We start from the raw sequence: 56,320 nt of genomic DNA, 5'->3' as shown, positions 1-56,320 counted from the left end.
GCGCAAGGGCCTGCGCTACGAGCGCCTGACGCATGACGGCTGAACTCCTCGTCCGCCTGCTGTGGTGGGCGGGCTTCTCCCTCGTACTCCTCGCCGCCCTCAGGAAGTGAACCCCTGATGCAAGACCCCCGCCTGCTCGCCAAGCCGCCGGTGTGCCGGCTCGGCTGCCTCGTCCTCGTGCGCAACCCGCGCGGCGACGTCCTCCTGGTCGACCCGGACTACATGGACGGCCTGATCCTCCCGGGCGGCGCCGCCCAGCCCAACGAGCCCCCGCACCTCGCCGCCGCCCGCCACCTCCACGCCGAGACCGGCCTCAACCTGCGTCTCGCCGACGTCCTCGCCGTCGACTTCACCCCCGCCGACCGCCACCTGGAGCGCCTCAACCTGGTCTTCGACGGCGGCACCGTGCACGACGACACCCGCCTCACCGTCCCGCCCCGGCACCGCAGCGGCCTGCTCGGCGCCCGCTTCGTCCCCGCCCGCCGGCTCCCCGACGTCATGGCGCCCTCCCAAGCTGCCCGCGTCAGCGAGGCGTTGGCGGGCCGATCGCTGCCCGTCCTCCTCCACGGACAGCGCGCGGCCTGATCGGCACCGCCGGGTTGGGGTCGGCGCCCACATCGGCCCGGTCGGTGACGCGTTGGGCGCTTCGGCAGTGAGAAGGGGCGGGCGCCAGGCGCCCGCCCCTTCTCGCAGCTGCGGTCAGCTCCAGGGGTTGGCCGGCTGGTCGGTGATGGCGGTCCAGAAGCGGGTGTTGGCAGGCAGGGTGCCGTTGGCCCACAGGCCCCAGCCGTTGGCGTCGTGGAACTCGGCCATCCGGAAGCCGGCGCCGAAGTAGCCGGCGCAGAGCTGGTCGGCGGCGGTCCGGCTGGTGAGCTGGCTGCCGGAGGTGGGGACGGTGGCCTTCACCTCGCCGCCGGCCCAGCTGTGGAAACCGCTGGTGGGCACGCCGGCGGGGGCGGGGCGGCCGTCCTGCTTGAGGCACAGCACGGGCAGCTGCGCGGTGGCGGGGGTGTCGCCGCTGTACGCGTTGCTGCTGTTGTCGTTGCCGACGTGCACGACGTTGTCGGCGCGCTGCTCAAGGGTGGCCCAGGTCATGCCGTTGTGGGTGGCGACGCCGCCGAACAGGGCCTCGTAGGTGTTGCGGGCGATGTCCCACTCCTGGTACCCGCCGTAGTTGCAGTCGAACATGTAGAGCCGCCAGCCGCCGCCGATCCTGTGCTCGGTGTTGTCCAGGCACTGGGAGGTGGAGATGTTCTGCAGCCGTATCCCGAGCATGCCGTACCGCGGCGTGCTGTCGGCCGCGGTCCACGGCGTGACCCGCCACATCTGCGAGGTGTTGTTGGCGTAGCACTGGACGCCGGAGGGGGTGCTGTCGACCGTCAGGCAGGAGCGCTGGTCGGCGGCGTTGTTGACGGTGTAGACGCTCGGCAGGCCCGGGACGGGCTTGAACACCCACTGGCCCGGGTTGTTGGACGGCGCGCAGGGGTGCAGTTCCTGCCCGCCCCATATCGCGCCGTTGGGACAGCGCTCGGACTTCTGGTTGAGCAGGACCGTCGAGGGGGTGTCGGCCGAGGCCGAGCCGCCCGGGACCAGCACCAGGCCGGTCAGGGCGAGCGCGATGCCGAGGACGATACGCCGGACTAGCGAACGCACAGTGCTCTCCAAGGAGGGGAGACGACGAGGGGCGGCGGCCGGTCCGGAGGGCCCCCGGGCCACCCGGTCCGTCCGCCGCGGTCAGCTTGTCAGCGCGCGATCAATCGCCGGTATCCCAGTTTTCTGGGGGGTCGTTCGACACCCGACTGGTCAGGGGCGCGGCCAGGGGCGCCCGTCGAGGTGCTCGATGTCGGTGTTGAAGCGGCGCAGGTAGGCGGCGAAGGTGGTGACGTCCTTGGCGGACCAGCCGGCCATCACCCGGTCCAGGGCCTCCACGTGGGCCTCGCGCTCCTCGTCGAGGCGGCGGTCGCCCTCGTCGGTGAGGCGGAACTTGCGGGCCATCCCGCCGTCGGGGTCGGCGATCCGCTCGACCAGGCCGGCCCGGGTCATGGCGGCGGTCTGCCGGTTGAGGGTGGAGGCGTCGAGGTTGAAGGCCTCGCTCAGCTCGCCGATGGACATCGGGCCCTGGATGCGGATGCGGCTGAGCAGGATGTACGCGCTGCGCTCCAGGGTGCTGCCGCGCGGGCGGGCGGCGGACTGGCTCAGGTAGTGGTGGCGGCCGAGCACCATGTACTCGAACTCGACCAGGTCCGTACGTTCTCCCATGCCGTCGTCCTTCGCCCTTCACCCTCATCGCCGCACCGCTGACCTGCGGGTTTCGCGGGCCTTGTCCAGTATGGCAAAGGGGTGTGACGGCGCGGTCCGGCCATGTAATGTGCTCGATGCACATAATATGTACGATACACATTCCGTTTTCGAGGAGCCCGCCATGGACGGCCCCCAGCCCGGCGGCACGACCGCCCCCACCGCCCCGGCCGCCGGTACCACCCCCACCACCGGCATCGTCGCCACCCTCGCCTTCACCGGCACCGTGGCAGCGATCATGCAGACCCTGGTCACCCCGCTGATCGGCGAACTGCCCCGACTGCTGCACACCGCGCCGTCCAACGCCTCCTGGGCGATCACCGCGACCCTGCTCGCCGGCGCCGTCTTCGTCCCGATCAGCGGACGCCTGGGCGACCTGCTGGGCAAACGCCGCATGCTCCTGGCCTGCTGCGTACCGCTGTTCATCGGATCGGTCCTGTGCGCGCTCGCCTCCGCGGCCGTACCGATGATCATCGGCCGCGGCCTCCAGGGCATGGGCATGGGCGTCGTCCCGCTCGGCATCAGCCTGCTGCGCGAAGTCCTGCCGCCCGAACGGCTCGGCTCCGCCATCGCCCTGGTCAGCGCCTCGATGGGGATCGGCGGCGGCCTCGGCCTGCCGATCGCCGCCGCCGTCGCCCAGTACGCCAGCTGGCGGGCCCTGTTCTGGGGCGCCGCCGCCCTCACCCTCGTCGTCGCCGCGATGATCCGCTTCCTCGTCCCCGCCCCCGCCCGGCGCCCCGCCGGCGGACGCTTCGACCCCGTCGGCGCGGCCGGCCTGGGCGCCGGACTGGTCTGCCTCCTGCTGCCCGTCTCCAAGGGCGCCGACTGGGGCTGGACGGACCCCCTCACCCTCGGCCTGTTCGCCGCCGCCGCCGTCCTGCTCCTCGCCTGGGGCCGGTGGGAACTGCGCTGCCCCGAACCGCTGGTGGACCTGCGGGTCACGGCCCGCCCCCGGGTCCTGCTGACCAACGCCGCATCCGTCCTGGTCGGCTTCGGCATGTACGCGCAGGCGCTGATCATCCCGCAACTGCTCCAACTCCCCGAGGCCACCGGCTACGGCCTGGGCCGGTCGATGCTGGCCATGGGCCTGTGGATGGCACCCTCCGGCCTGATGATGATGGCCGTCTCACCACTGGGCGCACGCCTGTCGGTCGCGCGCGGCCCCAAGTTCACCCTGGTCGCCGGCTCCCTCGCGATCGCCGCCGGATACGGACTCTCGATGGTGCTCATCGGCTCGACCTGGGGCGTCCTGGTCGTGACACTGGTGTGCAACAGCGGCGTCGGCCTGGCCTACGGCGCGATGCCCGCACTGATCATGAGCGCCGTGCCGCTGTCCGAGACGGCGTCCGCGAACAGCTTCAACACCCTGATGCGCTCGCTCGGCACCTCCGTCTCCGCCGCCGTGGTCGGCGTGATCCTCGCCCAGCTGACCACCACCCTCGGCGGCCACACCCTGCCCTCGGAGAGCGGCTTCAGGGTCGGCCTGCTGATCGGCTGCGGCGTGGCCCTGGCCGCCGCCGCGGTCGCCGCCACCATCCCCGCCCCGCCCACCGGGGCCGCACCCGCCACCACCCGCCCGGCACCCGCCGCCAAGGACACCGCCACGACCTGACCACCCGACCCGGCATGGCCTGACCACCCGCCAGACCCGCCCCCGGCAACCCGCCGGGGGCGGCCGCGCTACGTACCCCCTACCGATCCGCGACGGATTCGCCCCCACCGCCACCACCGCACCGTCGCCTCCACCTGCTCCTCCAGCGCGGTCGCGCGCACCGCGAAAGCGGCCTCGTAGGCGGAGGCGTCCACCACGAACGGGCGGTCGAACTGCTGACGGACCTCCCGCAGTTCACGCAGCACCGGGGAGGGCGGCAAATACTTGGTATGGCAACCGTAAAAGACGATCTATGCTGGCGGGCGTTCACAATCTCTCCGCACAACGCAAGGTACTGAATGAAGCTGCCCCGGGTGTCCGCCGTCGTCGCGGCCGCCGTCCTGGCCCCCACCGTCCTCTTCCCGTCGATGGCCTCCGCCGCCGACAACCCCCAGCCGGCCGGCGTCTCCGGACCTGACACCGCGTCCAAGGGCACCGAGGACCAGGGGACGGGCCAGGAGGAGCACGACCGCGCCGAGGTGCGGCGCATCCTCGCCGACAAGGAGAGCGGCCCGGGCGTGCGCGAGGCGGCCCAGAAGGCGCTGAACGGCACCGCCGCCGACCTGCGGCACTTCCTGGACGTCGAGCTCCACGACCAGCGCGTGATCGACAACCGGGTGAGGGCCTACCAGGTCCTCGCCGTCGGCGGGCCGGCCGTCAAGAAGGCCGCCACGGCCGCCCTGCGGGGCGGCACCGCCGAGGACGTCGCGAAGTTCCTCAAGGAGGGCCAGTTCATCGCCCGCGCCGAGGACGAGGACCGCGCCAAGGTGCAGGGCATCCTGGACGACAAGGAGACCGGCCCGGGCGTGCGCGAGGCGGGGGAGAAGGCCCTCGCGGGCACCGCCACCGACGTGCGGCACTTCCTGGACGTCGAACTCGACGACCAGCGCCAGCGCGACAACCGGCTGAAGGTCGTCTGGATCTCCAACGACGCCGGGCCGGTGCTGAAGAAGGCGGTCGACAAGGCGCTGCGGGGCAGCTACCAGGACATCCTGGACTTCCTGAAGGAGGGCCAGTTCACGGCCCGCGCCGAGGACGAGGACCGCGCCAAGGTGCAGGGCATCCTCGACGACAAGGAGACCGGCCCGGGCGTGCGCGAGGCGGGGGAGAAGGCCCTCGCGGGTACCGCCGCCGACGTGCGGCACTTCCTGGAGGTCGAGCTCCGCAGGCAGCGGGCCGACGACAACCGGGTGAAGCTCGCCCAGATCATGGCGGTCGGCGGGCGGGCCGTGCACGAGGCCGCCAGCCGGGCGCTGGACGCCGGTACCGACGAGGACGTCGTGAAGTTCCTGAAGGAGGGCCAGTTCACGGCCCGTGCCGAGGACGAGGCCCGTGCGAAGGTGCAGGGCATCCTGGACGACAAGGAGACCGGCCCGGGCGTGCGCGAGGCGGGGGAGAAGGCCCTCGCGGGCACCGTCGCCGACGTGCGGCACTTCCTGGAGGTCGAGCTCCGCAGGCAGCGGGCCGACGACAACCGGGTGAAGCTCGCCCAGATCATGGCGGTCGGCGGGCGGGCCGTGCACGAGGCCGCCAGCCGGGCGCTGGACGCCGGTACCGACGAGGACGTCGTGAAGTTCCTGAAGGAGGGCCAGTTCACGGCCCGTGCCGAGGACGAGGCCGCCGCGAACAAGCCGGCCCCGCAGCCGGCCCGGCCCGCCGAGCAGCCGCAGACCGCCACCGGCGCCCAGTCGGCCGTCCAGCCCGCCGCCCTGACCACCACGACGGGCACGACCGCGGGCGCGACCGCGGCGGGCGCCACCGCCGGGACGGCCACGGCCACCACGGGCACCACCACGGTCACCACCCGCTCCGGCCAGCTCGCCGCCACCGGCACCGAGGGCCTCGGCTGGGAGGCCGGCGGCGCCGCTGCGGCCCTGGCCGCGGGCGCGGCGCTCGTCGTCGCCTCCCGCCGCCGCTCCACCGAGAGCTGACGCCCCCCGAGAGCTGACGCCCCCCGGGCGTCCCCGGCCGCCCACGCGGCCGGGGACGCCCGGGCGCGTGGGGCCGCATGCTCAGCCGCGGGCGCGGCGCCCGGCGATCGCCCGGGCGAGGTCCGCGTGCCAGCGGGCCGCGTTGCTGCCGTCCAGCTGGCCCGCGAAGGCGCGCCGCGCGGCCTGCACCAGCTCGGCCGAAGCGTGCGGGTACGCCTCCCAGACCGCCCAGAGCGCGTTCTCGGTGTCCTCGTCCAGGCCCGTGCAGGTGAGCGGTCCGGTCCCGGACAGGGTCTTGGCCAGCACCGCCTCGAAGACCCGCCGCAGCCGCTCGTCGTCGTCGCGCCCGCGGGCGGGGCGCTCAGCCGCCATCGCCGCCGCCACTGCCACCACCACTGCCGCCATCGTCGCCGCTGTCACCGCCGCTCAGGCTCCGGTTCCGGCGCCGGCTGCGCGAGGAGCGGCGCAGCAGGGACCCCGAGGCGAGCGTCACGGACGCCACGGCGCGCACCCAGCGGGGGCCGCCGCGTTCGGCCCACACCACGCACACGCACCCGCCGACCACGATCACCAGGACACCGACCAGCACGGCACCGACCACGTCTCACCCCTCTCCCGTCCATCCCGTTTCCGGGCCGATCCTCTCAAGCCGAGCCCCCCGCCCGCGCCCCCGACCCACCCCAAACCGGGCCGATCCGCCATACAAGTGGACACCAGGCCTGTCCTGCAGGGAAGTTGGCGCCGCGCGGGATCCGCTCGACCCGCGCCCCGACCCACCCCCCTGACCTGCGCCCCGCCCCTGCGCCGAGTGCGGTGGCGAACCCGCCGTGTGCCAGGATGCCGACACCGATCCCCTCGACCGGAGACCTTTCTTGACGATTCGCCGCACCACCGCCCTGGCCGCCGCCGCGACCGTGCTCTCCCTCACCGCGCTGACGGGTTGCAACGACGACGCCGCCCCCTCGGCGGCCCAGACCCCCGCCGCCCCGCCGTCCGCTCCGGCATCGGCATCGGCCCCGGCGTCCGCCCCGGCGTCGGCGTCGGCATCGGCATCGGCCCCGGCGTCCGCACCTGCCTCGGCCCCGGCCGAGGCGCCCGCCGGCGGGGTGATCGACCCCGAGCAGGCCCTCGCCCAGGCCGCCCGCACGCCCTACGCGGCCTCCCAGGACTTCCGCACCGAGGGCGGCCCGCTGGTCGCGACCACCACCGGCCGGATCAACCTCAACGGCAAGGTACGCACCGGCCGCCTCACCGAGTCCCTCGGCGCCGGCGGCGATTCGGCGGGCGACCCGGTCGTCGTCACCGAGGACGCGGCGTACATCAAGTCCGGCAGCGGCTGGCGCAAGTCCCCCCTCGCCGACCGGATCGCCGACTACCACGGCTACGCGAAGGCCCTGCTGGCGCTCGGCCCCGCCGCCCGCAAGGGCATGGAGGAGCAGAACGGCGCGCCCGCCTTCCACCTGTCCGGCACGCTCGGCGTGGAGCAGATGCGCGCCGTGGACGCCGAGCGCTACCTCAACCTCAAGCGCATGGGGGTGGCGTCCTTCCAGCTCGACCAGTGGATCGACGCCCAGGGCCGCACCGTGCGCTTCGACCAGCGCGTCGAGATCAGGGGCACCCCGACGCGCACCTACGGCACCTTCCGCGACTTCGGCCCCGTCGAGCCGGTCCCCGCCCCCAACTGACCACCCGAGCAAAGGAGTCCGCCATGGCCAAGGGCCTGTTCGCTACCCTGCACACCACCCTGGGCCCGATCCGGCTGGAGCTGTTCCAGTTCCACGCGCCGAAGACGGTCCGCAACTTCGTCGAGCTCGCCGAGGGCACCCGGGAGTACACCGACCCGCGCACCGGCGGGCCGGGCAGCGGCCCGTACTACGACGGCACGCTCTTCCACCGTGTGGTGGCCGGCTTCATGGTCCAGGGCGGCGACCCGACCGGCGGCGGCACCGGCGGCCCGGGCTACGCCTTCGCCGACGAGTTCCACCCCGAACTGCACTTCACCAGGCCCTACCTGCTCGCCATGGCCAATTCCGGCCCGGGCACCAACGGCTCGCAGTTCTTCATCACCGTCGGCACGCCCGCCCACCTGAACCGCCGGCACACCATCTTCGGCCAGGTCGCCGGCGCCGACTCCCGGGCCGTCGTCGACGTCCTCGCGGCCGTGCCCACGGACGGTGAACGCCCCGTGGAGGACGTCGTGATCACCGAGGTCACCGTCGAGCGGCTCTGACGCCGTTCCGGGAAGCCCTGCACCCGTCGTGCGGCGGTGTCACAGCCAGCCGCGGTCGTCGGCGGTGCGCAGGGCCTCGGTGCGGTTGCGGGTGGCGGTCTTGGCGATGGCGGAGGAGAAGTAGTTGCGCACCGTGCCCTCCGAGAGGTAGAGCTTGCCGGCGATCTCGGCGACGCCGGCCCCGGAGCGGGAGGCGTTCAGGACGTCGCGTTCCCGGGCGGTCAGCGGGGAGGCGCCGGCCGCCAGGGTGGCCGCGGCCAGTTCCGGGTCCACCACGCGTTCGCCCGCCGCGACCCGGCGGATGGCGTCGGCGAGCACTTCGGCCGGCGCGTCCTTGACGACGAAGCCGACCGCGCCCGCTTCCATCGCCCGGCGCAGGTAGCCGGCGCGTCCGAAGGTGGTGAGGATGACGACCCGGCAGTCGGGCACCTGCTGGGCCAGGACGGCGGCGGCGGCCAGGCCGTCGAGTCCGGGCATCTCGATGTCCAGGAGGGCCACGTGGGGCCGGTGTTCGCGGGCCGCGTCGACGACCTGGTCGCCGCGTCCGACGGCGGCGACCACTGCGAAGTCGTCCTCCAGGTCGAGCAGGGCGCACAGCGCGGTGCGGACCAGTTCCTGGTCCTCGGCGAGCAGCAGGCGGATCGTCATGTCGTCCCTTTCCGGGCGGGGGCGCGCCCGTGGCGGGCGCCCGGAGGGACGGTGACCAGCAGCCGCCACCCGCGCGGGCTCAGCGGGCCGGCTTCGACGGTACCGCCGGCCGCCGCGACCCGTTCCCGCAGGCCCCTCAGGCCCTTCCCGACTCCGCTGCCCTCGCCGGTCCCACCGGTCCCACCGGTCCCGCCGGTTCTGCCGTCCGCGCCCGTCCCGTCGTCGCGGATCTCCACGGAGGAGCCGGTGACGGTGACGGTGCAGCGGTCGGCCCGGGCGTGCCGGACCACGTTGGTCAGGCCCTCGCGCACGACCCAGCCGAACAGTTCCCCGTCCTGCGTGGCGACGGGGTCGGTGGACGTCGGCAGGTCGGCGACCACCCCGGCGGCGCGCAGCAGTTCGCGTCCGCGCGCGAGTTCGCCGGCCAGCGTGACGTCGCGGTAGCCGGTGACCGCGGCCCGGACGTCGGTCAGCGCCTGCCGGGACAGCGACTCCACCGCGGCCATCTCGGCCAGCGACTGGTCGGGGTCCTTGGCGGCGAGGCGCTGGGCCAGGCGGGACTTGACGGTGATCGCGGTGAGCGAGTGCCCGAGCAGGTCGTGCAGGTCGCGCGCGATCCGGTTGCGTTCGGCCTCCGAGGCCAGCCGCGCCACCTCGGCCCGGGCGGCCACCAGGGCCTGGTTGGTGGTGGCGATCTCCGCGAACGCGCCCGTGGTGAGCACGGTGAACAGCAGTGCCAGCGCCTGGAAGGCGCCGGGCCCGGCGTGCCAGGCGGGTACCGCCCACGGCACCAGCAGGGCGGCCAGGGTGGCGGTGACGGTCACCAGGGTGGCGTGGCGGCGCCGCAGCACGGCGACGAAGGAGACGACGACGGTGGCGAGGTAGAACGCGTTCTCGTGGGCGGACGGCAGCGCGGCCAGGAACAGTGCGCTCATCACCGCCAGCAGCAGGAGCACCTGCCGGCGCCGGCCGTGGATCATCGCGGTGGCGGTGAGGACGAAGCAGAGGCAGAACGCGCCGACGACCGCGTACCCGGCGACCAGGGCCGCCCCGGACACGTTGCCGCCCACGGCGACGGCGGTCAGGCACGGGTAGACCAGCATCCCGGCGCCCAGCATGATCCGCCGCCAGCCCCGCACCCACCGCTGCGGGGCGCGCTCCCCTGTGGCGCGCTCCGCGGCGGCGGGCCCGGGGAGGGCCGCCTGCGTGTCCTCGTCCACCCTCGCCTGCCTCACGTCGCGTCGGATCGCGCGAACAGGGTACGCAGGTGGCGTCCGTTGACCACGGTGGCCACCCCCGCCAGCGCCAGCCCGCACAGGGCCTGCTCGGCCTTCATCCAGAACGGGAAGGTCCCCGGCACGCAGATGATCACGACGATCGCCGCGATCATGACGGCCGAGATGATCCGCAGCCGCCGGTACGCCGCGTGCGAGCCGCGGGCGGCCCGGGTGGTGAACAGGGACGTGACCACGGCGCTGGCCACGACGAGGGTGCCGCGGATCCACACGGCCGGGTTCACCAGGTCGGGGTGGTTGCGCAGGGCGTAGGCGGCCGCCAGGGTGACGACGCTCAGGCCCAGGTAGGCGAACACCAGTCGCCTGATGGTGCGGAAGGCCCGGACGGTGTCGGGGTGGTGCACGTCGGTGGAGGTCATGCCCCCATGCTGTCCGCGCCGCGCCCCCGACCGGCAGTGTGCTGCCACACCGGCCGGCCGTGACAATTGTCAGCAGGTCAGGGCAGGTGACGGCGGGTCAGGGCGGGGCGGGGAAGGGGCGGGGAAGGGCCGGGGGACAGCGGGGCCGCCGCCCGGCGGGGCCGGGCGGCGGCTGGCTGCCGGCCGTGCGGTGGGGCTCAGGTGCAGCTGGTGAAGGTGGGGCTGGTGTTGGCGATGTAGAGGGTGGCGCCGCCGCTGGGGTCGGAGGTGAGCGGGACGGTGACGGTGTCCTCGGCGGTCCACGGGAAGCCGCGGGCGTCGAAGGTCCAGTTGCCGGTGACCTTGCGGGCGAGCTCGGCCAGCGTCACCCAGCCGTACTGCTGGGGCGGGACGTTGACGGTGACGGCGTTGTTGACGGTGGTCGAGCCCTGCCAGACGTTGTTGTAGTTGACGGCGGTCTTGACCGCGGTGGTGAAGACGCCGCCGGGGGCGCCGCCGGAGATTTCCGCCCCGATCTCGCCGCCGAGGGCGCTGGACCAGCCGGTCATGTTGGTGACCGCGAAGTTCTGCTGGGCGGCGCTGCTGGTGTTGTTGAACCAGATCGAGGAGACGCAGATCTTGGGCAGCGGCGCCGCGGGGGCCTCGCTCTTGACGGCCCAGGAGCAGGAGGAGACGTCCTTCTGGCACTGCTTGGCGGCGTGGTCGACGGCGAGGCTGCGGGCGGCCTGCGGGAAGCCGGTGGACCACTGCTGGTTGGCGGTGCCGTTGCAGGTGTACTGGTCGGTCCAGGCGTCGTCGTACTGGGCGCCGAGCAGCAGGTCCAGGCAGGTGTTGTCGCCCAGGTGGCGGATCATGAACGCGTCGGCGGCCCCGGCGACCGGCTGCAGGAACCACCGCTGGCTGGCCTGCCCGGCGCAGGTCTGCTGGCGCAGGGCCGGGGTGAAGAAGGCCAGGTCGATGCACTTGCCGGTGTCGTTGTTGACGATGGTGAAGGAGAAGTCGGAGGGGTCGACGCTCAGCCGCCAGGACTGGTGGTAGCCGGGCGCCGAGTTGGTGACGATGTAGGCGCCGTCGCCCATGGTGCCGTTCTGGACGTCGAGTTGGCGCCCGTTGCTGAGGGACTTGATGGTCAGGCACTGCTGCGGGGAGGCGCAGGCGGCGGCCGGCGCCGTGGCGGCGTGGGCCCGCGCGGTCGCGAACGGGGCGGCGGTGAAGCCCAGGGCGGCGCAACAGGCCACCAGGACGGCCGCGATCAGGCGCAGCCAGGGAGCCGGTCGGCTCGGGGTCGTGGCGGAAAGCACGGGGGCGGGTCCTTTCGTCGGGAACGGGGAGAGGGAGAGGGGAGAGGAGTCGGAAAGAAGGGGAGGGCGGCCGGTCAGGCGGCGGCGAAGGCCGCTTCCAGGCGCGGGACGTAGTCCACGAGGTCCTGCGCCCAGCAGCCCGCGCTGTGGCCGCCGTTGCAGGCGGTGCCCCAGCCGGCGCCGTTGCCGTAGTCGACGTAGCGGTAGCGGTAACCGAGGGCGTCCAGGCGGTCCTTGAGGCGCTTGGCGGTGCCCTCGGCCCAGAACTCCATGTCGGAGGCGCTGCCGTTGCCGTTGCCGGTGTAGACCGCGATGCCGGTGTCGGCGAGCGCGCCCACGCGGGAGACCGGGTCCGCGGCGTTCCAGCGCCAGTCGGCGTTGAACACCGGGTACGGCGAGCCGAAGATCGCGTCGCTGGAGACCGTGGGGCCGAAGTCGAGGCCGCAGGGCTTCCCGTCGCTGGGCCCGCACAGCACGGCGCCTGCGTTGACCAGGGTGGCGACCACGGCCCCGCGGATGATCATCTCGTTCACGGAGAGGTCGTTCGCGCCGGACATGGTGAGGACCTGGCCGAACAGCTGGGGCCGGTCCTGCGCGTAGTGCAGCGCGCCGAAGCCGCCCATCGACAGGCCGCCGACGGCCCGGCTCCTGCGGCCCGTCAGGGTGCGCAGGTTGGCGTCGACGAACGGGACGACCTGGTCGAGGTGGAAGGTCTCCCAGTTCTGCGCCCCGGCGGCGGTGTTCTGGTCGAGCCAGTCGGTGTACCAGCCGCGCAGGCCGCCGTCCGGGATGACGGTGATCATCGACTGCGCGGCGGTGAGGGCGGGGTAGGCCAGGGCCGGGTCGCTCGGGTTGTCCGAGGCGCCGTGCAGGAAGTACAGGACCGGGTAGCGCTTGGCCGGGCTGGCCGCGTAGTCGGCGGGCAGCAGGATCCGGATGGTGTGTTCCCCGGCGACCTGGGGTGTGGTGACGGTGAGCACGAAGTTGGTGGCGCTGCCGGTGGGGGCGCCGACCTGGGTGAGCCCGAAGCCGTCCTTCATCGGCGGCGGGGCGGGGGCCTCGGCGTGCGCGGCGGGCACGCCCAGCAGCAGGAGGCAGGCGGTCAGGGCGGCGACGGCCGTCCTGGCGTGCCGGAGCCGGGCGCGCAGGGGCCGCGCGGGCGGGCGCCGGGCGGGCTGGGCTGGTGTCAAGGGTCGTCCTTGGCCGTGAGGGTGCAGCCGTTCCCGGGGGGAACCGCTGGAGCTGTCTGAACACCGACAACTCTTGCGAGATCGCCCGGCCGTCCGCCAGAGCGACCTGCGGCGCACCTGGGCCACTGGCGCATGTGCGCCACCGGGGTGGGTAGCCTCCGACGGCCCGTCCGGGCGACACCGGCACGACGACAAGCCGACAAACCGACGAGCGGACGGGCCGACACAACGGCACAACGGCACAGCGACACAACGGCACGGCGCCGAGCTGACGAGCCGATGAGCCGACACACCGACACACCGACACACCGATACACCGACACGATGACGGGGGACGTCGTGCACGACGTGCTGGATCCAGACTCCGAACGCGGCCGGATCTACCGCTGCCTGGTCGGCCGTCCGCAGGCGCGGGCGGCGGAGCTGGCGGCCGGGGTCGGCCTCGGCGAGGGCGCCGTCCTGGCCGTGCTCAGGGAACTCGCCGACGAGGGCGTCGTCGTGGCCTGCAACGGCGGGGGCCCGCGCGACGACGGCCACCGTGACGACGGCCCGCGCGACGACGGCCACCGCGACGACGGCCACCGCGACCGCGCCTGGGAGGCGCTGCCGCCCGGCCGGGTGGTCGAGGCGGTGCTGCAGAGCGACGCCGTCCGGCAGGCCGCGGCGCGCCGGGCCGGGGCGGAACTGGAACGCCTCTACCGCTTCGCCCGGCGCGACGCCGGCACCTACGGCGCCCTGGAGGTGGTCGAGGACGCCGCCCAGGTACTGGCGGCCAGCCGGCGCCTCCAGCTCGCCGCCCGCCACCAGGTGCGGGTCATCGACGTGCCGCCCTACTCCGGCAGTTCGGCCTACTACCTCGACCAGGAGGTGCTGCAGCGCCAGCGGATGGCCGCCGGGGTCGTCTACCGCTCGATCTACCACGGCTGCGCCTTCGACGACCCGGTCGCGGGCCCCAACATGGCGCGCATGGTCGAGGCGGGGGAGCAGGCCCGCACGCTGGACGAGCCGCCGCTCAAGCTGGCCCTGGGCGACGACGACCTGGCGATCGTCACGCTGGCGGCCGACGGGCGCCCGGGCGTCGTCTCGCTGCTGATCCGGCCCTCGGGCCTGCTGCGGGCGCTGGCCGCGGTGTTCGAGACGCTCTGGCGGCTGGCCGTCCCGGCGTCGGTGTCCGCCGTCGACCTGCGGATCGGTGAGCGGGACCGCCGCATCCTGACCCTGATGGCCAGTGGTGCCACGGACGACGCCATCGCCCGGCGGCTGGGGCTGGGGCGGCGCACGGTGGTGCGCCGGGTATCGGCGTTGCTGGCCCAGCTGGGGGCCACCACGCGTTTCCAGGCGGGCGTGCAGGCGGCCCGGCGCGGTTGGCTGTGAGCCGTCCGCGCCGGGCCGGACCCCTGGGGGGTGGGGGTCAGGGAAGGATGGTCAGCAGGTGCCCGCCGCGCGGTCGCGCACGACCAGGTCGGTGCGGCCGGGGGTGGAGTCCAGCCAGACCACCCGGGTGCCCTGGTCGGCGGCGGGCTGGTCCTGGCCGCCCCGGTCGCAGGAGAGGCGCTGCGGGGTGCCGCCGCCGACCGGGAGCTGCCAGAGCTTGGGCAGTGCGGCGTTGGTCCAGCCGCCGGCGGGCTTGGTGCTCTCGACCTTGTAGGTGAGGGCCTGGTCGGAGGCGGTGAGGCTGCCGCCGCGCGTCGGGGCGTTCGGCGAGTCGGCGGCCAGCACCTCGGTCACGCCGGAGCCGTCCAGGGCGCCGGAGCGGACGGAGGCGCGGGCGGTCGCGCCGGCGGGGGTGTCCAGCCACAGCAGCCGTCCGCCGGCGAGCCGGGCGGAGGAGGCGCTGGTCGCGGCGGCGCCGGGGGCGGCGTGCGCGGTGTACTGGGCGGTGACCTTGCCGGCGGCGATCGAGTAGACGGTCGGCGCGGTGACGTACTGCTGTCCGTCCTGCCAGGACTCGGTCCAGGCGAGGTAGCCGTCCTTGAGGGTGAGGTCGTCCGGGTGGTGCCCGTCGGCCAGCGGCAGTTCGACCGCGGGGGCGCCGTCGTGGGACAGCCGGATGCTGGTGCGGTGGGTGGTGAAGTCGTTCACGGTGAAGGCGATGTCGCCGCCGGAGACCTGGGGGCTGCCGGGCTCCGTCCCGTCGGCGAGGAACAGGCTGCGGACCGGGCCGGCGCCGGACAGCGGTGCGGCCAGCAGTTCGCGGCTGTGGTTCTGGGCGGTGGTGCCGATGGCCTTCCACACGGCGGTGGTGCCGTCGGTGGCGGGCCAGCTGTGGTAGCGGCCGTCGTCCGGGCTGAGCCGGACGGGGGCGCCGCGCCCGGTGGTGGAGCCGGTGTACAGCGCGGTGGTGCTGCTGCTGTTGCCGCCGCCCGTGCCCTTGACCGGGTCGGGGGCGGGGGCCATCGCCACCCAGTGCCCGCCGCCGGCGGCCGGGGGTGCCATCGAGTAGGAGAGGTTGCGGGCCAGCGTGCGGCTGTCCATGCCGATCCGGTTCTCCCAGCCGGCCTTGATCCCGTGCGCGTCGAACGCGGATGCCACGGTGCGCAGTTGGGCGGGGCTGAGGCCGAGGTCGCGGCCGGCCGCCAGTGCCGCGTTGCGCCCGGCCACGAAGTCGTCGAGCGGGGTGAGGTAGGCGGTGAGCGCCCGGTAGACGAGGCGGTCGGCGGTGAGCGGGTCGAGGGTGCGCCGGATGTCCCACAGCGCGCCGCTGAAGATGGTGGCGTTGAGGTGCTGTCCGCCGTTGTCGACCGTGCCGCCGAGGTAGTCGTTCACGGTGGTGCGGTGGTCGTCCATCCGGCGGTCCGCGCAGGCCTCGGGGGTGCCGGTGCGGCACTTGCTCTCGCCGAGCAGCGCGGCCGCCGGGTCGTTCATGGACATGCCGCGGGCGGTGACCTCGATGGCGTTGCCGAAGTAGTCGGCGAGCCCCTCGTTCATCGCGCCGGCCTGGCCCATGCCGACCAGGTCGGCGGTGTTCGATATGACGCCGTGGGTCATCTCGTGCCCGGCGATGTCGAGGGCGGCGGAGAACGGGTAGTAGGAGGGGCCCGGGTTGCCGTAGACCATCTTCTTCCCGTCCCAGTACGCGTTGGCGTAGGGGGCGCCGTCCTGGGTGACGTTGACGACGGAGGTGATCGCGCCGCCCTTGCCGTCCAGGCCGTTGCGGCCGAACCGGTCGTGGTAGAAGTCGTACACGATACCGGCGTTGACGCTGGCGTCGGTGGCGCCGCTGGTGCCGGCGGAGGCCGGGAAGTCCGGGCCGGGGGAGTGGGCCGGGGGGAGGTCGGCGGGGATGCCGCCGCCGAAGTCCATCTCGTCCCGGCCGCCGGCGTCGTAGGTGGTGATGGCGGCGGGCCGGGTGAGGTCGGTGAGCTGGTAACTGCCGTCCGGCAGGCGGGCGATGTTCACCTTGACGGAGTTGCCGCGGGCGTCCGGCGCGGTCCCGGTGGCGGGTTCGAGGCCGGCCGCGGCGCTCCCGGCGGTCGGCGCCGGCGACGGGAGCGGGGCGCGGGTGTCGTAGGCGAGGGCGACCACGCCGACGGTGGCGTCCACGAAGACCTCGCGGGCCGCGGGCCCCCCGGTCGCCGGGTCGGCGGCGTGCACGGTGAAGCGCTGGGCGAGCCGGCCGGCGCCGTCCGGCAGGACGACCAGGCCGTGGTCCTCGGCGGTGGCCGCGGCCCGGGCCTTCGGGTCCTGGACGGAGCCGAGCGCCAGGTCCCGCAGGGCGGCGGCCGGGACGGTGGCGGTGGTCGGCACGGTCAGGCCGGTGAAGTACCTGCCGCCGACCGACTCGACGCGCTGCCCGGCGCCCTCGCCCGTCAGGTGCACCAGGTACTGCGCGCCGAACACGGGCACGCCGTCGTGGCGCTGCTCGAACCTGACGGTGCGCCGGCCGTCGGGGGTGCTCTCGGAGCCGACCTCGGCCAGCTCGCCGGGGTCGACGTGGTAGCGGTCGGCGTGGGCCGCGAGGTGGGCGCGGGCGGCGTCGGCGGGGCTGCCGACGGCCGGCTCGGCCAGGCCGGTGACCAACTGCGGGGCGGCGGTGTCCTGACCGGCCACCAGGGAGGGCACCGGGTCGGGGGCGGCCGCGGGCCCGGCCAGGGCGGGCGGCGCGGCCAGGGCCAGCGCCACCACGGCGGTGGCGCTGATGCCGAGTGCTGTGGACGTGCGGGAACGACGGGGCACGGAGGTCCTCTCGCAGGGCCGAACGGTGGTCGCGGCGGGCCGGCCGCGCCGGACCACCGCGACGATCACGATAAGTCATCCAACGTCATATGTCGATAGACTTTCTATGTGCCCGCGGAGGGCCGGAACCCGACCCCCGCAACCGGCCCGCAGCCGGCCCCGAAAACCCCCAACCCGCCCCGCCCGGCGAGCGATTCGTTCAAGACGCCACCACACCCCCCGGCCGACACTGACCCGCATGACCGATCGCGCCTTCACCCCCGCCGCCGGCCGCCTCGGCCCCGTACGCTTCTACGACCCCATCGTCTCCCTCACCCGCGAACGCCTGTGGCGCAGCCTGCTCGCCATGCACGTCGCCCCCCGCCCCGACGACGTGATCCTCGACGTCGGCTGCGGCACCGGCTCCCTGGCCGTCCTCCTCGGCCGCGTCGAACCCCGCGCCCGCGTCATCGGCGTCGACCCCGACCCCACCACCCTCGAAGTGGCCCGCCGCAAGGCCGCCGCCGCCGGCGTGACCCCCGAATGGCGCATCGGCATGGGCGACGCCGTCGCCGACCTCGTCGGCGCCGAAACAGCCGACACCGTCGTCTCCAGCCTCGTCCTCCACCAGTGCCCCATCCCCATGAAACAGGCCGTCCTCGCCTCCATGCACACGGCGCTGCGCCCCGGCGGCAAGCTCGTCATCGCCGACTTCGGGCGCCAGCGCACGGCCGCCATGCGCCTCGCGTTCCGCATCGTGCAACTGGCGGACGGCAAGGAGGACACCCAGCCCAACGCCGACGGCATCCTGCCCCGGCTGATCAGCGAGGCCGGCTTCCACGGCGTGCGCGAGACCGAGACCGTCGCTACGCTCACCGGCTCGCTGTCGTTCTACGTCGCCCGCCGCGCGTAGGCCGCGCCCGCGCCGCCCGTGGGGTCCTGGCCGCCCGCCGGGCCGCCCGCCCGGCCCGAGGCGCGCAGCACCGGGAGCACCGCCGACGGCGTCAGCCCCGTCATCTCCCGCATCTGGCGGCTGAAGTGCGCCTGGTCCGCGAAGCCGCCCGCCAGCGCCGCCTCGGCGAGCGTGCGCCCCTCACCGAGCGCGTCGGCGGCGCGGGCCAGCCGCCGCCAGATCCGCCAGCGCGCCAGCGGCACCCCCAACTGCCGCCGCGCCAGGGCCCGCAGGCGCTGCGGCGACAGCCCCACCCGCGCCGCCAGCCCCGGCAGCGCGACCCGGTGGTCCGTCAGCGCCTCCATCGCCGCCCACAGCCGCACGTCCACCTCGGCCGACGGCAGCACCCCGGACGCACGCAGGTCCTCCTCCACCAGGTCCCGCCACTGGGGCGCCACGGTGACACCGTCACCGCACCCCGCCCGCAGCCGGTCCGCGAACGCGCAGTGCGGATCGACGAAGAACGCCGACACCTCCCGCACCGGCGCCATCCGGTGCCACACCATCGGCGCCACCACCACCGCCGCGCCCCGGTGCCGGACCCCGGCCCCGTCCACGATCGTCACCTCGTCACCCGCCGCCGCGACGGCGACCTGGAACGCGGCATGCCGGTGTGACGTGCTGTCCGCCAACGGCCCCCGGTACAGCGCGTACCCCGCGCCCACGACGAAGCGCCGCCCGATCCCCTCCCACTGCCCCATCCGCCCGATGCTGCCAGAGCACCACACCCACCACCCCGGATTCCGGCCACCCCTAGGGCGTGTTTCATCATTCGCGTCGGATCAGCGCGCGGCGTTGGGCGCCCGGCTGGGCGTGCCGGCGGAGCGCCCTCGTACTGGGCCGTACTTGGGTGCTTCGCCGGTGCGTCCAGCCGGGATGCCCGGCGTCGCGCGCCCGGCGGGAATGATGAAACACGCCCTAGCCCCTCAGGCCCACGTCGCGGGCCTTCCAGGCCAGGAACGCCGAGAACCGGACCGCGCCCGCCAGCCCGGCCAGGGCGAGCGCGATCCACAGCGGGATCCCGAGCAGGCTCGGCCGGCTCGTGATCATCCGCTCGCCGGGGAGCCACACCCTGGTCTCGTGCCCGTCCGGATACAGCTTCCCGGTGGGCCGCTCCTCGCTGAACTCCCGGTCGCCGACGCTCCAGTGGTAGGTGCAGCCGTAGACGTCGTGGCCCTGGTTCTGGTCGTCCAGCTCCCGGCCCGTCGTTCGGCAGCCCGTCACGGTGGCCGTGACGTGGGGCGGTTCGTGCAGCCGGGTCCGGACGGCGTAGGCGGCCTGCGCCGCCGCGAACACCGTGCCCAGGGCGAGTGCGAGCAGCACCACCAGCGCCACGAAGGCGGCGGCGTACTCGACGGCGGCGACCTGACGCAGCAGCGGCAGCGAGGCGCCGACGGCCGCCACCAGCGCGACCCCGCACACCACCAGCCACCACCGCCGATCGCCCGGCAGGTCCTGCGACCCCGCCCACACCACCGGCCCGGCCGCGCCCCCCAGCACCGCCACCCCCGCCACCACACCCACCGCACACCGCCGGTGCAGCGCCCCCCACTCCACAGAAGCCCCGCGTCCCACCCCGCCCCCCTCTCCCCGTTCACCCGCCCACCCTCGCCACCCCCGAGGACGCCCCCGTCCGACGCCACGGTTTCGGCCCGCGCCCGCATGCTTCCCACTCCGGACGGGCGCCGCGCCGTCGCGCTCACCCTGCGCCGCCGCTGACCGGCGCCTGCACCCCCAGGCGCCAGTAGGCTGCCCCTCAGCTCCCCACCAGCACGCGGAGGTAGAGGATGACCCGGGTCGCCGTACTGTCGGCCGGATCGTGGGGGACCGCCTTCGCCCTGGTCCTCGCCGACGCCGGATGCGACGTCGTCCTGCACGCGCGCCGCCCCGAGGTCGCCGACGGCATCAACACCCGGGGAGTCAACCCCGACTACCTGCCCGGCGTCACACTGCCCGGCACCGTGAAGGCCACCACCGAAGCCGACGTCGCCCTGGCCGGAGCCGACGTCGCCGTCCTGTCCATCCCCTCCCAGACCCTGCGGGCCAACCTGGCCGCGTGGGCGCCCCTGATCGAGCCGGACACCCTGGTCGTCAGCCTCATGAAGGGCATCGAGCTCGGCACCGGCCGGCGCATGAGCGAGGTCATCGCCCAGGCCGCCGCCCTCGACCCCGCCCGCGTCGCCGTCCTGTCCGGCCCGAACCTGGCCCGCGAGATCGCCGCCCGCCAGCCCGCCGCCAGCGTCATCGCCTGCACCGACCACGACGCGGCCCGCCGACTCCAAGCGGCCTTCCGCACCCCGTACTTCCGCCCCTACACCCACACCGACGTCGTCGGCTGCGAACTCGGCGGCGCGGTCAAGAACGTCATCGCGCTCGCCGTCGGCCTGGCCGCCGGCCTCGGCCTCGGCGACAACGCCAAGGCCACCCTCCTGACCCGCGGACTCGCCGAAACCGCTCGCCTGGGCACAGCGCTCGGCGCCGACCCCGCCACCTTTGCCGGACTGGCCGGCCTCGGTGACCTCACCGCGACCTGCCTCTCCCCGCTCTCCCGTAACCGCACCTTCGGCGAACACCTCGCCCGAGGCCTGACCATCGGACAGGCCGCCACCGCCACCGGCCAGACCGCCGAAGGAGCCAAGTCCGCTTACTCCATCCTCGACCTCGCCCGACGACACCAGGTCGAGATGCCCATCACCGCACTCGTCGTCGCCATCCTCGACGGCACCGTCACCACCGACCGCGCCGTCGACCTGCTCATGGCCCGCACGCCCAAAGCCGAACGGTAGGCGGCGGCATCGCCACCCCCGAGGACGCCCCCGCCCGATGTCACGGTTTCGGCCCGCGCCCGGTCTTCATCGGTGAACAGGGCGCGGCCGACACCCGCGCCCCCCGCTGCAGGAGAGGGACGAGCCATGGAAACCGTGACCGTACGACGGGTCATCGCGGCGCCGATCGCCGAGGTGTTCGACTGGTGCGCCACGAGCACCAACTACACCCGCTCCCCGTTCGTGCTCAGGGCGCGCCTGGCCCGGCCCGGGGAGGGCGCGCCCTACGGGGTGGGGGCCGTGCGGCTGCACACCTGGCTGATCGGCTGGTTCAACGAGCGGATCACCGCCTACAACGCCCCGCACGGCTTCGACTACACCGTCGACCGCAGCTTCCCGCCGGCCCGGCACGAGTTCGGCCGGATGACGTTCGAGGAGGTCCCCGAGGGCACCCTGGTCGTCTGGGCGACCGGCTTCGCGATCCCCGTCCCCCTCGTCGGCGCGGCCCTGGCCCGCCGGGTCGGCAAGCCCGTCATCGCCCACGTGTTCGGCGCCATCCTCGCCGCCGCCGCCACCGACCTCGAAGCCGCTCCGAAGAAGCGCCCCTGACGCCGTACCCCCCGCGGCAGGAGCGTGACGGCTCAGGCCGGCGGGTTCGGCCGGTTCAGTCCGCGGTCGTAGGCGAAGATCACGGCCTGCACCCGGTCCCGGGCGCCGATCTTCGCCAGCACCCGGCTGACGTGCGTCTTGACGGTCGACTCCGCGAGCACCAGGCGCTGGGCGATCTCGCCGTTGGTCCAGCCCCGGCCGACCGCGACCAGGATCTCGCGCTCGCGCTCGGTCAGGGCGTTCAGCCGCGGGTCGTCCTCGGCGGCCGCGCCGGGCGGGCGCACGGGCAGGTGGTGGGCGTAGGCGTCCAGGAGGCGCCGGGTGATGGCGGGAGCGACGACGGCGTCGCCCTCGGAGACGGCGCGGATCCCGGCCAGGAGGTCCTCCGGGCGGGCGTCCTTGAGGAGGAAGCCGCTGGCGCCGGCGCGCAGCGCGGCGTGGGCGTACTCGTCGAGGTCGAAGGTGGTCAGGACAAGGATGCGCGAGCGCCCGCCGGTGGCGACGATGCGACGGGTGGCCTCGATGCCGTCCATGCCGGGCATCCGGATGTCCATCAGGACGACGTCGGGCCGCAGGTCGGCCGCCAGGCGCACGGCCTCGGCGCCGTGCGCGGCCTCGCCGACGACCTCCGTGCCGGGCTGGCTCTCCAGCAGCATCCGGAAGCCGTACCGCTGGAGCGGCTGATCGTCGACGATGAGGACCGTGGTCACGTCAGGCCGCCTGTCGGGTCGAAGTCGGGGTCGGGACCGGAGGTGAAGGCACTGGGTCCGTCGGGTCCGTCGGGGGTGAGGTCGAGGACGGCCTCCACGGTCCATCCTGCCCCGGGCCCGGGCCCGGCGGTGACGGTGCCCCCGTACAGGGCCGCGCGTTCGCGCATGCCCGTGAGACCGTGCCCCTCCTCGCCCGCCGTCCCGCCGCGCACCGCCCCGCCGGGCGGACCGCCGTCCCGCACCCGCACCCGCAGCCGGCCGCCCTCGGCGGCCAGCGTCACGTGCACCCGCGTCTCGGGCCCGGCGTGCTTGAGGGTGTTGGTGAGCGCCTCCTGGACGATGCGGTACGCCATCAGCTGCACCCCGCGGTCCAGCCGCCCCACCTCGCCGCGCGCGGTGTACACGACCTGCGGTCCGGCGGCCCGGATGCGCGCGCACAGCCCGTCGAGGTCGGCGATGCCCGGCTGCGGCGTGAACTCGGGGCCCTGCTCGCCGCCCTGGTCGCGCAGGACACCGAGCATGCGCCGCAGCTCGCCCAGCGCCTGGCGGCTGGTCTCCCCGATCAACAGCAGCGCCTCCCGGCCCCGCTCGGGGGAGGCCTCGGTCGCGTACGCGCCGCCGTCCGCCAGGGTGATGATCACGGACAGGTTGTGGCCGATGATGTCGTGCATCTCCCGGGCCACCCGGGTGCGCTCGGTGGCGGTGGCCAGCCGGCTGCGCTGGTCGCGCTCGACCTCCAGGCGCGCCGCCCGCTCGCGCAGCCCGGCGAGCTGGGCCCGGCGGATGCGCACCGCGATGCCGACGGCCACCGCCGCCGTCGCCGCGCTGAACAGGAAGAACAGCGCGTCCCCGACCGGCAGCCCGCCGGACAGCTCCACCGCGACCAGCGCCGACGCGCCGGCCATCGCCGCGCACGCCCACGCCAGGTGCCGCAGGCTCCCGTGCAGGGCCAGGCTGTAGAGGGCGACGAGCAGCGCGACGTCCGCGCGCAGCGCCACCCCCAGCGACCACTGCAGGACGAACACGGCCGCGACCGCCGCGAACGCCGCCGCCGGTCGCCGCCGGCGCCACAGCAGCGGCAGCAGCAGCCCCGCCTGCAAGGCCAGCATCGCCGCCAGCGGCGGGCGGGCGAAGACGATCCGGTGCTCGCGCGCCCGCTCCCCGCCGTCGTGGAAGGGCAGCAGGTCCGGCAGGCAGAACAGCAGGAAGACCGCGGCCACCACCGCGGTGTCCAGCACCCACGGGTGGTCGCGGTCCGCCTGCCGCGCCCGCTGCCCCAGCCGGGCCAGGCGCGCGAACACCGGGTACCCCGACAGCGGGTCGCCCCCCGCCCCCGCGGCGGTGTCGTGCTCGCTCACGGCGTCACCTTCGTCCAGCTCGTCCGGAACGGTCGTCACCTTCGTCCAGCTCGTCCGGAACGGTCGTCACCTTCGTCCAGCCCATCCGCAAACGGTCGTCACCTTCGTCCAGCCCATCCGCGACGGACCTCGCCTTCGTCCAGCTCACCCCGGAACGGATACGGATACGGATACGGATACGAAACGGGCCCGGTGCGGCACCCGACTCGAACGGGCACCGCACCGGGACGTCCACGCAGTCTCCCAGCCCTCAGGCGTCGCTGCGCATCAGCCGCACGGCCGCGCCCGCCAGGGCGAGCACCGTCCACAGCAGGAAGACCGCCAGCCCCGCGGCGGGCGACAGCGTGGCCGCGTCGTGGTGCAGGGCGAACATCGCCTGGCCCGCGTTGCCGGGCAGGTACGGGCTGATGTGGTCCTGCCAGGACGAGGGCAGCAGCGAGATCAGGCCGGGGACCAGCATCAGCGAGGCCACCAGTACCGAGATGCCGCCCGCCACCGACCGCAGCAGCGCGCCCAGCGCGACACCGATCACGCCCACCAGGGCCAGGTAGAGCCCGGCCCCCAGCAGGCCGCGCAGGACGCCGGCGTCGGAGAACGTCATCGCCGCGCGGGTGCCGGAGAGGATGCCGCTGTCGGCCGCGAAGGCGACGAACACCCCGACGGTGCCGAGCAGCAGCACCACCACCCCGTACACCGCCGCCTTGGACCACAGCACCAGCAGCCGGCGCGGCACCGCGGCCAGGGTGGAGCGGATCATGCCGGTGGAGTACTCGCCCGCGGCGACCAGCACACCGAGGACGCCGAACGCCAGCTGCGCGAAGTTGGTGCCGAACAGCGACAGGCTCAGGGCACTGGCGTCGGCGAAGTCCCCCCGGTCCATCGGGCGCCCCGAGGTGATCCTCGACTTGAACTGGAACGCGGCGATCAAACCGAACGCGACCAGGAACAGCAGGCCCAGGCCCAGCGTGATCCAGGTCGAGCGCAGCGACCACAGCTTGGCCCACTCCGAGCGCAGCACGCGCACGGGCGTCACCCGGTAGGCGGGGCGCGCGGGCCGACGGTCGGCGGCCGCGGACGTCTGGCTCGGTGCGATGGTGCTCATGCCGCGCTCCTCGGGGACTCGGCGCCAGCACCCGCACTGGCGGCGGGCCCGGTCGCGGTGGTGGTGCCGTGGTACTCCACGGCGTCCCTGGTCAGCTCCATGAACGCCTCCTCCAGGGAGACCGTGCGGGTGGTGAGCTCGAACAGCGCGATGCCCTGCTCGGCGGCCCGCAGGCCGATCTCCCGCGCGGCCAGGCCGGTGACGAGGAGCTCCTCCGAACCGGAACGGCCGGTGACCTCCACACCCGGCCCGGCCAGCGCCGCGCGCAGCCGGGCCGGATCGGCGCCGGCCACCTTCACCACGTCGCCACCGGCCTGGCGGACCAGGTCCTGCACGGTGGTGTCGGCCAGCAGCCGGCCCCGCCCGACGACGATCAGGTGGTCGGCGACCAGCGCGACCTCACTCATCAGGTGCGAGGACACGAAGACGGTGCGGCCCTCGGCGGCCAGCGAGGTGAGGAGGTTGCGGATCCACAGCACGCCCTCCGGGTCGAGACCGTTGACCGGCTCGTCCAGCATCACCGTCGCCGGGTCGCCCAGCAGCGCCGCCGCGATCCCCAGCCGCTGGCCCATGCCCAGCGAGAACGCCCCGGCACGCTTCCTGGCCACCGACTGCAGCCCCGTCAGCTCGACGACCTCCTCCACCCGCGAGCGCGGGATGCCGTGGGTGTGCGCCTGGGCCATGAGGTGGTTGAACGCGGAGCGCCCCGGGTGGATCGACTTGGCCTCCAGCAGCGCCCCGACCTCCTGCAACGGCGCCGCGTGCGCGGCGTAACGGCGCCCGTTGACGCGCACCGAGCCGCTGGTGGGCGCGTCCAGCCCGACGATCATCCGCATGGTGGTGGACTTCCCGGCGCCGTTGGGCCCGAGGAAGCCGGTGACCGTGCCGGGCTTGACCGTGAAGTCGAGCCGGTCGACGGCGGTCTTCTCCCCGTACCGCTTCGTCAGCTGGTGCGCCTCGATCATCGCTCACCCCTACGCTCCGGGGCCGGACCGTCCCGGCCTCCCTCACACTCCACGCTAGGTGCGGCGCCGGCGCGATCCGTGGTACCCCGGACCGATCATCGGATGGGGCGCGGTACCGCAGTACCACGCCGGGATCGCCTGTTGCGGTTACATCACGACGTGTCCGATTCATCGAGAATTGGACCGGAGTGCGGCGATTAACTTTGTTGGCAGTGATGCGAACGGTCTCTCATAATTCCTGCTGAGACGCGTGATGGACGGTCCGGAGAACCGCTGGGGAAGCGGTTTGCGAGGGAGTCCGCGCGCGAGATCCCACATTTTCCCGGGGGAGTTCCTTGTCCGCGCCCGAAAACGAGACAGCCGCCGTTCCGGAGCAGCCCGACGCTGTGCCGGAACCGGCCGCCGTACCGCAGCACCCCGCCGTACCGCAGCACCCCGCTGCGCCGCAGCACCCCGCCGTACCGGAGCACGTCGTCGCACCCGAACCGGCCGCGCGCCGGCTGCCGCGCGCCGTCGGCGTCGTCCTGGCCACCGCCGGCCTGCTCGCCGTCACGGCGACCAGCGCCGCGGTGACCGTCGCCGTCGGCAGGCCGGACGCCCGCCCGGTGGCCGCCGCCGTACCCGCGCCGGCCACCGCCACCGCCAGCCCGACCCCGACGCCCTCCGCCACCCCGGTGCCGGTGCCGACGCCCACCGCCGCCCCGACCACCCCCAAACCGGCCAGCACCGTCAAGGGGACCGTCAACGGCGGCAAGCACGAGGGCGACCTGCGCTACTTCCTGCTCCCGATCCCGGACGGCGGCGAGTCGTACGGGCCCGCGGACGGGATGACCATGACCAACGACGACGTCGCCGACCTGTTCGGCAAGCAGGACGGCATCATGGACATCCTCGGCTCGTACGGCTACCAGTCGGGCGCCACCCGGATGTACCGGACGGCCGACGGCAAGGCCGAGGTCACCGTCACCCTGCTGCGTTTCGGCTCCACCTCGATGGCGCGCGAGTTCGTCCAGGGATACACCCTCAAGTCGCAGGACCCGATCGACATCGACGGCGACCCGAACGCCCACGGCTACCTGCACAAGCCCAAGCAGCAGGCGTACACCGGCTCGATGACCGGCATCTCCAGCCAGGGCGACGTCCAGTACACGATCGACGTCGAGGTGAAGGGGACACCGGACAAGGCGCTGCTGAGCGGGCTGATGAAGCGCCAGCGCGAGTGGCTCGCCTCCGGCGGCTGAACGCAGCTGAACGCGGTTGAACGCGGCTGGACCCGCGCCGCCGCCCGCCCCGACGCCGTCCTCCCCACCCTCCTCTGGAGCCACCCCGTGACCACCGAACCCGCGCTGCCCCCGCCCGGCACCGCGCCGGCGCCCGCCGCCCCGCCGCGGCCCGCCGCCGCGCCCGCCGAGACCCCGCCCGCCGAGACCCCGGCCGCCGAAGCACCTGCCGCCGAGACCCCGGCCGCCGAATCGCCTTTCGCCGCACCGCAGTTCGCCACTGAACCGCCGTCCGACGCGCCGGCCCCCGAGTTCCTGCCGCCCGCCCCCGAGCGGGCGCCCCGCGCCCCGCGCCGCCCGCGCCCGGTGCTGCTGGCGGTGTCCGGCCTGGTGCTCGGCACCCTGGCCGGCGGCGGCGTCGGCTACGCCGTCCAGGCCCAGCGCCCGCCGACGCCGCTGCCGCCGATCCAGGTCGCGCGCCCGTCCTACCCGGCCGTGGCGGTCGACCCGACCGCCTACGCCGCCCAGCAGCCCAAGCCGCTGGCCATCGACGGCGACCTGCTCAAGCTGCTGATCGGTGCTCCGGACGGCAGCACCGCCTGGGCCGACTACCCGGACAAGCCGAGCTGGATGTCGGTCGGCGAGATAGCCGAGCGCAACGGCGGCGCGGTCCGCGCCTTCAAGGACCTGAACGCGCGCGGCTTCCGGCGCGCGGCCGAGGTGGACTGGAAGAAGGACGACGTCAAGTACCGCGTGTCGCTGATCCAGTACGCGCCGGACCGCGCCAACGAGGCCGTCACGAACGTCCTGACCGCCCGCACCATGGAGCCGTTCGCCGACGCCGCCAGCGGCGCCAACGGCGGCTACCAGGTGGAGAAGGATCCCCGCCGCTGGGCCGAGAGCACCGATCAGTACTACTACGGCAGCGCCCTCGCCCAACGCGGCACGGTGGTGATGGTGGTGGAGGTCTTCGGCACCAAGCCGGTGGATCCCGCCGTCGTGAAGGACCTCGCCAAGCAGCAGTGGGAGCGACTCGCATGACCGACAACACCATGACCGGGACCCCGGCAGCCGAGCCGGCCCCGGCCGCCCCCGAGCAGCCCGCCCCCGAGCAGGCCGCCGCCGAACAGCAGTTCGCACCCGAGCCCGCAGCACCCGCCGAGCCCGCAGTACCCGCCGAGCCCGCAGCACCCACCGCGTCGGCCGCCCCGCGCCCCGCCTCCCGCCGCCTGCTGCGCGCGGGCGCCGCGACGGCCGCGGCGGCGCTGGCCGGGGTGGCCATCGGCGTCGGCATCATCAAGACCCAGTACGACGACCCGGCCCCGGCCGTGGCCGCCGGGCCGTCCGCCGCGCCCGTCCCGACCGCGACCGCCACGCCGTTCGGCGCCAAGTCCAACGGCAACCACTTCGGTTCGCTGCGCGACCTGCTGCTGCCCGTCCCGGCCGGCTACGAACTCGGCCCGGACGACGGCGGCTACGGCAACGACACCGAACTCGGCGCCGAGTTCCTGTCCGCCGAACTGGACGACGAACTCCAGCAGATCCCCAAGGACAAGCGCGACAAGCTGCGCTCCTACTGGGAGGGCCTGCACGTCAAGGCCACCGGCGTGCGGACGTACCGGACCAGCGAGGACGACCTGGTGGTCGGCCTGAAGCTGCGCCAGTTCAACCAGCAGGAAGTGCAGAAGCTCAACGAGTACACCGCGGTCTTCACCGGCGACACCGGCCTGTTCCGGATCGGTCCGGAGATCCCGGGCCACCCCGAGGCGCACTGCTACCTGATGCCGGCGCCGCCGTCCGCGCCGATCGACTACCTGGAGTGCTCGGCCGCCGAGGGCGACCTCCTGGTGGTCATGAACGTCGAGGGCGTGGCACCGCTGCCCAAGGACCGGATCGTCGCCCTCTTCACCCTGCAGCTCGACCGCCTCGCCCGCCCGGGAGCGTCCGCATGACCGACCACGCCACCCCGCACGAGCCCGCCGCCCTCGCCGAGGCCCCCGCGGGCACCCCCGCGGAGGCCGCCACGGAGACCCTCGCCGAGGCCCCCGCGGGCACCCCCGCCGAGATCCCCGCCGTTCCCGGCGCGGAGACCCCCGCGGAGACCCCTGCGGAGACCCCCGAGGAGCACGAGGCCCGCCTCGCCCGGCGCAGCGCCCGCCGCAGGGCGGCCGCGCGCTGGGCCACCGCCACCCTGGTGTTCGCCCTCACGGGCACCGGCGCCGCGCTGGCGGTCACCGCCCCCGAGCGCACCGACCTGCCCGGCCTGGCCACCCCGGGCGACGGCCGCTACACCTTCCCGCCGCTGACGCTGCCGCCGCTGCCCTCGGGCAGCGGCGCGCCGGACCGTACGGGCGGCAAGAACGCCCTGCACGCCGCGGACCTGCGCTACCTGCTGCTGCCCGCCCCCAAGGAGGCCGGCGGCAGCCTCACCCCGGCGCTCTACCCGGTTCCCACCACCTCGGCCACCGGCACCCCGTCGGCGAGCGCGACCCCGAGCCCGACCGCCTCCGCCCCCGCCTCCGCCTCGGCGTCGGCATCGGCCTCGGCGGGCGCGAGCCCGTCCACGGCCCCCGCCGGCCAGGCCCCGGCCGACTGGGTCACCTGCGACGCGATCCTCGCCGACCAGCGGGACCCGGCCGAGCTCCGCGCACTGCTCCTGCGGGACGCCTGCCGGGCGGCCACCGTCCGGGAGTGGACGGCCTCCGACGGCACCCGCACCCAGATCCGGCTGCTGCGCTTCGGCGCCTCCTTCGAGTCCTGGAACGTCTTCTCCTCCCTGCGCTCCGACGCCAGGCCCAATGCCCTGCCCGGCGCGAAGAGCACCTCCCACAGCGCCTGGGACACCGTCGAGGGCGTCCACCTGGACGCCCAGGAGAGCACGGCGAAGGGCGCCAAGGGCACCCCGACCGGCCGCGTCGCCTACCTCTGCGCCTCCGACCTCGTCGCCGTCGTCACCATGACCAACCCCGACGGCGTCCCGGACGCGGCCTTCCGCCAGGTGGTCACCCTCCAGTCCGACCTCCTCGCCTGATGGGACTCGTCGGGCCGTGAGGGAGACCACGGTCCATAGCCGCCCCCGCCGCCCGCGCGCCCCTCACGGCGTCAGCCGGGCGGCGGCGGGCAGGTGGTCGCTGGAGGTGGCGGGCAGGGTCCAGGCGGCGGTCGCGGTCAGGCCCCGGGTCATGACGTGATCGATCCGGGCCAGCGGGAAGACCGCCGGCCAGGTGAACCCGAAGCCGCCGCCCGCGCTGTCCTGCGCGGAGCTCAGCCGGCTGGTGACCGGGGTGAGCGCGTGGTCCCCGGCGGCGGTGTTGAGGTCGCCCAGCAGCAGTACCCGGCGCAGGGGCTCCTCGTCCAGCGCGGCGCCGAGCGCGGCGAGGTTGCGGTCGCGGTGAGTGGTGGCGAAGCCGGTGACGTTGAGCCGGACGGAGGCGAGATGGACCACGAACACGGCCAGCGGCCCACCGGGGGCCTGGACTTCGGCCCGCAGTGAGCGGCTCCAGCCCGGGTCGATGGTCAGCCGCCGTGCGTCGGTCACCGGGTAGCGGCTCCACAGCGCGACGGTGCCGATCCGCGTGCGGTGCGGCAGTTCGGCGTCCAGCACGTGTTCGTAGACGGGCAGCGCGGCGTCGGTGACCTCCTCCAGGGCGACCAGGTCGGGGCGGGCGGCGAGCAGCGCCCGGGCCGTGCCGGCGGGATCCGGGTTCTGCGCGCTCACGTTGTGGGTGACCACGGTCAGGCCCGCACCGTCGGCCGGGCCCGCACCGCCCCCCGGCGGCGGGCCGCCGCCGGCGAGCACCGGCCCGAGCACGACGGCCCACACCGCGGCCAGCACCACCGCGGCGCACGCCGGCACCGGCGCGCGCCGCAGCGCGGCGGCGAGCAGTACGGCGGGCACCACGACGCCGGCCCAGGGCAGGGCGCTCTCCCACAGGCTCCCCAGCTGGACGCCCAGGCTCGGCACGTGCCGGTGACCGGCCAGGGCGAGGGCGGTCAGCAGCGCCACGGCGGCGGCCACGTGGCCGCGCCGCCAGCGCCCGACCGGCGGGCGCCGCTGCCGCCGCCGACGGCATCGACGCCCGCCCGGGCGGGAGACACCCGCCGAGGCGCCCCCCGCCGTCCCCTGTCCCGCCCCCGGCCTTGAGACCGCCCCCGCCCCCGGCCTTGAGGCCCCCGCCCCCGGCCTTGAGATCGCCCCCGCCCCCGGCGCGAGCCCCTCCTGCGATCGGATCATGAACGCCCCCTACCCGGCCGCGTCGGGCAACAGGGCCGGGCAGGTCCCGCCAGGGCCGGTCAGCAGCTCGAAGTGCCAGATCTCGTTGGCGTACACCTGGCAGAGCCCGTACCGCGCGCCGTGCTGGATCAGCCAGTAGTCGGCATTGGTCGGACCGATGTCGATCGCCTTGCCCGAGACGTGCGCCGACTTCTCCGGCGTGTTCACGAACTGCCTGGCCCGCTCCAGACTCCCGTACCTGACCACCCCCTTGTCGAGCAGCCGCTGCTGGTACTCCTTGCTGCGCCAGCCCGAGGTGACGGTCATCTCGATGCCCTGGGCGCGCGCGTCCCGGGCGGCCTGCTGGACGGCTTCCAGCAGCGGCCCGTCCAGGTTGCCCACCGCCGGCGCCCCGGTGTCGAACGGGGTCAGCGTCGTGCCGTCGGGTATGTCGCCGTCCGCCCCCGCCGAGGAGCCGGAGCCCGGGGCGAGGGAGGAGGAGAACGGCGCGACGGTGGCCGCCAGGGTCCGCAGCGCCGCCTCGGTCGCCGGCGGGTCGGCGGCCGCGCAGGCGCCGGCCAGCGCCAGCACCACCACCGCCCCGGTGCCCACGGCCACCGCCCGCCGGCCGCCCCCCACCGTCCGCCACCGCGTCGCCTCCCGGCGCGTCGTCCCGTCCATCGCTGCCTCCCGGCGCTCGTCATCTCGCCGCGACGGGGAAACCCGGCGGCCACACCATGGGAGGAAATGCGGTGTTACCAGGACGTCTGCACTAACCGATACGTTTTCGATAGGCCCGTTCGTGTCCAATGGACACCGACGGCAACGGCAACGGCACAAGAGCGGGACGGGAGAACAGCGCGTGCGGGTCCTGGTGGTGGAGGACGAGATCTACCTCGCCGAGGCGGTCCAGGCGGGCCTGCGCCTGGAGGCGATCGCCTGCGACATCGTCACGGACGGCGACGCCGCCCTCGAACGCCTCGCCGTCCACACCTACGACGTCGTCGTCCTGGACCGCGACATCCCCGGCACCCACGGCGACGACGTCTGCCGCACCATCGTCGAGCACCGCCTGGGCTGCCGCGTCCTCATGCTCACCGCCGCCGCCCGCCTCAACGAGAAGGTCGCCGGCTTCGAACTCGGCGCCGACGACTACCTGACCAAACCCTTCGACCTCGCCGAACTCGTCGTCCGGCTGCGCTCCCTGGCCCGCCGCCCCGCCCAGGCCGCGCCCCCCGTCCTCGAATACGCCGGACTGCGCCTGGACCCCTTCCGCCGCGAGGTCTACCGCGACGGCCGCTACGTCGCCCTCTCCCGCAAGCAGTTCGCCGTCCTGGAGGTCCTGATGACCGCACGCGGCGGCGTCATCAGCGCCGAGAACCTCCTCGAACGCGCCTGGGACGAGAACGCCGACCCGTTCACCAACGCCGTCCGCATCACCATCTCCGGCCTGCGCAAACGACTCGGCGAACCCTGGGTGATCCAGACCGTGCCCGGCGTCGGCTACCGCCTCACCGACGGCACCCCCACGTGAGCGCCCCGCCCCGCACCCGCCCCGCGCCGCGACCGCGCCGCCTGACCGCCCGCCTGCGGCTCACCCTCAGCTACACCCTCTTCGCCGTCATCACCGGCACCCTCTGCCTGGCCGTCGTCTACGTCGGCATGCGCTACATCCCCAACTACCCGCTCACCTCCTCCAACCCCCGCGACCGCCTCTCCGCCCCCTCCCGCCAGGAGATCCTCCGCTCCCTGCTCACCATCTCCGGCTACGCCCTGGCCCTGCTCACCGCCGTCGGCACGATCGGCGGCTGGTTCATCGCCGGCCGCGTCCTGCGGCCCCTCCAGGACATCACCAGGGCCGCCCACCGCGCCGCGAGCGGAGCACTCGAACACCGCATCGCCCTCGCCGGCCCCCGCGACGAGTTCACCGACCTCTCCGACGCCTTCGACGAGATGCTCGAACGCCTCCAGCGCTCCTTCGACGCCCAGCAGCGCTTCGCCGCCAACGCCTCCCACGAACTGCGCACCCCCCTGGCCATCACCCGCACCATGCTCCAGGTCGCCGCCGCCGACCCGGCCCACCAGGACTGGACCACCCTCGTCGCCCGCCTCCAGGACACCAACCAGCGCGGCATCGAGATCAGCGAAGCCCTCCTCCAACTCGCCGACCTCGGCCACACCGCCCCCGAACTCGAACCCCTCGACCTGGCCCGCACCACCGGCGACGCCCTCGCCGCCGTCCAGGAGGAGGCCGCCGCCCTGGGCGTCACCGTCACCACCGACTGCCGGCCCGCCCCCGCCACCGGCAACCCGGTCCTGCTGCGTCAGGCCGCCGTCAACCTGCTGCAGAACGCGCTGCGCCACAACCTGCCGACCGGGGGATTTGTCACCGTCACCACCGGGGCCGATCCGGACCGCCCCGGCCGGGTCCGGCTCACCGTCACCAACACCGGCCCCCGCCTGGCCCCCGAGACCGTCCCCACCCTCACCGAGCCCTTCCTGCGGGGCCGCGGCCGCACCGCCCAGTCCGACCCCGCCCGCCGCGGTCACGGCCTCGGCCTGGCCATCGTCGCGGCCATCACCGACGCCCACCACGGCGACCTCGGCCTCACCCCCGCCCCCGGCGGCGGCCTGCGCGCCACCCTCGGCCTCCCGGCCCGCTGAGCCCGGCCGCCGTCCCGCCGGGACGCGGCCTCACCCCGCCGGCTGCCCGGGCCGGCCCGGCACCCACAGCGGCGCCGGGCCGCCGAGCGCCATGTACCGGGCCGCGTCCTCCTCCAGCCACCCGTCCACCCGGCCCGGATCGCCGCCGCACGACTCCACCAGCGCGGCGGCCGCGATCCGGGCGCAGGCCAGCATCAGCGCCAGGGTGTCCCGGCGGTGGTACCGCTCCCGGACGTACGCCTCGCCCCGCTCGTCGATGCGCCGGCCGTGTGCCTCCCGGCCCTCGGCCTCCCGACCGTGCGCCGAAGCGCCCCCGCCCTCGCCCCCGTCGTCGGCGGTGACCGCCTGGACGCCGTGCCACACCAGGGCGAGCGCGGCCGGTTCGGCCGGGTGCGTCACCTCCGCCCGGCCCGCCTGCTCACGGGCCTCCGCCGACCGCCGGCCCAGCCACTCCAGCACCGCCGGCACATCCCCCTCGCGGGCCTGGAGCACCAGCTCCGCCGCCCGGTACGCGAGCGCCCGCAGGACCTCCCCGGCCGGCACCCGCAGCCCCGGCACCGCCGTCTCGCCGAACGCCAGCCAGGCGTCCGCGAACGACGCCGCCCGCAGCCGCCCCAGCCACGCCGGCGCCCCGGCCGCGTCGCCCACCCACTCCTGCGCACCCAGCCGGACCAGGCCCGCCGCGGCAAGCCGCGCCGCGTCCCCGTCCAGCCCGCACAGCCGTCCACCCCTCACCGCGCACCCCCGTCAGCGCCCTCGAATCCCGTGACGGGCACATCCCACCACACCAGGACGCAAGCGAACTAGACAGGGACCCGACAAAAATTTCCGACACCGCCCAGCCGCCGATCAGCCCAGGACCAGCGGCAACCGCCCCGCCGGCCCGCCCGGCGCGGCCCGCTCACAGGGCGGTGAGTTCGCCCAGCCCCAGGGTGCGCAGCGTGTGGTCGGCCAGGTGCAGGTGGCCGGCGCCGTTGGGGTGCGTGGGGTCGTCCAGCCACGGGATCGCCTCGCCGCCGGGGAACTCGGCGAGCCAGTACGCCTCGTGGTCGACGAGCAACGCGCCCGTCTCCACCGCGAGTTCGCGCACGGCCTGGCAGTACGCGGGCAGCTCGGGGCGGGCGGCGCGCCCGGCCTGGCTGGCCACGAGCGGCGTGTGCAGCACGATCTGCGCGCCGGCGGACCGGGCGACGATCTCGCGCATGGCGTCGCGGAACTCCCCGAGCCCCTCCAGCCCGGCGGGGGCGTCGTTGGTCCCCAGCGAGAGCGACAGCACGTCCGGTGCGAACCGCCCGATGACGAAGTCGTACGCCCCGAGGACGTCGGTGGCCCGCCAGCCGGACACGCCGGTGTTGACCACGACGTCCGTCAGCCGGCCGAGCTGCCAGCAGAGGCGTTCCTGCACGTGCTCCACCCAGCCGCGCGCGCCGTGGGTGTGGAGGGCGGCCCGGGTGATGCTGTCCCCGGCCGCCACCCAGGTCATCGGACCGCTCGACAGTTCGACCATGTGACCGTCCCCCGTTGATGGTTCGTCCCGTGCCGCAGTCCCCGCCGCGGTACCCGAAGAGTTGATCACAGGTGTGCGGGACCGACGGACGGCGGGGTGGGCCTTCCCGGCGCACCGGGCCGCCGGAACCGCGGGGCCCCCGACCGCCCGTACCGGGGCGCGGCTACGCGAGGTGGTACTGCACGGGGGTGGAGACCCGGGCGCCCAGTTCGGCGGCGGCGCGGCGCGCCCAGTACGGGTCGCGCAGCAGTTCGCGGCCGAGCAGGACGGCGTCGGCCCTGCCGGCGGCGAGGATGTCCTGGGCCTGGACGGGGTCGGTGATCAGGCCCACGGCCGCCACGGGCATGCCGGCCCCGCTGCGCACCGCCTCGGCGAAGGGCACCTGGTAGCCGGGTCCGGCGTCGATCGTGGCGTCGGGGACGAGGCCTCCGGTGGAGACGTCCATCAGGTCCACGCCGTGGGCCAGGAGTTCCTTGGCGAGGCGGACGGTGTCCTGCGAGGTCCACCCGGTGCGGCCGTCCTGCGGGTTCTCGGTGAGCCAGTCGGTCGCGGAGACGCGGAAGAGGACGGGCAGGTCCTCGGGCCACGCCGAGCGGACGGCGTCGACGACCTCCAGGGCGAAGCGGATGCGGCCCTCGAAGGAGCCGCCGTAGGCGTCGGTGCGGTGGTTGCTGTGGGGGGAGAGGAACTGGTGGATCAGGTAGCCGTGGGCGCCGTGGATCTCGACGGCCCGGAAGCCGGCGTCGAGCGCGCGCCGGGCGGCGTCGGCGAACTGCCGGACGATCCCGCGGATCTGCTCCTCGGTGAGTTCGTCGGGCCTGGTCCGGGTGGGGGCGAAGGGGAGGGCGCTGGGGGCGAGCGGCGTCCATCCGTGGGCTTCGTCCGGGGCGAGGGCGCGGCCGCGGTCGATCCAGGTGCGCTCGGTGGACGCCTTGCGGCCGGCGTGGGCGAGTTGGAGGGCCGGCACGGTGTCCTGTGCCGTCAGGAAGGAGGTGATCCGCCGGAAGGCCGCGACCTGGGTGTCGTTCCAGATCCCGAGGTCGTAGGGGGTGATGCGGCCTTCGGGGCTGACGGCGGTGGCCTCCATGATGATCATCCCCGTGCCGCCGGTGGCGCGTGCCGCGACGTGGGCGAAGTGCCAGTCCGTCGGGGCGCCGCCCGCGTCCACCGTCCGGGCGGCGGATCCGGCCACACGACACCAGGAGGTCCGATGAAGATCCCCGGTCCCGACCCCCGGCCGGACGGCGGGGTCGGCGCCATCGCGCAGGCCGGCGGGCTGCACGCCTACCAGCTGTGGCTGCACGCCGAGTACGGTCCCGTGGCGCGGTTCCAGCTGCCCGGCGCCGAGACGGCCGTGTCGGTCGCCGACCCGGTACTGCTGGAGGCCACCGCGCACCTGGACCGCCGCCCCGAGCGCCTGTTCTCCTTCCTGGACCCGCTGTTCGAGGCCGGCAACCTGCAAGTGCTCCCGGCGGACGAACACGCCCCGTGGCGCCGCACCCTGCTCTCGGTCCTGGCCGGCCGCCCCTCGCACGAACAGGCCTTCGACCGCTTCACCGCGCTCGCCACCGGCCTCGCGGACCGCTGGGCGGCGCGGGGCGGCGCCGTCGCGCTGCAGCAGGACCTGACCGCCCTGTCCCTGCGGATGATCTGCGCGTACGCCCTGGGCGGCGAGGTGGAGGGCCCGGACGTCGTCGCCGCCGCCTTCGAGGAAGTGCTCGCCGACTACCTGGAACGGCTCTACCAGGTGCCCCCCGCCGTCGACCCGCGGGAGCGCGCCGAGCGGACCGCGCGGGCGCTCGCCCTCCTGCGCGCGACGGTCGACCGGGTGATCGCGGCCCACCGCGCCGGCGGCCGCGCCGACCGCAGCGACCTGGTCGGCGCACTGGTCGAGGCCGGCGAGCGCCCCGCCCGGATCCGCGACACCGTCCTCGCGGCGATGCTCGCCGCCCACCACACCACCGGCGTGGCCGTCTCCTGGACCCTGCACCTGCTGGGCCGCCACCCCGAGGCGGCCGAACGCGCCACCGGGGAACTGGACCGCGTGCTCGGCGACCGCGCGGCCCCCGGGTACGCCGACCTGCGGCGCCTGCCGTACCTGCGGACGGTCCTCCAGGAGTCGATGCGCCTCTACCCGCCCGGCCCGTACGGCGCGCGCCAGACCACCGAAGCGCTCACCCTCGGCGCGTACGAGGTCCCGGCCGGGGCGGTGGTCTTCTACCCGTTCTGGGCCGTCCACCTGAACCCCGACCACTGGCCCGAGCCCGAACGGTTCTGCCCCGAGCGCTTCACCCCGGAGCAGGCGGCCGGACGCGCGCGGCTGGCCTGGGTCCCCTTCGGGTTCGGCCCGCGCAGCTGCGAGGGCGCGGCCCTGGCCATGGTCGAGTGCGAACTGCTGCTGGCCGTCCTCCTCAAGCGCCTGCGCTTTCGGCCCGTGCCCGGCCACCGGGTGGTCCCGGTCGAACGGTTCGTCCTCTGGGCGGCCGACGACATCCGCATGCTCGTCAGCCCGCGCGGGGCCGGGTGAGCGCCGCGCGGGCCCGACGGCGCGCCCGGCGCGGTCCGGCTCCGGGCGTGCGGGTGCCCCGGGACGAGCCGTCCCGGGGCACCCGGCATGGGGCAGTGGCGGGGATCAGCCCCCGAGGCCGATGCCGGTCTCGGTGGCGTAGCCGGCGACGCCGTTGGGGCCCACCGCGACGGCGGCGTCGAGGAACGAGGCACCGTCAGGACCGAACTGGACGTCGGTGATGTGCAGGGCACTGCCGTTCGGGCCGACGGAGAACGCCCCGTGGTCGTAGTTCAGGGAGGGGATGTTGTTGGGCGTGTCGGCGGAGGCGATGGTCGCCCCGCCGAGCACGAGCGGGAGGCAGAGGGCGGAGACGGTCAGGACGCGGCGCGCAGTACGCATGGGGGAAGAGCCCTTCCAGATAAGGGTGGTGATGGTCGATCGGCCCGCCACGAAATGGCGGCCTGTCACCATCCACACACATTCGTATGCGGAGCGCGACCGGGGATGGCTGTCCGGGGCTACCGGTTCACCCGGGCCCCCCATCGCCGCCCCGGTGACGGGCCGGCCGGCGACTTGACGATCAAACCGGTGGTGCTGCGATAGTGACCCGGTGCGCGTCGGCCTGCTCGGACCCCTGGTACTGGACGCCGGAGCGGGCCCGCTGCCGATCGGCGGCGCGCGGCTGCGGGCGCTGCTGGCCTGCCTCGCGCTGGACGCCGGCCGCGCCGTCCGGCCACAGGCCCTGGTGGACGCGCTGTGGGCCGAGGCGCCACCGGCCGACCAGGCGAACGCCCTGCAGTCACTGGTGTCCCGCCTGCGGGGCGTCCTGGGCGACCCCGCGCTGCTCACCTTCGGACCGGCCGGGTACCGGCTGGCCGTCGAGGCCGGCGCGGTGGACACCGCCCGGTTCGAGCAACTGGCCCGCTCCGGAAGGCACTTGCACGAGCAGGGCCGGCCGGCCGAGGCCGCCGCCACCCTGCGCGAGGCCCTGGCCCTGTGGCGCGGCCCCGCGCTGGCGGACGTGCGCGAGGCGCCGTTCGCCGACGCCGAGGCCCGGCGGCTGGAGCGGGCGCGGCTGGTCGCCCTGGAGGGCCGGATCGAGGCCGACCTCGCGCTGGGCGCCGGACCGGAGCTGATCGCCGAACTCGAATCGCTGACCGCGCGGCACCCGCTGCACGAACGGCTGCACGCCCAGCTGATCCGGGCACTGGCCGCCGGCGGCCGGGGCGCCGAGGCGCTGGCCGCCTACCAGCGGCTGCGCGCCCGGCTGGCCGACACCTTCGGCAGCGACCCCGGACCGCAGCTGCAGGCGGCCCATCTCGCGGTCCTGCGCGGCGAGCTCCCGGCACCCCCCGACCACCGGCCGCCCCCCGACCACCGCACTCCCGCCGACCAGCCGCCACCCGACCAGCTGCCACCCCAACAGGCGCCACCCCAACGGCCGGAACCCCAACGGCCGGAACCCCGCCGAGCGCGGCCGCCCGGCAACCTGGACGCGCCGCTGACCAGCTTCGTGGGCCGCGAGGACGACATCCGCCGGGTGGCCGAGCTGCTCGGCCGGGCCCGCCTGGTCACCCTGGTCGGCCCCGGAGGGTCCGGCAAGACCCGACTGGCCACCACCGCCGGCCGCCGGCTCACACCGTCCGGCGGGGTGTGGTTCGTCGCCCTGGCCCCGGCCGGCCCGGCGGACGTGCCCCGCGCGGTGCTCGACGCCCTGCGCACCCGCGAGGCCGACCTGCCCAAGAGCGCCGCGGCCCCGACCCGCCGCCCCGGCACCACCGGCACCACCGGCACCACCGGCACCACCGAGGAGATCCTGGACCGCCTGACCGAGGTGCTCACGCACGACGACCCGGTCCTGGTGCTGGACAACTGCGAACACGTGATCGAGGCGGCGGCCGCGCTGGCCGAAACCCTGCTCGGCCGGTGCCCCGGGCTGCGGGTACTGGCCACCAGCCGGGAGCCGCTGCGCATCGACGGCGAGAACCTGCACCCGGTGCTCCCCCTGGAACTGCCCGAACCCGGCTCGACACCCGAACACGCCCGCGCCTGCGCGGCGGTCCGCCTGTTCCACGACCGGGCCGCCGCCGTGCGCCCCGGCTTCGCCGAGGCGGACGGCTCGCTGGCGGCGGCGGTCGAGATCTGCCACCGCCTGGACGGCCTGCCCCTGGCGATCGAACTGGCCGCCGCCCAGCTGCGCACCCTGCCCGCCGAGGTGGTCGCCGCCCGGCTGGACGACCGGTTCCGGCTGCTCACCCGGGGCAGCCGCACCGCCCTGCCCCGCCACCAGACGCTGCGCGCCGTGGTGGCCTGGAGCTGGAAGCTGCTGGCCGCCGACGAACGGGCGCTACTGGAACGGCTGTCGGTGGCGCCCGGCAGCTTCACCGAGGACGCGGCGCAGGCGGTCGCCGGGCTCGGCGACTTCCGCGACCCCGGCGACCCCGGCGACCGTGAGGCCCACGACGCCCCGGCCCGCGACGTCCGGGAACTGCTGGCGGCGCTGGTCGACAAGTCGCTGCTGCACCCCCTCGGAGCCGCCGCCACGGGAGAGCCCCGCTACCGGATGCTGGAGACCATCCGGGAGTACGGCCTGGAACAGCTCACCCGCCACGGGGAGGACGGCGCCGCCCGCGAACGCCACTGCGGGTTCTTCCTCGCCCTGGCCGAGACCGCGGAGCCGCGGCTGCGCACCCGCGACCAGCTGCGCTGGCTGGCCCGGCTGTCGGCCGAGCGGGACGACCTGCTGGCCGCGATCCGCTGGGCGGTGGAGTCCGGGGACGCCGCGACGGCGGTCCGGTTCGGCGCCGCGCTGTGCTGGTTCTGGTCCATGCGGGGCTATCCGCCGGAGTCGCTGGACCTGCTCGAACGGGTGCTGGAGGTCCCCGGGCCGGCCGACCCGGCGGACCGCGCGCTGGTGGTCGCGACGTACGAGGTCGGCACCGAGTCCATCGGCCGGCCGGAGGACAGGGCGGCCGCCTTCGGCCGGATCGAGGCGGCGATGGCGGGCGTCGACCCCGGTGCCCACCCCCTGCTGGAGCTGGCCCGGCTGGCCGCGGCCATCGCCGGCCCGCAGCCGCCCCCGCACACGCCCGACCCCCCTGACCCCTCGGACGGCGAGCGCAAGGACCCCTCCAGCGGCCCGTTCAGCCTGCTCGTGCGGGGCCTGCTGACCCTGCACACCGGGGACGTCACCGAGGCGACGGGCTTCCTCGCCCGCGCGCTGGCCGGTTTCGAGGCGCTCGGCGAGCGGTGGGGCATGGCGACCGCGCTGAGCACCCTCGGTTCGCTGCGGCGGCGCTCCGGCGACCTGGCCGACGCGCTGGCGATGAACGAGCGGGCCACCCGGTACTTCCAGGAACTCGGAATGCAGGAGGACACCGTCGACAGCGATGTCCAGGCCGCCCTGATGCGCGCCCAGGCCGGAGACGCGGACGGCGCGCGGCGGCAGCTGGCGGGCCTGCTCGACGAGGTGGCGCAGGCCGGATGGGCCGAGCCCCGGGCCCTGGTGTGCCTGGGCCTGGCCCAGCTGGAGTGGCGGGCCGGGCGACGGGAGCCGGCCCGCGCGCACGCCCTGGCCGCCCTGGCCCAGGCCCCCGGCGGGGCCCCCGGCGGCCAACCGGTGCCCTCGCACCTCACCGCCCTGCTGCTGGGCGTGCTCGCGCAGCTGGACGCGGCGGACGGCCTGCCCGACGCGGCGGTGCGCCGCCTCGACCACCCGGCGGTGCACCTGGTGCTGACCTGGAACTCGGCGGTCGCGGCCCGGATCGCCGTGGCGGCCGCCGACATCGAGCTGTGCCGCGGCCGGCCGAAGGAGGCGGCGCTCCTGCTCGGCGCCGCCGACCTGCTGCGGGGCTCGGACGACCTCGGTGACACCGACGTGCGCAGGATCGCCGGGCGGGCCACGGCCGACCTGGGAGCCGCCGGGTTCGCGTCCGCCCACGCCGCGGGTGCGGCGATGGCGCGGACCGAGGCCAGGGACCTGCTGTCCACTCTCATCACCGCACCCGCACCCGCGGCCGGGCCGCCCCCGTCAGCGAGCCGTGGCCAGAGCCGGAGCTGAAGCCGGATCAGCGGCAGGGGCCGGCTTGCCGAACATGGCGCAGGTCACCGCACTCTGCAGCGCCTGGCCGGCCGCGGCGAGCTTCGCGTCGGCCCCGAACTCGAACAGGAACTCCGTCGAGATCAGGACGGTGGCGGTACGGCCGCCGGTGTCGTCGGTGAGGTTGGTGCTGGAGTAGCCGGTGATCCCCCCGTCGTGGGCCCAGACGGTGCCGCAGGGGGTGCGGACCGTCCCGATGCCCAGGCCGGAGCCGGGCCCGTCCACCGGGTTCTGCGGGTCCATCGGCACGGTGGTGCGCAGCTGCGCCAGCTGGGCCGCGGGCAGCAGCCTGCCGGACATCAGCGCGTTGTAGAAGCGCGACCAGTCCTGCGCGGTGGACACCACGGCCCCGGCCGCCCCGCCCCAGCCCGGGTCGTTGCCGGAGACGTCCACCCGGCCGTCGCGGTGCACCCCGGCCACGTCCTGGAACGCGGCGGGCACCCCCGCCGGCATGTGGGCGGAGTCCGGCTCGTAGCCGCGGACGTAGCGCCCGCGCCAGCTGCCGTCCGTGGCGAGATAGGTGTGCCTCAGGTCCAGCGGACGGGCGATCCGGTCCCGGACCAGGTCGGCGAGGCTCGCCCCGGTGACCCGCTCCAGGACGGCGCCGACCGCCGCGTAGTCGGTGTTGCTGTAGGACCACCGGGTGCCCGGCGGGAACAGCGCCGGGCGCTTGACGCCCACGGCGAGCAGTTCGGCGGAAGTCCACCGGTGCGGGTCCTTGCCGAGGATCGACGGCAGGACGGCGGGGTCCTCGGTGTAGTCGGGCAGGCCGCTGGTGTGGTTCAGCAGCATCCGCAGCGTGATCGCCCGGCCGCCGGGCACCTGGCCCGGCAGCCACGCCTCCACCGGGTCGGTCAGCGCGAGCCGCCCCTCGGCGGCCAGCTGCAGGGCGATCACGGCCATCATGGTCTTGGTGTTGGAGCCCATCCGGAACTCGTCCCCCACCGCGAGCCGCTGGTCCGCCGCGGCCCAGGGGGCCTGCTCGGCGATCTCGACGGGCCGGCCCCGGCCGTCGTCCACCCGCACCACCACCCCCGGCGCCCCGGCGGCCACCAACTGCCGTGCCAGCTTCTCCAGTTGGACCCGCTGCGCCTCGGCCCCGCTCCGGGTCGAGGCGGGCACGGATCCCGCGGCGGCGGGCAGGGGGGCCGGGAGCGCCGGTCCGGCGGCCAGCCCCACGGCCAGGGCCGAGGCCGTCAGCACGAGCGGCGCCAGCCGCAGGCGGCGCGACCACCGCGCGCGGGACGGCGAAGGGGCTGCCGAAGAAGTAGGAGAAGAAGGAGGAGAAGACGTAGGAGAAGTAGCTGGCGACATGGATGCGGTTCCCTCGGGTTGCCGGGTGATCTGGACGGCCCCAGCCTGTGGCCCGCCGCTGGCAAACCGCGCACAGCGCGCTGGCAGGCGCCCGCCGTCCACCCCGGATCCGCCGTCCACCCCGGATCCGTCGCCCGCCCCGGTGCCCGCCTCGCCGTCCGCCCCGGTGCCCGCCGGCACCGGGGCGAACGACACAGCCGTGCGTGCTCGGATCAGCAGGTTCCGGCCGGGCGGTCGCGGACCACGAGGTCGTTGCGCCCGGCGGTGGCGTCCAGCCAGACCACCCGGGTGCCCTGGTCGGCGGCGGCGTGGAACTGGCTGCCCCGATTGCAGGAGACCCGCACGGGGGTGCCGCCGGCGAGCGGCAGCTGGTACAGCTTGGGCAGCGCGGCGTTCGACCAGCCGCCGCTCGGCTGGGCGCTGCGGTGCATGAAGGTGACGGCCTGGTCGGTGGCGGTGAGCTCCATGTCCGCCGGGGTGTAGGGCGAGTCGGCGGGCAGCAGGTCGCGCACGCCGGAGCCGTCCAGGGCGCCGGAGCGCAGGGCGGTGGGGCGGGTGTCGTCGGCCGGGGCGGCCAGCCAGAGCAGCCGGTCGCCCGCGAGCTGAGGGAAGTTGAGGTACGGGGGGTCGGTGCCGTTCGGGGTGGCCACCGGGTACTGGGCGGTGACCTTGCCGGTGGCGGTCGAGTAGACCGTCGGCGCCTGGACGGTGGCCCCGTCGGCCGTCCAGGTCTCGATCCAGCCGAGCAGGCCGTCCTTGAAGGTGAGGGGCGCGGTGAGGTTGTGGCCCTCGGGCAGCGGGAGTTCCACGAACGGGCCGCCGTTGTGGGAGAGCTGCACCCGGGTGCGGCCGGTGTCGTTGTCGCTCACCGTGAGGGCGATGTCCCCGCCGGACATCCGGACGGTGTCGGGTGACTGCACGGGGGAGTGGAACACGCTGCGCACCGGGCCGCCGGACAGCTGGCGGGCCAGCACCTCCGTCCCCCAGGTGCCGGTGGCGTCGGGCCCGATCGCCAGCCAGACGGCGGAGGTGCCGTCGGTGGCGGCCCAGCCGTGGATCCGCCCGTCGTCCGGGCTGAGCCGGGTCGGGGCGCCGGGGGAGGTGGTGGAGCCGGTGTACAGGGCCGTCGCGCCCTTGCCGTTCGGGTCGGTGTTGCCCATCACCCAGTGGCCGCCGCCCGCGGCCGGGCCGACCGGGGCGGTGGCGCCGGGCAGCAGCGGGCGGGTGTCCGTTGCGATCCGGTTCTGCCAGCCGGCCTTGATCCCGTGCGCGTCGAACGCGGCGGCCACCTTGCGCAGTTCGGCCTTGCCGAGCTTGAGCGACTTCCCGGCGGCGAGCACCGCGTCGCGCCCGGCCACGAAGTCGTCGAGCGGGGTGAGGTACTCGGCCATCGCCCGGTAGACGAGGCGGTCGGCGGTGAGCGGGTCGAGGGTGCGCCGGATGTCCCACAGGGCGCCGCTGAAGATGGTGGAGTTGAGGTGCGCGCCGCCGTTGTCCAGGTCGAGCCCGGCGCCGAGGTAGTCGTCCACGGTGGTGCGGTGGTCGTCCAGGCGGCGGTTGGCGCACTCCTGGGGGGTGCCGGTGCGGCACAGGTTCTCGCCCATCAGCGGGGCCGCCGGGTCGTCCATGGACATGCCGTGCGCGGTGACGTCGATGGCGTTGCCGAAGTAGTCGGCGAGCCCTTCGTTCATCGCGCCGGACTGGCCGTCGCCGACCAGGTTGGCGGTGTGCGAGATGACGCCGTGGGTCATCTCGTGCCCGGCCACGTCGAGGGCGGCGGAGAACGGCAGGAACCTGGCGTTGCCGTTGCCGTAGATCATCTTCTGCCCGTCCCAGGCGGCGTTCGGGAAGGGCTTGCCGTGGTTGCTCACGTTCACCACGGAGACGATCGGGCCGCCCTTGCCGTCCAGGCCGTCGCGGCCGAGCCGGTCGTGGTAGAAGCCGTACACGGCGGCGGCGTTGAGGTGGGCGTCGGTGGCGCCGCTGGTGCCGGTGGAGGCCGGGAAGTCCGGCCCCGGGGAGCCGACCGGGAGAATGCCGTCGGGCAGGTGGCCGCCGACCTCGTAGTAATCCCGTCCGGTCGCGTCGTAGGTGGTGATGGTGGCGGGCCGGGTGAGGTCGACGAGTTGGTAACTTCCGTCCGGCTGGCGGGATATGTTCACCGGCACGGTACGGCCGCGCAGGTCGGGGGCGGTCCCGGTGGCGGGCTCGGCGGCGGCCGCGCCACGGGCGGCGCCGGCCCCGGTGCCGTCGGCGCCGCCGACCTCGTACGGGGCCGAGGAGTCGTGGGCGAAGGCGACCACGCCGAGCGTGGCGTCCACGTAGACCTCGCGGACCAGCGGCTCGCCGTTGCCCGGGTCGGCGGCGTGCACGGTGAAGTGCCGGGCGAGTCGGCCGGTGCCGCCGGGCAGGACGACCAGGCCGCGGTCCTCGGCGGTGGCCCCGGCCCGGGCGCGCGGGTCGGGGAGCGAGCCGAGCGCCAGCTTGCGCAGTACCGCGTCCGGCACGGTGGCGGCGGTCGGCGCCGTCAGCGCGGTGAAGTACTTGCCGCCGACCGATTCCACCCGTTGGCCGGCTCCCTCGCCGACCAGGCGCACCAGGTACTGCCCGCCGAGCACCGGTACCCCGCCGTGGTACTGCTGGAACCTGACGGTGTGCCGGTCGGCGGCCGTGCGCTCGACCGCGAGCTCGGTCAGCCGGCCCGGATCGACTCGGTACCGGTCCAGGTGGGCCGCGAGATACGCCCGGGCCGCCTCGACCGGGGCGCCGGGCGCCGCCTCGGACAGGCCGGTCACCAACTGCGGGGCGGCGGTGCCCTCCCCGGCCACCAGGGAGGGCACCGGATCGGACTCGGCGGTCGGGCCCGGCGGCGCGGCCAGGGCGGGGGAGGCGGTCACGGTGAGTGCCAGCGCCAGGCTCAAGACGGCGCCCGCGCCGAGCACCCTGGGCAGTGAACGGGAACGGTGGTGCACTGCGGTCCTCCACGGAAATCGGCAGTGACGGCAGCACGACAGAGCTGCCTTTCACGGAGGAACGGGGCACCGGACGGGCCCGGTTCAGCCTGTCGCCGCCCTCCGGTCGCCCCCGCGGGGCCGCCCCCCGCCGATCCCGTCACCCCCCGCCCGGCACACCCGCCCCGCACGACCGCTTCCCCGGGGCCCCGGGGCGTCGCCCGGCAGCGCTCGTGGAAGCATGCCTCCGCAGCGGGCCGGGGCGGTGCGACCGTCTCGGACGAACCAGACGAAGGGGCACTTCCATGGGGGACACGCCGGCCGTCACCAGTGAGGTCGCGGTCGAGATCGTCATCAGCTGACGGGTGCCGAGCCTCGGCAGCGCGACGTCCTCCGGTCGTTTGCGCGAGCCCGCCATCGCCGTCCGTCCGTCCGTCCCGTCCCCGGCGGCCCCGGCCGTCGGCACGTCCCGAGGGCCGACTGCCGGCCCACCGCGACCACCTTGTCGAAGACCCGCCGCGTGTCCGCGGATACGGCACCCGATCGGGTGCGGAGCGCACCCGCCCGGACCATTGCGCATCTCACCCGACCGCCCCGCAGGGGGTGCCCGGGATCAGCCGATCCGCGATCCGGGCCGGCTCTCCTCCCGCCACTGCCGGACGGAGCGCACGATGTCCTGGCCGATCCGGTCCAGGAAGGCCGCGGCGTCGTCCATCCGGGCGCCGGCCGGTGTGCCGGGGCCCAGTGTTTCGGCTCCCTGGCGGGCGACGCCGGCGAGCATCGTGTTCCGTTCGGCGCTGGCCAGCAGGGCCCGGTACCAGACGTCGTCGTCGATGACGTACCGCTCCCGGCGCTGCTGTTCGCCGCGTTCGCGGCGGATCAGCGCCTGGCTTTCCAGGTAGCCGACGGCCTTGGAGACGGCGGCCGGGCTGACCTGCAGCCGTTGCACCAGTTCGCCCGCGGTGAGGCTGCCGTCGTCGGTGACGTACAGGCACGCGAGGACCCGGGCGACCATTCTGGGCAGGCCGCTGTGCACCAGCAACTCGGCCAGTTCGTCGGCGAATTCGCTTACCGCCTGCGGGTCGCGGCCCTCGGCCGGGGGCGTGGTGGCGCCGGCCCGTCGGGCGGTCGCGCCGCTGCGGCGGGAGCGCTGCGCGGTGGCGCGCTGGGCGTGTTCGGCCCGGTAGTCGGAGGGCCCGCCGTTGCGGGCGATCTCGCGGGTGACGGTCGAGGTCGGCCGTTCGATCTGCCGGGCGATCTCGCCGTAGCCCAGCCCCTCGGCCAGTCCGGCGGCGATCCGGTGGCGGTCCTGCGGGGTCAGCCTGGCTCCGGGCATCCGTCCTCGTCTCCTTCCGTCGCGTGAACAGTATCCGCCCGGCTCGCCCACTGTTGCAATGGGAGCGCGACGTTCTGTTGCATTCACCGGGAGGGTCATTGCAAGAATATGGCGGCATCTAGCTGCGGATATATCCACCAGTGCCGGGTTTCGTATTGACCATTATGTGAATTTGCTCGTAGCTTCCTTCCGAACCGTGACACCACGTCGAGGGGGAACACACCATGGGAACCATCACGCGCGCAGCCGTCGCCGCCCTGCTTGCCGGGGCCGTGCCGGCCGGCGCCGCCGCCGCACCGGCGTTCGCCGTGTCCGCGCCGGACGGTGGGGGCGGGCATCCGGGGGTCCAGCGGGTGCTGGACGGGGCGGTGGCCACGGGCGGCGTGCCCGGCGCCGTCGCCGAGGTCCGGGAGGGCCGGCGTCGGTGGTTCGGCAGTGCGGGTGTCGCCGACCTCGCCACCGGGCGGGCCCGTCTCGCGCAGGACCGGTTCCGTATCGGCAGCACCACCAAGACCTTCGTCGCCACCGTGGTCCTCCAGCTCGCCGCCGAGGGGCGGTTGAGTCTCGACGACAGCGTGGAGCGCTGGCTGCCCGGCCTCCTCGACGCCCCCGGCTACGACGGCGAGCGGATCACCGTGCGCCGGCTCCTCAACCACACCAGCGGCATCTACAACTACGCGATGGACGAGAAGGTCCGGCAGGAGGCGAGCGGCCTGCCCTTCCTGCGGCACCGCTTCGACAGCTACACCCCCGAACAGCTCGTCCGGATCGCGGTCGCCCACCGGCCCGACTTCGCGCCCGGCGCCGGCTGGACCTACTCCGACACCAACTACGTCCTCGCCGGCCTGATCGTCGAACGGGCCTCCGGCGGCACCCTGGCCGCGCAGATAAGGCAGCGGATCACCACCCCGCTGGGCCTCACCGCCACCTACGAACCCTCCTTTGACGACACCGCCGTCCACGGGCCGCACGGGCGCGAGTACTCGCGTCTGGGGCTCACCGGGCCGAACCCCACCGCCTACGACGTGACGGAACTGAGCCCGTCCTGGGGCTGGGCCGCCGGCGACATGATCTCCGACGTCCGCGACCTGAACACCTTCTTCGCCGCCCTGCTGGGCGGACGGCTCCTGCCGCCCGCCCAGCAGCGGGAGATGTTCACGATGATCCCGACCGGGCACCAGTGGATCGACCAGGCGGACTACGGGCTGGGCGTGGCGGGCATCAGGCTCGACTGCGGCCCCACCGTCTGGGGCATGGGCGGTGCCATCAACGGTTCGTGGTCCTACGTGTTCGGCACCCGTGACGGCCGGCACCTGCTCGCCACCAACGTCAACGGCGACTGGGTCGAGGGGAGTTGGCCGATCGCGGTGTTCACCTCCGAGCTGGAGGCGGAGTTCTGCCCCCGCTCGTGACGGCCCCGCTCGCGCCACGCCCGCTCCTTGGCGATCCACTCGTTGTCCTGCGGGAACTCCTCGATGCCCGGCACGCGGCGGATTTCGACGGACGCCACCCTCCCGCGGGGGCCGTCCCCTCACACCTGGCGGTACGCGGCCGTGGCGATCTCGGCGAACGAGCGGACCAGCGGGTTGGTGTCGCCGTCGTTCCACGCCGCGACCACCGGGCTGGGCGCCATGTCGGCCAGCGGGACGGTGGTGAGGTTCTCGGGCAGGTCGTGTCCGAGCGGGGCCAGACCGACGGTGCTGTTCCAGAGCACGGCCTGGAGGCATTCCTGGACGCCGCGCACCACGGGGCCCTCGCGCGGGGTGCCGCCGTTCCAGTACGACTGCCACCGGGGGTCGGTTCCCGGGGGGAACTGGAACCAGCGGCGGTCGGCCAGGTCGGCCAGTTCCAGGCGGCCGCGCCGGGCCAGCGGGTCGTCGGCGCGCAGGACCGCGCCGACCGGGTCGGTGCGCAGCACGCGCACCGCCAGGGCGGTGTCGTCGAACGGCGCGCGGGTCAGGGCGACGTCGACCAGTGCGGCGCGCAGTCCGCAGGTCGGGTCGGTCAGGTCGGTGTCGCGCACGCGGATCTCGACGCCGGGGTGGCTGCGGCGGAAGGCGGCCGCCAGCCGGGTGATGCCGGGGTCGGTGCCGTCGCCCAGGATGCCGACGGTCAGGGTCGCGGCGCCGGCCGCCGCGGCCATGCGCGCGCGCATCCGCTCGGCCCGCTCGAGCAGGTCCCGCGCCTCGTCCAGCAGCACGGCCCCGGCCGGGGTGAGGGTGACACCGGCGGGGGAGCGGGCGAACAGCAGCGCGCCGCTCTCCTTCTCCAACTGCTTGATCGCCCGGCTCAGCGGCGGCTGGCTCATGTGCAGGCGGGTGGCGGCCCGGCCGAAGTGGAGTTCCTCGGCGACCGCCACGAAGTAGCGCAGGGTGCGTAGCTCCACGCTGCGACGATACCCCCCGGGTATCGTCGCGGCGCAACAGGTCTTGGACACCGGCACCGCCCCGGCGGTGGACTCGGAACATGACCGACACAGCGAAGACCAGTGAACCGCAGGCCGGCCCCACCGTCTCGGTGGTCGCCCCCGGCGACGGCGAGACGATCGTCCTGGGCACCACGCGCATGCGCGTCCTGGAGGACGGCAGCCACACCGGGCACCGCCTGGCGATGACCGAGTCCCTCCTCGCCCCGCACACCCCCGGACCGCCGCAGCACCGCCACGCCCGCCACGACGAGGGCTTCTACGTCATCTCCGGCACGGTGCGCTTCACCGTCGGGGACCAGCACCACGACGCGAGCGCGGGCACGTTCGTCATGGTCCCGCCCGGTGCCCCGCACACCTTCGCCAACGTGACCGACCACAGCGCCGTCATGCTCAGCGTGTTCACCCCCGACCTGTACGTGCAGTACTTCCGGGACCTGCGGGACATGGCCGCCGCCGGCGGGCCGCCGACCCCCGAGGCCGGCCTGCGCACGATGAGCCGCTACGCCACCGAGCCCGCCACCGACGCGGCCTGAAGCCCACGGGTCACCCACCGGCGGTGACCGTGAAAGGACGTCATGACCATCGCCTACTGGTTCGTCGCCGTACCGCTCGCCGCCTTCTACCTCTACGCGGGCGCGCTCAAGGCGACCCGCGACCGCGACCGGCTGCGCCCGATGATGGCCTGGGTGGACCGGGTGCCGCTGCCCGCGGTCAGGGCGCTGGGGGCGGCCGAACTCCTGGGCGCCGCCGCTCTGTTGCTGCCGCAGGCGGCCGGTGTCGCGCCGGGTCTGGCCGTGGCCGCGGCCGCCGGGTTCGTGCTCCTGCAGACCGGCGCGATCGCCGTGCACCTGACCGGCGGGGACCGCCGTATCGGGCTCAACGCCGGGCTCCTCGCCGCCGCGGCGGCGGCCACCTGGCTGGCCGCCGCCGGGATGTGACCGGGCGCCACCCCGCCCCGCTCCACCCCTTCGCTCCACCCCTCCGTTCGGCCCCGCCCCGCCCCGCCCCGCCGGCAGGGCCTCGGTACGCAGGCCGCGCCAAGTTCGCGGTTTTCCACGATGCCCGAGCGTGGTGATGGCGTGTCAGCCTGTGACTGCCACCGCATCCCGCAGCCGGGTCGGGGCGGGGCCGATCCGCCGCGGGTGGCCGGCCGTTCACGTGGAACGCCCAGAAGGGGTATTTGTCATGCACAGGCAAATTCGTTCAGCTTCGCTCTGCGCCGCGATCGCCGCCGCGGTCCTGGCCGGCGGCACCGCCCAGGCGTACGCCGCCGTGGCCTCCCCCGCCCGCGCCCACGCCTCCGCGACGCCCGCCGTCCAGGAAGGCGCGTCGGTGTCCTCGATCTGGCGCTGGGCCGGCCGGTACGACTCGTTCGTCGAGGCGCAGGCGGCGTACTACGTGCTGTACGGCCTGGGGAGCGCCGTCGCCCAGCTGATCGAAGAGGTCATCGTCGACGGCGCGAAGAGGTGGGAGCTCTACATCCAGTGAGCCCCCGGCGCCGGCATCGAGCCGCGCCGACCCCGGATGAGAACACGGCGGGCGCGACCCGGCGCCCGCTCGTCCAGCCTTGAAGAGAGTTGGTAGACCCATGCGACGCACGACTTCCAAGCGCGGCCTGTCCCGCACGGCCGCAGGCGCCCTGACCGCCGTGCTGATGGCGTCCGGAGCGCTCACCCTCGCCCCGGCCGCGCAGGCCGCGACCGGGCCGAGCGGGCCGCAGGCGACCGCGGACGGCCTGGCGGGGATCACCGCGGCCCGCTCCACGCAGGTCACCCTGTCCAACCACACCGCGTACGGCCTGACCAAGACGTGGGAGAAGCTCGACCACGGCTGCTGGACGAACAACATGCTGCCGCCCGACTACATCCCCACCGGCAAGGAGCCCAGCTTCGCGAGCGAGTCCTGCGGGGCCGGCACCGGGACGGAGGGGAACATCACCTACGCCTTCGCCGGCGGCGAGATCAAGATCTACTGGAACAACCCCTACGTGGGCAGCAACGGCTACAGCTGCTCCGTCCCGGCCGGGTACGCCTGCTACAAGAGCGGCGGCAGCGGGAACAACGCCGGCGTCAAGTTCGACGTCTGGCCGGCGTCCCGGTCGGCCGGTGCCGACAGCGTCGACGCGGTGGTGCCCGGCGTCACCGCCGCCCGCAGTACGAGCGTCAACCTGACCAACAACTCGGACAAGCTGCTTGTCCGTTCCGGCTCCAGCCTGCGTTGGGGCATCTGGTCCGACAACATGCTGCCCCCGTCCATGGTCCAGCCCGGTGTCACCGCGAAGTGGGCGAGCGAGTCGGACGGCTTCATGACCGGCACGGAGGGCGAGGTCACCTTCGACGTGTCCGGGGAGAGCAACAAGGTCAGGGTGTACTGGAACAACCCCTACACCGGCAGCAACGGCTACAGCTGCTCGGCCCCGTCCGGGTACAAGTGCACCTGGCAGGGCGGCAGCGGCGACAACGCCGCGATCGCCTTCACCCTGTCGAAGTCCTGATCACTGCGGACCGAACCAGCGCCCCCGCCCGGGTCACCTCCCCGCGTGACCCGGGCGGGGGCGCCCCGCCCCGCCGCCGCCCCGCACCAGCCCTGCCGTCCCCTACCTGCCGCCCCTTACCGCCCCTTGCCGTTCCTGCTGTTCCTATCGTTCCAGGATCGCCATCAGTTGGGTCCGCCGGGCGATCCGCAGTTTGCGGTAGGTGTTGGTGAGGTGGGTCTCCACGGTGCGGCGGGTGAGACACAGCGTGGAGGAGATCTGGGCGTTGGTGTGTCCCGCCGCGGCCAGTTTGGCCACGCGTCGTTCGGCGGGCGTCAGTGCGTGTCCGCCGTTCCTGTTGCGTACCCCGCCCTCGCGCAGCGCGCCCGCGGTCAGGTCGAGGAGGCGGCCGGTGGCGGGCGCCTGCCCGGCCTGCGGGGCGGGCGCGGTCAGCCGCAGGGCCACCGCGTGTGCCTCGCGCAGTGTGTCGCGGCCCTTGCGGCCGTTGCCGGCCCCGAGGTGGGCCCGGCCGAGATCGACCAGGGTCTCCGCGAGTTCCACCGGCGCGCACCCCGCCCTGAGCAGTTCGGCGCCCTCGGTCAGCGAGGACAGCGCCAGTTTGCCGCCCACGGCCGCGGCGTGTGCCCGCAGCGCCCGGCTGATGGTGCGCGCGGTGCCCCAGGTCCGGGCGTGGCGCAGTTCCTCCTCGGCGAGTTCGCGGGCTTCCTCGCGCCGTCCGAGCCGTACCAGGGCGAGCGCCGCTCCGGAACGCCATGGTGTGGCGACGGGGCTGACGAAGCCGTGGGCGCTCTGTCCGGCTCCGCAGGCCAGGTAGTCGTCGAGGGCGGCCTGCCAGCGGCCGTCCGCCGCGTGCAGCAGGGCCCGTGTGTAGCCGAGCTCGTTCCACTCCCAGGAGCTGTCGCCGCCGCGGGGTCCGGCCAGTGCCACGGCCTCCCACGCCCCGGCGCGCCGGCCCCTCTCGTGGTGTGCGGCCGCCACCATGGCCGCCAGGTGGGGGAGTCGCACGCCCTGTCCGGCGGTCGTCTCCACCAGGGGGGCGTTCTCGGTGATGACGCGGTCGAACTCTCCCGCCCACAGCGCGGCCTCGGCCCGGACGCTGAGCAGGCACTGCAGGCCCACGTCCGTCAGGTCCGGGGGGACGGGCGGGGCGGGCAGGCACCGGCCGGTCAGCTCGCGTGCCTCCTCCAGGCGGTCCGCCCACTGCAGCAGGGTGGCCGCGCTGCCGAGCCAGGCGGTCCGCAGGCGCGGGTCCACCGGGGCGGCCAGCCGCGGGCGCACCCGGGCGAGCGCCTCGGCGGCGGAGCAGAGGCCGGCCCCGGCCTCGTACTCGGTGATCAGACCGCACACCAGCGGCTCGATGGCGGGCGGCGCGGTGGGGGCGAGCGCGCGCAGGCCGGCGACGGCGCCGCGCCAGGCGTCGTTGTCGTGCGAGGAGACGAGCGCGGCGAGGGCCTGCAGCACCTGGACGAGTTCGCCGTCGTCGGCGCCGCGGCCGGCCTGGTGGAGGACCCGCAGCGCGGTGCCGGGATCGCGGCCCGCCACGAGGGCCGCGCTCAGGGCGGTCGCCGCCCTGGCCCGCTCCCGCAGATCGCTGTGCAGTTCCACTCCGGTGTGGAGCCTGCGGATACCGGCGCTCGCGTTGCGCGCGAGCTCCAGCGCGCCCAGGCGCATGGTCAGGGCCGCGCGCCGGTCCGGATCCAGCGGCCCGCTCAGGGCGTGGCGCAGATACGCGGCGGACTCCGCGACGCGGCCGGCGCGCACCGCCTCCTCGGCGGCCTCGGCCAGCGAGCGGGCCATCCACGCCTCGCCGGGCCGCTCCACCCGCAGCAGCCGGGAGGCCACGGCGGTCGCCGGCGCACCGCTCTCGTCGAGCAGCTCCGCGATGCGGGTGTGCAGCGCCGTGATCTCCTGCGGCTCGGCGGCGGCGAGCACGGCCTCGCGCGCGAGGGGGTGGCTCAGCAGCCTGTCCAGACGGCGCACCGACCGCTCGTCCGGCGAACGCCTGGACGAGCAGAGACCGGCGAGCTGACGGCGAAGCCCGGGGTCCCCGGCCACCCCTTCCTCCGCCGCGACGGCGAGAGCCAGACAGGCCTGACGCAGACACGGATCCACCCCCCGCCCCAGCCAGTCGGCGATCGCCTCGCGGTAACGGCTGCGGGAGCGGGCGGCGGGCGGGCGGGGCAGCGGCCCGTCACCGAGATCGGCGACCAGCGCCCGCACCAGCGCCGGGTTCCCGGCCCCCGCCCCGACACACGTCACGACGTCCTCCCGGCCCAGACCGGCGCCCCGGGCGATGCGCACGACCGCGGACACACTCAGAGCGCGCAGGACGACCGACACACCCGCGGGAGAAGGAAAAGGCCCCGGACCGGACGGGTCACCGCACTCGGTGACCACCAGCAGGACGGGAATCTCCGCGATCCGGCGGGCCAGGTAACCGATCCAACGCCGGGACGGCTCGTCGGCGTGATGGAGGTCGTCCACCGCGATCAGCACCGGCCGCTCGGCCGCCCAGCGGGCCAGCCGCGTCACCCACCGGTGGAACAACCGCTGCTCGTCGGCCCCGGCCGGCACCGCGAACGGAACGGCCCCGTCGTCCGCGAAGAGCTGCCGCACGAGCCCGAACGCGAACTCCGCCTCCTCCGGTACACCGCGCACCCGCCCCACCCGCATGGCACCGCCGCCCGCCTCCTGCCGCACGACCGCCTCCAGCGTGGCGCTGCGCCCCATGCCGGCCACCGGCGCCGAGAGCAGGACCCAGCGCCCGCCGCCCGCCCGCGCGGCCGCCCCTGCCGCCGCGGCCGCGCCCAACACCTCGTCGCGCTCCAAGAGCATCCGCGCCCCTTCCCCTTCGTCCTGTTCGTCCCGCGCCGCCGCCCCGGGCCGTGCGTCACCCGCCCGGACACCGGCTTCCGCGGCGATACCGCGGCCCCGGTTTGATCTTCACCCCGGGGCGACGCACGTCAGCCCGCCGCACGAAAAACGGCGCGATCGCGTTCATGACAGAGCTTGATCCCGCCGCTTTTATCACGTTTCACCCACGAACTTTCCACCCACGACAGAGACACGGCAGCAAACACCCACCCGCGACCACCGACCACCGCCCGCGCCCCAGTTCGTGCCGACACGGACCGCGTCCCCCAACGCACCACACCGACCGACAACCGAGACCCCCTCGATCCCAGCCCCCACAACCCCTCTCGGACGCCCCATTCCGAACGACGCGGACAATTCCGAGACCCACGGCAGCAAGCCCACCCACGGCAGCAAGCCCACCCACGACGACGAATCCCGCCAACCCCCGGCTCATGCCCGCGAAACACACCGGACCCCACCACCAGCCACCCCGAACCCCGCCCCACACCCCCGACCCGCCGCCGTCACCACACCCCCAACACCAGATATTTCAGGGCTAAGAGAACCTCCGCCAACGAACAACCCGACAGCCAGAAAACCCATGGAACAGCCACACGGACAAGGCCCCACCACCACCACAGAACCTCAATTCCAGGGTTAAAAATGGACTAGTGTAGGGCGAGGAGGTGGAGTTCCGATGCCCACACAGGACGAACTGTTCGCAGCAGTGGACGCGCTACTGAACGACCCAGGCCCGCAACTGCCGGAGCCAACCGAAAGAGCACGCCTCCGAGAGGCCGCCGGAGTCACCCAAGCGCGACTGGCCCAGGTACTGAAGTCAACCGTGCAATCCGTGAAGAACTGGGAAGCCGGCCGCTCCGAACCAAGGCCACCACGCCTGGAGGCCTACGCACGCCTCCTCGAAGGCTGGGCCCAACAGCACCCCGCCCCCGCCCCCGCCGCCCGAACAGTCGAAGAGATCCCGGCCGCCTTCGCCCCGGCCACCACCCCCACAAACACCGAGCCGGAACCCACCACCGACAACACCGCGAACCCGAACGACGACAGCCCCCGCCCCGACCGCAACCCGCCGGAGAAACCAGCCCAACAACCACAACCACAACCACAACCACAACCACAACCACAACCACAACCACAACCACAACCACAACCACAACCACAACCACAACCACAACCACAACCACAACCG

50 protein-coding genes and 3 pseudogenes (1 of these 53 cut by a window edge) are annotated in these 56,320 nt (G+C 74.6%); 25 read left to right on the top strand and 28 right to left on the bottom strand.

The genetic code is table 11. The annotated features are described in order from the left end of the window. Together ACIQVZ_RS14330 and ACIQVZ_RS14325 are read left to right on the top strand one after the other, a co-directional pair. Positions 1–43, top strand: partial view of a hypothetical protein gene (locus tag ACIQVZ_RS14330; protein ID WP_350881419.1) — the 3' portion only. The gene continues 206 nt to the left of window position 1, outside the view; only the last 43 of its 249 coding nucleotides appear in the window; its start codon lies beyond the left edge, outside the window; the stop codon is at positions 41–43. 74 nt (positions 44–117) lie between these two features. Further along, positions 118–585: an NUDIX domain-containing protein gene (locus ACIQVZ_RS14325; protein ID WP_402449954.1), complete on the top strand. Its 468-nt coding sequence runs from the start codon at positions 118–120 to the stop codon at positions 583–585. Positions 586–699: 114 nt separating this feature from the next. On the opposite strand, the gene ACIQVZ_RS14320 is transcribed toward ACIQVZ_RS14325, so the two are convergent. Beyond that, positions 700–1,653: a hypothetical protein gene (locus ACIQVZ_RS14320; RefSeq protein ID WP_402449951.1), complete on the bottom strand. Its 954-nt coding sequence runs from the start codon at positions 1,651–1,653 to the stop codon at positions 700–702. 150 nt (positions 1,654–1,803) lie between these two features. Then, positions 1,804–2,259, bottom strand: a complete 456-nt coding sequence (locus ACIQVZ_RS14315; protein ID WP_350881425.1) for a MarR family transcriptional regulator — start codon at positions 2,257–2,259, stop codon at positions 1,804–1,806. A 163-nt stretch (positions 2,260–2,422) separates the two neighbouring features. Between ACIQVZ_RS14315 and ACIQVZ_RS14310 the strand changes: the two genes are divergently transcribed. After that, positions 2,423–3,910, top strand: a complete 1,488-nt coding sequence (locus tag ACIQVZ_RS14310) for an MFS transporter (RefSeq protein WP_402449949.1) — start codon at positions 2,423–2,425, stop codon at positions 3,908–3,910. A gap of 68 nt (positions 3,911–3,978) precedes the next feature. Here ACIQVZ_RS14310 and ACIQVZ_RS14305 read toward each other — a convergent pair. Beyond that, positions 3,979–4,161 (bottom strand): annotated as a pseudogene (locus ACIQVZ_RS14305) (hypothetical protein); the annotation flags it as partial. 87 nt (positions 4,162–4,248) lie between these two features. On the opposite strand from ACIQVZ_RS14305, the gene ACIQVZ_RS14300 reads away from it, so the two are divergent. Further along, on the top strand, positions 4,249–5,880 hold the full coding sequence (locus ACIQVZ_RS14300; RefSeq protein ID WP_402449946.1) for an ALF repeat-containing protein: 1,632 nt from the start codon (positions 4,249–4,251) through the stop codon (positions 5,878–5,880). Positions 5,881–5,961: 81 nt separating this feature from the next. Here ACIQVZ_RS14300 and ACIQVZ_RS14295 read toward each other — a convergent pair whose 3' ends face one another. Together ACIQVZ_RS14295 and ACIQVZ_RS14290 are read right to left on the bottom strand one after the other, a co-directional pair. Next, positions 5,962–6,276, bottom strand: a complete 315-nt coding sequence (locus ACIQVZ_RS14295; protein ID WP_402449945.1) for a hypothetical protein — start codon at positions 6,274–6,276, stop codon at positions 5,962–5,964. Beyond that, complete coding sequence (locus ACIQVZ_RS14290) at positions 6,242–6,481, bottom strand: hypothetical protein (protein ID WP_402449943.1); 240 nt, start codon at positions 6,479–6,481, stop codon at positions 6,242–6,244. The genes ACIQVZ_RS14295 and ACIQVZ_RS14290 overlap by 35 nt, the downstream gene beginning before the upstream one ends. A 271-nt stretch (positions 6,482–6,752) precedes the next feature. On the opposite strand from ACIQVZ_RS14290, the gene ACIQVZ_RS14285 reads away from it, so the two are divergent. Further along, the gene (locus ACIQVZ_RS14285; protein WP_402449942.1) at positions 6,753–7,565 is read left to right on the top strand and encodes a hypothetical protein; all 813 of its coding nucleotides are present in this window, start codon (positions 6,753–6,755) and stop codon (positions 7,563–7,565) included. A 23-nt stretch (positions 7,566–7,588) separates the two neighbouring features. Next, a complete protein-coding gene (locus tag ACIQVZ_RS14280) occupies positions 7,589–8,110 on the top strand; it encodes a peptidylprolyl isomerase (RefSeq protein WP_402449940.1) in 522 nt (173 codons plus the stop codon). 39 nt (positions 8,111–8,149) lie between these two features. On the opposite strand, the gene ACIQVZ_RS14275 is transcribed toward ACIQVZ_RS14280, so the two are convergent. The 5 genes from ACIQVZ_RS14275 to ACIQVZ_RS14255 all read right to left on the bottom strand — a co-directional run bounded on the left by ACIQVZ_RS14275 (position 8,150) and on the right by ACIQVZ_RS14255 (position 12,903). Beyond that, a complete protein-coding gene (locus tag ACIQVZ_RS14275; protein WP_402449937.1) occupies positions 8,150–8,758 on the bottom strand; it encodes a response regulator in 609 nt (202 codons plus the stop codon). Next, complete coding sequence (locus ACIQVZ_RS14270; RefSeq protein WP_402449935.1) at positions 8,755–9,978, bottom strand: sensor histidine kinase; 1,224 nt, start codon at positions 9,976–9,978, stop codon at positions 8,755–8,757. The genes ACIQVZ_RS14275 and ACIQVZ_RS14270 overlap by 4 nt, the downstream gene beginning before the upstream one ends. Positions 9,979–9,989: 11 nt before the next feature. Then, a complete protein-coding gene (locus ACIQVZ_RS14265) occupies positions 9,990–10,412 on the bottom strand; it encodes a hypothetical protein (RefSeq protein WP_350881444.1) in 423 nt (140 codons plus the stop codon). Positions 10,413–10,609: 197 nt separating this feature from the next. After that, on the bottom strand, positions 10,610–11,713 hold the full coding sequence (locus tag ACIQVZ_RS14260) for an RICIN domain-containing protein (RefSeq protein ID WP_402449932.1): 1,104 nt from the start codon (positions 11,711–11,713) through the stop codon (positions 10,610–10,612). A gap of 74 nt (positions 11,714–11,787) precedes the next feature. After that, a complete protein-coding gene (locus tag ACIQVZ_RS14255; protein ID WP_402449931.1) occupies positions 11,788–12,903 on the bottom strand; it encodes an alpha/beta hydrolase in 1,116 nt (371 codons plus the stop codon). Between the two features lie 324 nt (positions 12,904–13,227). Between ACIQVZ_RS14255 and ACIQVZ_RS14250 the strand changes: the two genes are divergently transcribed. Further along, positions 13,228–14,277: a LuxR C-terminal-related transcriptional regulator gene (locus ACIQVZ_RS14250; RefSeq protein ID WP_402449930.1), complete on the top strand. Its 1,050-nt coding sequence runs from the start codon at positions 13,228–13,230 to the stop codon at positions 14,275–14,277. Between the two features lie 51 nt (positions 14,278–14,328). Here the strand turns inward: ACIQVZ_RS14250 and ACIQVZ_RS14245 are convergent, their stop codons facing one another. Then, the gene (locus ACIQVZ_RS14245; protein WP_402449927.1) at positions 14,329–17,079 is read right to left on the bottom strand and encodes a M4 family metallopeptidase; all 2,751 of its coding nucleotides are present in this window, start codon (positions 17,077–17,079) and stop codon (positions 14,329–14,331) included. Between the two features lie 238 nt (positions 17,080–17,317). On the opposite strand from ACIQVZ_RS14245, the gene ACIQVZ_RS14240 reads away from it, so the two are divergent. Beyond that, the gene (locus ACIQVZ_RS14240; RefSeq protein WP_350881454.1) at positions 17,318–17,971 is read left to right on the top strand and encodes a methyltransferase domain-containing protein; all 654 of its coding nucleotides are present in this window, start codon (positions 17,318–17,320) and stop codon (positions 17,969–17,971) included. On the opposite strand, the gene ACIQVZ_RS14235 is transcribed toward ACIQVZ_RS14240, so the two are convergent. Further along, positions 17,950–18,711: a helix-turn-helix domain-containing protein gene (locus ACIQVZ_RS14235; RefSeq protein WP_402449925.1), complete on the bottom strand. Its 762-nt coding sequence runs from the start codon at positions 18,709–18,711 to the stop codon at positions 17,950–17,952. The genes ACIQVZ_RS14240 and ACIQVZ_RS14235 overlap by 22 nt on opposite strands. Positions 18,712–18,928: 217 nt before the next feature. Continuing rightward, positions 18,929–19,516, bottom strand: coding sequence for a hypothetical protein (locus ACIQVZ_RS14230; RefSeq protein WP_402449924.1), 588 nt, complete (start codon positions 19,514–19,516; stop codon positions 18,929–18,931). Positions 19,517–19,797: 281 nt separating this feature from the next. On the opposite strand from ACIQVZ_RS14230, the gene ACIQVZ_RS14225 reads away from it, so the two are divergent. After that, complete coding sequence (locus ACIQVZ_RS14225; RefSeq protein ID WP_402449922.1) at positions 19,798–20,796, top strand: NAD(P)H-dependent glycerol-3-phosphate dehydrogenase; 999 nt, start codon at positions 19,798–19,800, stop codon at positions 20,794–20,796. Between the two features lie 126 nt (positions 20,797–20,922). Further along, the gene (locus ACIQVZ_RS14220; protein WP_350881472.1) at positions 20,923–21,384 is read left to right on the top strand and encodes an SRPBCC family protein; all 462 of its coding nucleotides are present in this window, start codon (positions 20,923–20,925) and stop codon (positions 21,382–21,384) included. Between the two features lie 32 nt (positions 21,385–21,416). Here the strand turns inward: ACIQVZ_RS14220 and ACIQVZ_RS14215 are convergent, their stop codons facing one another. The 4 genes from ACIQVZ_RS14215 to ACIQVZ_RS14200 all read right to left on the bottom strand — a co-directional run bounded on the left by ACIQVZ_RS14215 (position 21,417) and on the right by ACIQVZ_RS14200 (position 25,519). Further along, positions 21,417–22,094, bottom strand: coding sequence for a response regulator transcription factor (locus tag ACIQVZ_RS14215; protein WP_063352848.1), 678 nt, complete (start codon positions 22,092–22,094; stop codon positions 21,417–21,419). Next, entirely contained in the window at positions 22,091–23,452 is a 1,362-nt protein-coding gene (locus ACIQVZ_RS14210; RefSeq protein ID WP_402449920.1) for a sensor histidine kinase, read from the bottom strand. The genes ACIQVZ_RS14215 and ACIQVZ_RS14210 overlap by 4 nt, the downstream gene beginning before the upstream one ends. 250 nt (positions 23,453–23,702) lie before the next feature. Next, complete coding sequence (locus ACIQVZ_RS14205; RefSeq protein WP_402449918.1) at positions 23,703–24,554, bottom strand: ABC transporter permease; 852 nt, start codon at positions 24,552–24,554, stop codon at positions 23,703–23,705. Beyond that, positions 24,551–25,519: an ATP-binding cassette domain-containing protein gene (locus tag ACIQVZ_RS14200; RefSeq protein WP_402449916.1), complete on the bottom strand. Its 969-nt coding sequence runs from the start codon at positions 25,517–25,519 to the stop codon at positions 24,551–24,553. Before ACIQVZ_RS14200 ends, ACIQVZ_RS14205 begins: the two co-directional genes overlap by 4 nt. A gap of 335 nt (positions 25,520–25,854) precedes the next feature. Between ACIQVZ_RS14200 and ACIQVZ_RS14195 the strand changes: the two genes are divergently transcribed. The 4 genes from ACIQVZ_RS14195 (at position 25,855) to ACIQVZ_RS14180 (ending at position 29,770) form a co-directional block, all read left to right on the top strand. After that, positions 25,855–26,760 (top strand): hypothetical protein, encoded by a 906-nt coding sequence (locus ACIQVZ_RS14195; RefSeq protein WP_350881481.1) that lies wholly within the window; start codon positions 25,855–25,857, stop codon positions 26,758–26,760. Positions 26,761–26,847: 87 nt separating this feature from the next. Beyond that, positions 26,848–27,780, top strand: a complete 933-nt coding sequence (locus ACIQVZ_RS14190) for a hypothetical protein (RefSeq protein WP_402449913.1) — start codon at positions 26,848–26,850, stop codon at positions 27,778–27,780. Next, positions 27,777–28,691: a hypothetical protein gene (locus ACIQVZ_RS14185; protein ID WP_402449911.1), complete on the top strand. Its 915-nt coding sequence runs from the start codon at positions 27,777–27,779 to the stop codon at positions 28,689–28,691. Before ACIQVZ_RS14190 ends, ACIQVZ_RS14185 begins: the two co-directional genes overlap by 4 nt. Then, positions 28,688–29,770: a hypothetical protein gene (locus tag ACIQVZ_RS14180; protein WP_402449909.1), complete on the top strand. Its 1,083-nt coding sequence runs from the start codon at positions 28,688–28,690 to the stop codon at positions 29,768–29,770. The genes ACIQVZ_RS14185 and ACIQVZ_RS14180 overlap by 4 nt, the downstream gene beginning before the upstream one ends. A gap of 63 nt (positions 29,771–29,833) precedes the next feature. Here ACIQVZ_RS14180 and ACIQVZ_RS14175 read toward each other — a convergent pair whose 3' ends face one another. After that, positions 29,834–30,757, bottom strand: a complete 924-nt coding sequence (locus ACIQVZ_RS14175; protein WP_402449907.1) for an endonuclease/exonuclease/phosphatase family protein — start codon at positions 30,755–30,757, stop codon at positions 29,834–29,836. Between the two features lie 225 nt (positions 30,758–30,982). Beyond that, positions 30,983–31,633, bottom strand: coding sequence for a M15 family metallopeptidase (locus tag ACIQVZ_RS14170; RefSeq protein WP_402449904.1), 651 nt, complete (start codon positions 31,631–31,633; stop codon positions 30,983–30,985). 181 nt (positions 31,634–31,814) lie between these two features. On the opposite strand from ACIQVZ_RS14170, the gene ACIQVZ_RS14165 reads away from it, so the two are divergent. Together ACIQVZ_RS14165 and ACIQVZ_RS14160 are read left to right on the top strand one after the other, a co-directional pair. After that, positions 31,815–32,486 carry a response regulator transcription factor gene (locus ACIQVZ_RS14165; protein WP_063353004.1) on the top strand — a complete coding sequence of 224 codons (672 nt, stop codon included), beginning with the start codon at positions 31,815–31,817 and terminating at the stop codon, positions 32,484–32,486. Continuing rightward, positions 32,483–33,616, top strand: coding sequence for a sensor histidine kinase (locus ACIQVZ_RS14160; protein ID WP_402449902.1), 1,134 nt, complete (start codon positions 32,483–32,485; stop codon positions 33,614–33,616). The genes ACIQVZ_RS14165 and ACIQVZ_RS14160 overlap by 4 nt, the downstream gene beginning before the upstream one ends. Before the next feature lie 30 nt (positions 33,617–33,646). Here the strand turns inward: ACIQVZ_RS14160 and ACIQVZ_RS14155 are convergent, their stop codons facing one another. The 3 genes from ACIQVZ_RS14155 to ACIQVZ_RS14145 all read right to left on the bottom strand — a co-directional run bounded on the left by ACIQVZ_RS14155 (position 33,647) and on the right by ACIQVZ_RS14145 (position 36,315). Next, the gene (locus ACIQVZ_RS14155; RefSeq protein WP_402449901.1) at positions 33,647–34,351 is read right to left on the bottom strand and encodes a hypothetical protein; all 705 of its coding nucleotides are present in this window, start codon (positions 34,349–34,351) and stop codon (positions 33,647–33,649) included. Positions 34,352–34,517: 166 nt separating this feature from the next. Next, positions 34,518–35,123 carry an SGNH/GDSL hydrolase family protein gene (locus tag ACIQVZ_RS14150; RefSeq protein ID WP_350881498.1) on the bottom strand — a complete coding sequence of 202 codons (606 nt, stop codon included), beginning with the start codon at positions 35,121–35,123 and terminating at the stop codon, positions 34,518–34,520. 163 nt (positions 35,124–35,286) lie between these two features. Then, positions 35,287–36,315, bottom strand: coding sequence for an NADH:flavin oxidoreductase/NADH oxidase (locus ACIQVZ_RS14145; RefSeq protein WP_402449898.1), 1,029 nt, complete (start codon positions 36,313–36,315; stop codon positions 35,287–35,289). Between the two features lie 18 nt (positions 36,316–36,333). Between ACIQVZ_RS14145 and ACIQVZ_RS14140 the strand changes: the two genes are divergently transcribed. Continuing rightward, complete coding sequence (locus ACIQVZ_RS14140) at positions 36,334–37,650, top strand: cytochrome P450 (RefSeq protein WP_402449897.1); 1,317 nt, start codon at positions 36,334–36,336, stop codon at positions 37,648–37,650. A 105-nt stretch (positions 37,651–37,755) separates the two neighbouring features. Here the strand turns inward: ACIQVZ_RS14140 and ACIQVZ_RS14135 are convergent, their stop codons facing one another. Beyond that, positions 37,756–38,031: a hypothetical protein gene (locus ACIQVZ_RS14135; protein WP_402449896.1), complete on the bottom strand. Its 276-nt coding sequence runs from the start codon at positions 38,029–38,031 to the stop codon at positions 37,756–37,758. Between the two features lie 211 nt (positions 38,032–38,242). Between ACIQVZ_RS14135 and ACIQVZ_RS14130 the strand changes: the two genes are divergently transcribed. Further along, positions 38,243–41,692: an AfsR/SARP family transcriptional regulator gene (locus tag ACIQVZ_RS14130; RefSeq protein WP_402449894.1), complete on the top strand. Its 3,450-nt coding sequence runs from the start codon at positions 38,243–38,245 to the stop codon at positions 41,690–41,692. Here the strand turns inward: ACIQVZ_RS14130 and ACIQVZ_RS14125 are convergent. The 3 genes from ACIQVZ_RS14125 to ACIQVZ_RS14115 all read right to left on the bottom strand — a co-directional run bounded on the left by ACIQVZ_RS14125 (position 41,663) and on the right by ACIQVZ_RS14115 (position 47,332). Beyond that, positions 41,663–42,934, bottom strand: a complete 1,272-nt coding sequence (locus ACIQVZ_RS14125; protein WP_402449891.1) for a serine hydrolase domain-containing protein — start codon at positions 42,932–42,934, stop codon at positions 41,663–41,665. The genes ACIQVZ_RS14130 and ACIQVZ_RS14125 overlap by 30 nt on opposite strands. A gap of 323 nt (positions 42,935–43,257) precedes the next feature. Continuing rightward, positions 43,258–46,017 carry a M4 family metallopeptidase gene (locus tag ACIQVZ_RS14120; protein WP_402449889.1) on the bottom strand — a complete coding sequence of 920 codons (2,760 nt, stop codon included), beginning with the start codon at positions 46,015–46,017 and terminating at the stop codon, positions 43,258–43,260. Between the two features lie 592 nt (positions 46,018–46,609). Further along, entirely contained in the window at positions 46,610–47,332 is a 723-nt protein-coding gene (locus ACIQVZ_RS14115) for a MarR family transcriptional regulator (RefSeq protein ID WP_350881512.1), read from the bottom strand. A 224-nt stretch (positions 47,333–47,556) separates the two neighbouring features. Here ACIQVZ_RS14115 and ACIQVZ_RS14110 point away from each other — a divergent pair, with 224 nt between their 5' ends. Continuing rightward, positions 47,557–48,744 carry a serine hydrolase domain-containing protein gene (locus ACIQVZ_RS14110; protein ID WP_402449886.1) on the top strand — a complete coding sequence of 396 codons (1,188 nt, stop codon included), beginning with the start codon at positions 47,557–47,559 and terminating at the stop codon, positions 48,742–48,744. 119 nt (positions 48,745–48,863) lie between these two features. Here ACIQVZ_RS14110 and ACIQVZ_RS14105 read toward each other — a convergent pair whose 3' ends face one another. Next, the gene (locus ACIQVZ_RS14105; RefSeq protein WP_402449884.1) at positions 48,864–49,718 is read right to left on the bottom strand and encodes a LysR family transcriptional regulator; all 855 of its coding nucleotides are present in this window, start codon (positions 49,716–49,718) and stop codon (positions 48,864–48,866) included. A gap of 80 nt (positions 49,719–49,798) precedes the next feature. On the opposite strand from ACIQVZ_RS14105, the gene ACIQVZ_RS14100 reads away from it, so the two are divergent. The 4 genes from ACIQVZ_RS14100 to ACIQVZ_RS14085 all read left to right on the top strand — a co-directional run bounded on the left by ACIQVZ_RS14100 (position 49,799) and on the right by ACIQVZ_RS14085 (position 52,254). Further along, entirely contained in the window at positions 49,799–50,293 is a 495-nt protein-coding gene (locus ACIQVZ_RS14100) for a cupin domain-containing protein (protein ID WP_402449882.1), read from the top strand. A gap of 42 nt (positions 50,294–50,335) precedes the next feature. Further along, positions 50,336–50,698, top strand: coding sequence for a DoxX family protein (locus ACIQVZ_RS14095; protein WP_402449880.1), 363 nt, complete (start codon positions 50,336–50,338; stop codon positions 50,696–50,698). Positions 50,699–50,945: 247 nt separating this feature from the next. Further along, a complete protein-coding gene (locus ACIQVZ_RS14090; RefSeq protein WP_402449878.1) occupies positions 50,946–51,248 on the top strand; it encodes a hypothetical protein in 303 nt (100 codons plus the stop codon). A gap of 100 nt (positions 51,249–51,348) precedes the next feature. Further along, on the top strand, positions 51,349–52,254 hold the full coding sequence (locus ACIQVZ_RS14085) for an aegerolysin family protein (protein WP_402449876.1): 906 nt from the start codon (positions 51,349–51,351) through the stop codon (positions 52,252–52,254). A 144-nt stretch (positions 52,255–52,398) separates the two neighbouring features. On the opposite strand, the gene ACIQVZ_RS14080 is transcribed toward ACIQVZ_RS14085, so the two are convergent. Further along, positions 52,399–55,089: a LuxR C-terminal-related transcriptional regulator gene (locus ACIQVZ_RS14080; RefSeq protein ID WP_402449873.1), complete on the bottom strand. Its 2,691-nt coding sequence runs from the start codon at positions 55,087–55,089 to the stop codon at positions 52,399–52,401. A 718-nt stretch (positions 55,090–55,807) separates the two neighbouring features. On the opposite strand from ACIQVZ_RS14080, the pseudogene ACIQVZ_RS14075 reads away from it, so the two are divergent. After that, positions 55,808–55,972: pseudogene (locus ACIQVZ_RS14075) on the top strand (hypothetical protein); the annotation flags it as partial. Between the two features lie 244 nt (positions 55,973–56,216). Beyond that, positions 56,217–56,320 (top strand): annotated as a pseudogene (locus tag ACIQVZ_RS14070) (hypothetical protein); the annotation flags it as partial.

This window comes from Kitasatospora sp. NPDC098663 (genome assembly GCF_044760075.1).
Lineage (GTDB): Bacteria > Actinomycetota > Actinomycetes > Streptomycetales > Streptomycetaceae > Kitasatospora.
Note: the sequence above shows the minus strand (reverse complement) of the source record. Positions and strands in the feature narration are given on the sequence as shown.

Coding starts and splice junctions, on each gene's coding strand:
- ACIQVZ_RS14325 (WP_402449954.1), top strand. CDS start 118: ATGCAAGACCCCCGCCTGCTCGCCAAGCCGCCGGTGTGCCGGCTCGGC.
- ACIQVZ_RS14315 (WP_350881425.1), bottom strand. CDS start 2,259: ATGGGAGAACGTACGGACCTGGTCGAGTTCGAGTACATGGTGCTCGGC.
- ACIQVZ_RS14310 (WP_402449949.1), top strand. CDS start 2,423: ATGGACGGCCCCCAGCCCGGCGGCACGACCGCCCCCACCGCCCCGGCC.
- ACIQVZ_RS14300 (WP_402449946.1), top strand. CDS start 4,249: ATGAAGCTGCCCCGGGTGTCCGCCGTCGTCGCGGCCGCCGTCCTGGCC.
- ACIQVZ_RS14280 (WP_402449940.1), top strand. CDS start 7,589: ATGGCCAAGGGCCTGTTCGCTACCCTGCACACCACCCTGGGCCCGATC.
- ACIQVZ_RS14275 (WP_402449937.1), bottom strand. CDS start 8,758: ATGACGATCCGCCTGCTGCTCGCCGAGGACCAGGAACTGGTCCGCACC.
- ACIQVZ_RS14265 (WP_350881444.1), bottom strand. CDS start 10,412: ATGACCTCCACCGACGTGCACCACCCCGACACCGTCCGGGCCTTCCGC.
- ACIQVZ_RS14250 (WP_402449930.1), top strand. CDS start 13,228: ATGACGGGGGACGTCGTGCACGACGTGCTGGATCCAGACTCCGAACGC.
- ACIQVZ_RS14240 (WP_350881454.1), top strand. CDS start 17,318: ATGACCGATCGCGCCTTCACCCCCGCCGCCGGCCGCCTCGGCCCCGTA.
- ACIQVZ_RS14235 (WP_402449925.1), bottom strand. CDS start 18,711: ATGGGGCAGTGGGAGGGGATCGGGCGGCGCTTCGTCGTGGGCGCGGGG.
- ACIQVZ_RS14225 (WP_402449922.1), top strand. CDS start 19,798: ATGACCCGGGTCGCCGTACTGTCGGCCGGATCGTGGGGGACCGCCTTC.
- ACIQVZ_RS14220 (WP_350881472.1), top strand. CDS start 20,923: ATGGAAACCGTGACCGTACGACGGGTCATCGCGGCGCCGATCGCCGAG.
- ACIQVZ_RS14205 (WP_402449918.1), bottom strand. CDS start 24,554: ATGAGCACCATCGCACCGAGCCAGACGTCCGCGGCCGCCGACCGTCGG.
- ACIQVZ_RS14200 (WP_402449916.1), bottom strand. CDS start 25,519: ATGATCGAGGCGCACCAGCTGACGAAGCGGTACGGGGAGAAGACCGCC.
- ACIQVZ_RS14185 (WP_402449911.1), top strand. CDS start 27,777: ATGACCGACAACACCATGACCGGGACCCCGGCAGCCGAGCCGGCCCCG.
- ACIQVZ_RS14180 (WP_402449909.1), top strand. CDS start 28,688: ATGACCGACCACGCCACCCCGCACGAGCCCGCCGCCCTCGCCGAGGCC.
- ACIQVZ_RS14170 (WP_402449904.1), bottom strand. CDS start 31,633: ATGGACGGGACGACGCGCCGGGAGGCGACGCGGTGGCGGACGGTGGGG.
- ACIQVZ_RS14150 (WP_350881498.1), bottom strand. CDS start 35,123: ATGGTCGAACTGTCGAGCGGTCCGATGACCTGGGTGGCGGCCGGGGAC.
- ACIQVZ_RS14140 (WP_402449897.1), top strand. CDS start 36,334: ATGAAGATCCCCGGTCCCGACCCCCGGCCGGACGGCGGGGTCGGCGCC.
- ACIQVZ_RS14135 (WP_402449896.1), bottom strand. CDS start 38,031: ATGCGTACTGCGCGCCGCGTCCTGACCGTCTCCGCCCTCTGCCTCCCG.
- ACIQVZ_RS14115 (WP_350881512.1), bottom strand. CDS start 47,332: ATGCCCGGAGCCAGGCTGACCCCGCAGGACCGCCACCGGATCGCCGCC.
- ACIQVZ_RS14110 (WP_402449886.1), top strand. CDS start 47,557: ATGGGAACCATCACGCGCGCAGCCGTCGCCGCCCTGCTTGCCGGGGCC.
- ACIQVZ_RS14100 (WP_402449882.1), top strand. CDS start 49,799: ATGACCGACACAGCGAAGACCAGTGAACCGCAGGCCGGCCCCACCGTC.
- ACIQVZ_RS14095 (WP_402449880.1), top strand. CDS start 50,336: ATGACCATCGCCTACTGGTTCGTCGCCGTACCGCTCGCCGCCTTCTAC.
- ACIQVZ_RS14090 (WP_402449878.1), top strand. CDS start 50,946: ATGCACAGGCAAATTCGTTCAGCTTCGCTCTGCGCCGCGATCGCCGCC.
- ACIQVZ_RS14085 (WP_402449876.1), top strand. CDS start 51,349: ATGCGACGCACGACTTCCAAGCGCGGCCTGTCCCGCACGGCCGCAGGC.
- ACIQVZ_RS14080 (WP_402449873.1), bottom strand. CDS start 55,089: ATGCTCTTGGAGCGCGACGAGGTGTTGGGCGCGGCCGCGGCGGCAGGG.